Annotated in this window: 52 protein-coding genes, 1 tRNA gene, 1 other RNA gene and 1 pseudogene (1 of these 55 only partly in view); 38 read left to right on the forward strand and 17 right to left on the reverse strand. The window is 58.4% G+C overall.

The features are described from left to right. The 13 genes from NW860_RS08205 to NW860_RS08265 all read left to right on the forward strand — a co-directional run. Positions 1-198: hypothetical protein (locus NW860_RS08205; protein WP_414513552.1), on the forward strand; the 198-nt coding region annotated here is incomplete at its 5' end. A 414-nt stretch (positions 199-612) separates the two neighbouring features. Next, the gene (locus NW860_RS08210) at positions 613-1,011 is read left to right on the forward strand and encodes a hypothetical protein (protein ID WP_414513554.1); all 399 of its coding nucleotides are present in this window, start codon (positions 613-615) and stop codon (positions 1,009-1,011) included. 62 nt (positions 1,012-1,073) lie between these two features. Continuing rightward, a complete protein-coding gene (ndhO, locus tag NW860_RS08215) occupies positions 1,074-1,292 on the forward strand; it encodes an NAD(P)H-quinone oxidoreductase subunit O (protein ID WP_414394954.1) in 219 nt (72 codons plus the stop codon). 31 nt (positions 1,293-1,323) lie between these two features. Continuing rightward, a complete protein-coding gene (locus NW860_RS08220; RefSeq protein WP_414513557.1) occupies positions 1,324-2,145 on the forward strand; it encodes a cell division protein FtsQ/DivIB in 822 nt (273 codons plus the stop codon). A gap of 166 nt (positions 2,146-2,311) precedes the next feature. Beyond that, positions 2,312-3,070, forward strand: a complete 759-nt coding sequence (locus tag NW860_RS08225) for an energy-coupling factor ABC transporter ATP-binding protein (RefSeq protein WP_414394950.1) — start codon at positions 2,312-2,314, stop codon at positions 3,068-3,070. 524 nt (positions 3,071-3,594) lie between these two features. After that, positions 3,595-3,903, forward strand: a complete 309-nt coding sequence (locus tag NW860_RS08230) for a carbon dioxide-concentrating mechanism protein CcmK (protein ID WP_414361187.1) — start codon at positions 3,595-3,597, stop codon at positions 3,901-3,903. A 40-nt stretch (positions 3,904-3,943) separates the two neighbouring features. Further along, the gene (locus tag NW860_RS08235) at positions 3,944-4,285 is read left to right on the forward strand and encodes a carbon dioxide-concentrating mechanism protein CcmK (protein ID WP_414361188.1); all 342 of its coding nucleotides are present in this window, start codon (positions 3,944-3,946) and stop codon (positions 4,283-4,285) included. Further along, a complete protein-coding gene (locus tag NW860_RS08240) occupies positions 4,286-4,585 on the forward strand; it encodes a EutN/CcmL family microcompartment protein (protein WP_414394949.1) in 300 nt (99 codons plus the stop codon). It begins immediately after the preceding gene. Positions 4,586-4,633: 48 nt separating this feature from the next. Beyond that, positions 4,634-6,574 carry a ribulose bisphosphate carboxylase small subunit gene (locus NW860_RS08245; RefSeq protein WP_414513559.1) on the forward strand — a complete coding sequence of 647 codons (1,941 nt, stop codon included), beginning with the start codon at positions 4,634-4,636 and terminating at the stop codon, positions 6,572-6,574. A 48-nt stretch (positions 6,575-6,622) separates the two neighbouring features. Beyond that, the gene (locus NW860_RS08250) at positions 6,623-7,282 is read left to right on the forward strand and encodes a hypothetical protein (RefSeq protein WP_414513561.1); all 660 of its coding nucleotides are present in this window, start codon (positions 6,623-6,625) and stop codon (positions 7,280-7,282) included. A 32-nt stretch (positions 7,283-7,314) separates the two neighbouring features. Then, the gene (locus NW860_RS08255) at positions 7,315-8,031 is read left to right on the forward strand and encodes a carbon dioxide-concentrating mechanism protein CcmK (RefSeq protein ID WP_414394944.1); all 717 of its coding nucleotides are present in this window, start codon (positions 7,315-7,317) and stop codon (positions 8,029-8,031) included. Positions 8,032-8,084: 53 nt separating this feature from the next. Next, positions 8,085-8,182, forward strand: an RNA gene (gene ffs, locus NW860_RS08260) — signal recognition particle sRNA small type. A 45-nt stretch (positions 8,183-8,227) separates the two neighbouring features. Continuing rightward, a complete protein-coding gene (locus NW860_RS08265; RefSeq protein WP_414513563.1) occupies positions 8,228-8,641 on the forward strand; it encodes a hypothetical protein in 414 nt (137 codons plus the stop codon). Positions 8,642-8,693: 52 nt separating this feature from the next. Here the strand turns inward: NW860_RS08265 and NW860_RS08270 are convergent. Further along, positions 8,694-8,766, reverse strand: a tRNA-Trp gene (locus NW860_RS08270). A 46-nt stretch (positions 8,767-8,812) separates the two neighbouring features. Then, positions 8,813-9,196, reverse strand: a complete 384-nt coding sequence (rplS, locus tag NW860_RS08275) for a 50S ribosomal protein L19 (RefSeq protein WP_414394941.1) — start codon at positions 9,194-9,196, stop codon at positions 8,813-8,815. Positions 9,197-9,356: 160 nt separating this feature from the next. Between rplS and NW860_RS08280 the strand changes: the two genes are divergently transcribed. From NW860_RS08280 to NW860_RS08300, 5 genes are all read left to right on the forward strand, one after another. Next, entirely contained in the window at positions 9,357-10,742 is a 1,386-nt protein-coding gene (locus NW860_RS08280) for an efflux RND transporter periplasmic adaptor subunit (RefSeq protein ID WP_414513565.1), read from the forward strand. Then, the gene (locus NW860_RS08285) at positions 10,739-11,950 is read left to right on the forward strand and encodes an ABC transporter permease (protein WP_414513568.1); all 1,212 of its coding nucleotides are present in this window, start codon (positions 10,739-10,741) and stop codon (positions 11,948-11,950) included. Before NW860_RS08280 ends, NW860_RS08285 begins: the two co-directional genes overlap by 4 nt. Before the next feature lie 60 nt (positions 11,951-12,010). Further along, positions 12,011-12,949: a homoserine kinase gene (gene thrB, locus NW860_RS08290; protein WP_414513570.1), complete on the forward strand. Its 939-nt coding sequence runs from the start codon at positions 12,011-12,013 to the stop codon at positions 12,947-12,949. Positions 12,950-13,665: 716 nt separating this feature from the next. Continuing rightward, positions 13,666-13,860 (forward strand): hypothetical protein, encoded by a 195-nt coding sequence (locus NW860_RS08295; RefSeq protein ID WP_414394934.1) that lies wholly within the window; start codon positions 13,666-13,668, stop codon positions 13,858-13,860. Between the two features lie 27 nt (positions 13,861-13,887). Then, a complete protein-coding gene (locus tag NW860_RS08300) occupies positions 13,888-14,223 on the forward strand; it encodes a TMEM14 family protein (protein WP_414394932.1) in 336 nt (111 codons plus the stop codon). A 152-nt stretch (positions 14,224-14,375) separates the two neighbouring features. Here the strand turns inward: NW860_RS08300 and NW860_RS08305 are convergent, their stop codons facing one another. Beyond that, entirely contained in the window at positions 14,376-15,005 is a 630-nt protein-coding gene (locus NW860_RS08305; protein ID WP_414513573.1) for a DUF4384 domain-containing protein, read from the reverse strand. Between the two features lie 222 nt (positions 15,006-15,227). Between NW860_RS08305 and NW860_RS08310 the strand changes: the two genes are divergently transcribed. Next, positions 15,228-15,662 (forward strand): tetratricopeptide repeat protein, encoded by a 435-nt coding sequence (locus NW860_RS08310; protein ID WP_414409757.1) that lies wholly within the window; start codon positions 15,228-15,230, stop codon positions 15,660-15,662. Between the two features lie 132 nt (positions 15,663-15,794). On the opposite strand, the gene NW860_RS08315 is transcribed toward NW860_RS08310, so the two are convergent. Continuing rightward, positions 15,795-16,769: an SPFH domain-containing protein gene (locus tag NW860_RS08315; protein WP_414409758.1), complete on the reverse strand. Its 975-nt coding sequence runs from the start codon at positions 16,767-16,769 to the stop codon at positions 15,795-15,797. Positions 16,770-16,888: 119 nt separating this feature from the next. Between NW860_RS08315 and NW860_RS08320 the strand changes: the two genes are divergently transcribed. The 3 genes from NW860_RS08320 (at position 16,889) to NW860_RS08330 (ending at position 19,753) form a co-directional block, all read left to right on the forward strand. Continuing rightward, positions 16,889-17,884 (forward strand): NAD(P)/FAD-dependent oxidoreductase, encoded by a 996-nt coding sequence (locus tag NW860_RS08320; protein ID WP_414394926.1) that lies wholly within the window; start codon positions 16,889-16,891, stop codon positions 17,882-17,884. Positions 17,885-17,986: 102 nt separating this feature from the next. Next, a complete protein-coding gene (locus tag NW860_RS08325) occupies positions 17,987-19,045 on the forward strand; it encodes a polysaccharide deacetylase family protein (RefSeq protein WP_414513576.1) in 1,059 nt (352 codons plus the stop codon). A 60-nt stretch (positions 19,046-19,105) separates the two neighbouring features. Beyond that, positions 19,106-19,753, forward strand: a complete 648-nt coding sequence (locus tag NW860_RS08330) for a hypothetical protein (RefSeq protein WP_414394924.1) — start codon at positions 19,106-19,108, stop codon at positions 19,751-19,753. 8 nt (positions 19,754-19,761) lie between these two features. Here NW860_RS08330 and NW860_RS08335 read toward each other — a convergent pair whose 3' ends face one another. After that, the gene (locus tag NW860_RS08335; protein WP_414513578.1) at positions 19,762-20,586 is read right to left on the reverse strand and encodes a M23 family metallopeptidase; all 825 of its coding nucleotides are present in this window, start codon (positions 20,584-20,586) and stop codon (positions 19,762-19,764) included. Between the two features lie 364 nt (positions 20,587-20,950). Between NW860_RS08335 and NW860_RS08340 the strand changes: the two genes are divergently transcribed. Next, on the forward strand, positions 20,951-21,796 hold the full coding sequence (locus NW860_RS08340) for a carotenoid biosynthesis protein (RefSeq protein ID WP_414411756.1): 846 nt from the start codon (positions 20,951-20,953) through the stop codon (positions 21,794-21,796). Between the two features lie 10 nt (positions 21,797-21,806). Here NW860_RS08340 and lspA read toward each other — a convergent pair whose 3' ends face one another. The 3 genes from lspA to cysC form a co-directional block, all read right to left on the reverse strand. Next, on the reverse strand, positions 21,807-22,292 hold the full coding sequence (lspA, locus tag NW860_RS08345; RefSeq protein ID WP_414411757.1) for a signal peptidase II: 486 nt from the start codon (positions 22,290-22,292) through the stop codon (positions 21,807-21,809). Positions 22,293-22,431: 139 nt separating this feature from the next. Further along, entirely contained in the window at positions 22,432-22,656 is a 225-nt protein-coding gene (locus NW860_RS08350; protein ID WP_414513581.1) for a hypothetical protein, read from the reverse strand. 90 nt (positions 22,657-22,746) lie between these two features. Further along, the gene (gene cysC, locus NW860_RS08355) at positions 22,747-23,274 is read right to left on the reverse strand and encodes an adenylyl-sulfate kinase (protein ID WP_414394914.1); all 528 of its coding nucleotides are present in this window, start codon (positions 23,272-23,274) and stop codon (positions 22,747-22,749) included. 96 nt (positions 23,275-23,370) lie between these two features. Between cysC and NW860_RS08360 the strand changes: the two genes are divergently transcribed. Then, positions 23,371-24,633: an aspartate aminotransferase family protein gene (locus tag NW860_RS08360; protein ID WP_414405273.1), complete on the forward strand. Its 1,263-nt coding sequence runs from the start codon at positions 23,371-23,373 to the stop codon at positions 24,631-24,633. Positions 24,634-24,638: 5 nt separating this feature from the next. Here the strand turns inward: NW860_RS08360 and NW860_RS08365 are convergent, their stop codons facing one another. After that, positions 24,639-25,058 (reverse strand): hypothetical protein, encoded by a 420-nt coding sequence (locus tag NW860_RS08365; protein WP_414409765.1) that lies wholly within the window; start codon positions 25,056-25,058, stop codon positions 24,639-24,641. Positions 25,059-25,177: 119 nt separating this feature from the next. Between NW860_RS08365 and NW860_RS08370 the strand changes: the two genes are divergently transcribed. Then, positions 25,178-26,002, forward strand: a complete 825-nt coding sequence (locus tag NW860_RS08370) for a creatininase family protein (RefSeq protein ID WP_414395149.1) — start codon at positions 25,178-25,180, stop codon at positions 26,000-26,002. Between the two features lie 94 nt (positions 26,003-26,096). After that, positions 26,097-26,759 carry a Uma2 family endonuclease gene (locus NW860_RS08375; RefSeq protein WP_414513584.1) on the forward strand — a complete coding sequence of 221 codons (663 nt, stop codon included), beginning with the start codon at positions 26,097-26,099 and terminating at the stop codon, positions 26,757-26,759. 368 nt (positions 26,760-27,127) lie between these two features. Here the strand turns inward: NW860_RS08375 and NW860_RS08380 are convergent, their stop codons facing one another. Genes NW860_RS08380 through NW860_RS08405 form a run of 6 tightly spaced genes read right to left on the reverse strand, consistent with a single transcriptional unit; the run spans position 27,128 to position 36,062 of the window. Continuing rightward, positions 27,128-27,700 carry a hypothetical protein gene (locus tag NW860_RS08380; protein WP_414396636.1) on the reverse strand — a complete coding sequence of 191 codons (573 nt, stop codon included), beginning with the start codon at positions 27,698-27,700 and terminating at the stop codon, positions 27,128-27,130. 16 nt (positions 27,701-27,716) lie between these two features. Further along, positions 27,717-29,429 carry a helicase HerA domain-containing protein gene (locus NW860_RS08385; protein ID WP_414396639.1) on the reverse strand — a complete coding sequence of 571 codons (1,713 nt, stop codon included), beginning with the start codon at positions 29,427-29,429 and terminating at the stop codon, positions 27,717-27,719. Next, on the reverse strand, positions 29,426-30,022 hold the full coding sequence (locus NW860_RS08390; protein ID WP_414513587.1) for a hypothetical protein: 597 nt from the start codon (positions 30,020-30,022) through the stop codon (positions 29,426-29,428). The genes NW860_RS08385 and NW860_RS08390 overlap by 4 nt, the downstream gene beginning before the upstream one ends. Further along, positions 30,022-31,215, reverse strand: a complete 1,194-nt coding sequence (locus NW860_RS08395) for a DNA double-strand break repair nuclease NurA (protein ID WP_414405787.1) — start codon at positions 31,213-31,215, stop codon at positions 30,022-30,024. Before NW860_RS08395 ends, NW860_RS08390 begins: the two co-directional genes overlap by 1 nt. 18 nt (positions 31,216-31,233) lie before the next feature. Next, positions 31,234-34,794, reverse strand: a complete 3,561-nt coding sequence (locus tag NW860_RS08400; protein WP_414513589.1) for an AAA family ATPase — start codon at positions 34,792-34,794, stop codon at positions 31,234-31,236. A 2-nt stretch (positions 34,795-34,796) separates the two neighbouring features. Then, positions 34,797-36,062: a metallophosphoesterase family protein gene (locus NW860_RS08405; RefSeq protein ID WP_414513590.1), complete on the reverse strand. Its 1,266-nt coding sequence runs from the start codon at positions 36,060-36,062 to the stop codon at positions 34,797-34,799. Between the two features lie 394 nt (positions 36,063-36,456). Between NW860_RS08405 and psaA the strand changes: the two genes are divergently transcribed. Together psaA and psaB are read left to right on the forward strand one after the other, a co-directional pair. Next, on the forward strand, positions 36,457-38,724 hold the full coding sequence (gene psaA, locus NW860_RS08410) for a photosystem I core protein PsaA (protein ID WP_414513591.1): 2,268 nt from the start codon (positions 36,457-36,459) through the stop codon (positions 38,722-38,724). 21 nt (positions 38,725-38,745) lie between these two features. Further along, on the forward strand, positions 38,746-40,980 hold the full coding sequence (gene psaB / locus NW860_RS08415) for a photosystem I core protein PsaB (protein ID WP_414396655.1): 2,235 nt from the start codon (positions 38,746-38,748) through the stop codon (positions 40,978-40,980). An 85-nt stretch (positions 40,981-41,065) separates the two neighbouring features. On the opposite strand, the gene argS is transcribed toward psaB, so the two are convergent. After that, on the reverse strand, positions 41,066-42,862 hold the full coding sequence (gene argS, locus NW860_RS08420) for an arginine--tRNA ligase (RefSeq protein WP_414396657.1): 1,797 nt from the start codon (positions 42,860-42,862) through the stop codon (positions 41,066-41,068). Positions 42,863-43,410: 548 nt separating this feature from the next. On the opposite strand from argS, the gene NW860_RS08425 reads away from it, so the two are divergent. After that, positions 43,411-44,235 (forward strand): electron transfer flavoprotein subunit beta/FixA family protein, encoded by an 825-nt coding sequence (locus NW860_RS08425; RefSeq protein WP_414405793.1) that lies wholly within the window; start codon positions 43,411-43,413, stop codon positions 44,233-44,235. 29 nt (positions 44,236-44,264) lie between these two features. Next, positions 44,265-45,377, forward strand: a complete 1,113-nt coding sequence (locus NW860_RS08430) for an electron transfer flavoprotein subunit alpha/FixB family protein (protein ID WP_414513595.1) — start codon at positions 44,265-44,267, stop codon at positions 45,375-45,377. Here NW860_RS08430 and NW860_RS08435 read toward each other — a convergent pair. After that, on the reverse strand, positions 45,374-45,667 hold the full coding sequence (locus NW860_RS08435; RefSeq protein ID WP_414396663.1) for a YggT family protein: 294 nt from the start codon (positions 45,665-45,667) through the stop codon (positions 45,374-45,376). The two genes, NW860_RS08430 and NW860_RS08435, sit on opposite strands and share 4 nt — an antisense overlap. Positions 45,668-45,839: 172 nt before the next feature. Between NW860_RS08435 and NW860_RS08440 the strand changes: the two genes are divergently transcribed. From NW860_RS08440 to NW860_RS08475, 8 genes and pseudogenes are all read left to right on the forward strand, one after another. Beyond that, a complete protein-coding gene (locus NW860_RS08440; RefSeq protein ID WP_414396664.1) occupies positions 45,840-46,979 on the forward strand; it encodes a response regulator in 1,140 nt (379 codons plus the stop codon). Between the two features lie 272 nt (positions 46,980-47,251). After that, positions 47,252-47,617: a response regulator transcription factor gene (locus NW860_RS08445; RefSeq protein ID WP_414405796.1), complete on the forward strand. Its 366-nt coding sequence runs from the start codon at positions 47,252-47,254 to the stop codon at positions 47,615-47,617. Between the two features lie 101 nt (positions 47,618-47,718). Beyond that, on the forward strand, positions 47,719-48,237 hold the full coding sequence (locus tag NW860_RS08450; RefSeq protein WP_414396669.1) for a CheW domain-containing protein: 519 nt from the start codon (positions 47,719-47,721) through the stop codon (positions 48,235-48,237). A gap of 299 nt (positions 48,238-48,536) precedes the next feature. Next, the gene (locus NW860_RS08455) at positions 48,537-50,891 is read left to right on the forward strand and encodes a methyl-accepting chemotaxis protein (protein ID WP_414513598.1); all 2,355 of its coding nucleotides are present in this window, start codon (positions 48,537-48,539) and stop codon (positions 50,889-50,891) included. A 145-nt stretch (positions 50,892-51,036) separates the two neighbouring features. Beyond that, positions 51,037-55,824 carry a response regulator gene (locus NW860_RS08460; RefSeq protein WP_414513600.1) on the forward strand — a complete coding sequence of 1,596 codons (4,788 nt, stop codon included), beginning with the start codon at positions 51,037-51,039 and terminating at the stop codon, positions 55,822-55,824. A gap of 306 nt (positions 55,825-56,130) precedes the next feature. Continuing rightward, positions 56,131-56,382, forward strand: a pseudogene (locus tag NW860_RS08465) (DUF305 domain-containing protein); the annotation flags it as partial. An 86-nt stretch (positions 56,383-56,468) separates the two neighbouring features. Continuing rightward, complete coding sequence (locus NW860_RS08470; protein WP_414513623.1) at positions 56,469-56,537, forward strand: hypothetical protein; 69 nt, start codon at positions 56,469-56,471, stop codon at positions 56,535-56,537. Between the two features lie 88 nt (positions 56,538-56,625). Then, positions 56,626-57,126, forward strand: partial view of an apolipoprotein N-acyltransferase gene (locus tag NW860_RS08475; RefSeq protein ID WP_414513625.1) — the 5' portion only. It continues 1,110 nt past the right edge of the window; only the first 501 of its 1,611 coding nucleotides appear in the window; its start codon is at positions 56,626-56,628; its stop codon lies beyond the right edge, outside the window.

Below are 57,126 nucleotides of genomic sequence, written 5' to 3' on the forward strand. Positions count from 1 at the left end.
GCAGAGGTGAAGGTTCTTCCCAGCGGCTTTGTAGCAGCTCTTTGGCTTGAGAGGGATCCGCCGCCTCCCCTAGATACCCACCACCTATACCTAGACTGGTATTGCAGGTTTTTAGGGCCAGAGGTGGGCAATTTCCCGAAGCCTAACCTCGTTCAGGAAAGCAATGCTAAAGTGCCGCTTGCACAGCAGGCTATTTGAGGTAAATTGGCGGATTCATAGGACTTCCTCAACAACGGACTGAATAGTGATAGCTTTTGTCAGATTGAGTTGGATCGAATGCTGTTTAACTGATTTCGAGAGTTAAGGCCTATCTCTAGAAGAAAGCCAAAACGGTTTTTTTGGCAGCATACGGACCAGCCGCTGAGATCCCTAGGGCTCTAGAGTGGGCTGGCTGTCCTCAAGGGGCCGTTGGGTTAAAGGCCCTTTCCTGGGAAGGTCCTCCCAGCTTGAGCGCTTGAGTAAGCAATCCTTGCTGTAGGTAGGAGGCGCACTGGCCTAAGTTAGCTTAACATGGTTTCAGAGGTGGGCCGGGCGTTACCTTCGTAACCGTGGCTAACTGACCCAGCCTCTAGAGATTGGCTCCTCTTTCCTTGCACTGCAGGCAAAAAGACAATGGTAGGCATCTTCAGGCGCTTTTTCGGCTCTCGTGGTCGAGCAGCTTCCCAAAGCTTATCAGAAACGGTTTCCCAGCCGGCCAAAAAGAAAGACAACACCTTCTTTCTCAACCCGGATGAGGCCAAGACCCTTGGCAACATCGAATACATGCGCACTCCTAGGATTGTGAAGCACACCTTTAAAGACTTTGGTTCTGGCAGCAAGATAGAGGTGGTGGAGGAGGTGTCTTCCTTGAGCAAGGTTAAGTTGACTGAAGAAAAAAGCAAAGCTCCTGAACCTGTTGCCGAACAGGGCTCCCCCACCTCTAACAGCGGCAGCGGAGTGGCCTCACGCCGCGGAGGAGGATCTGACCTAGATAGGTTCCGCGAGATGGCTCGCAGCTTACGGAAAAAGTAGGCTAGCCGCAAGTGGACTAGCGCCCAGATTCAACCCATCAATCAGCACCGAAGGGAAAGGCAATGGCAATCAAGCGAGGCACCCTGGTAAGAGCCATCCGTGAGAAGCTGCAGGGCAGCTTGGAAGCCCAAGCTAGTGATCCCATGATCCCCAACTACGTCTTTGACACGGCTGGAGAAGTGGTGGAGATTAAGGGAGACTACATCCAGATTAAGTTTGGAGCTGTTCCCACCCCTCCGATCTGGCTGCGGGTTGATCAGGTCGAGGAAATTGCCGGTTAGGTTGCTCCCTGCCGGAAGAAAGAGGGAGGCAGTGGTATCTCTTGCTCCGCCCAGCCGCGAGCAACTTTTGCGACGGCGGCAACTTCTGCGCCAAGAGCGGCGTCGCCGTTTTTGGCAGGGATCCTGGCGCTTGGCCAGTTCCACAGCTTTCCTGCTACTGCTGGTGCAAAGCCTGCAGCGGCCCTACTGGCAAATTCGTCGACCAGAGCAAATTCAGGTCAGCGGTAACCACTGGGTGGATCCCGACTGGATCCGGAGGCAATTGCCTCTGACCTATCCGATAAACATCTGGCAGGTGCAGCCAGCAGCGTTGGAAAAAGCCTTGCTGGGATCCCCGGCTTCCCCTTTCCAGAGCGTCCAGGTGCGGCGGCGGTTGCTGCCAGTGGGAGTTGTTGTCCAGGTGCAGGAACGGCAGCTAATTGCCCGTGCTCGCCGAGGCGACCAAACGGGTTGGGTGGATCGAGAGGGCAACTGGCTGCCCCCGGATCCCTACCGTTTCCTTGAGTCCTTGCCCGAGTTGGAGGTGCTGAGCTGGGAGAGCCACCCACCCGAGCAATGGGCGCCACTGCTCGAAGCCCTGCAACTGTCTGAAGTTCCAATCAGGGCAGTGGATTGGCACGCCGGCGGAGGGATTACCCTACACACTGAGCTGGGCAATGTTTATCTGGGGCCGCTTTCTGACCGCCTGTCCTTGCAAATTCAAATCCTCAACCAAATGCGGGATCTGGGCCGATACTGCGAGTGTACGCCCGAGGAAATTCTCCAGATTGATCTAAGCAGCCCCACCGTGCCCACCTTGCAGCTTACCCCTGCCGCCCTGCAGAGGCGCCAGAAGGATCTGGAGCAACGCTAGACTATTCCCTTGGCTAAAGCCAACTCCATCCCGCAGGTGTGAAGGTAGCTCTGTCCCTGGCCTTGGCTGCCTGCGCTGGGGGGCTAGCTTGCAGACCAGGGTCAGAGTTTGCTGCATAGTAGTGTAGTCGTCTTACGTTGGAGGGCGGCTAGATCCTGGGGCTGCCGTGCCGCGTTTTTTTCTGATGAAGACAGGGCCAGCGGTGGAGGTTAGCCAGTTGTGGGTCGCCTACCCTGGTTGCCCACTGGTTCTGCAAGGGGTGGATCTCAGAGTTGAAGTTGGCCAGCGGGTGGGAGTTATTGGCCCCAATGGTGCCGGCAAAACTACCCTGTTCCTTGCTCTTGCGGGTCTCTTGCCCCTCCGCGCTGGGCAGATTACGTTGTTTGGGGAGCCGCTGCAACCTGGCCAATTTCGGCCTGAGGTGGGGCTAGTGTTTCAGGATCCCGATGACCAACTGTTTGCCGCCTCTGTGGCGGAGGATGTGGCCTTTGGACCGCGCAATCTCGGTTGGCCTGAAGCGGAGATTATCGCCGCCGTACAGTCAGCCCTGCAGAGGACTGGCACCCTGCATCTAGCCAATCGCCCACCCCACCGCCTCTCCAGTGGCGAAAAGCGTCTGATTGCCATCGCTGGGATCCTGGCGATGCAGCCCCAGTTGGTGCTCTACGACGAGCCGACCGCTAACCTGGATCTGCGGGCGCGACGGCAGCTAATCGCCTTTTTCCAGCAAGTAGGCCACACCTTTCTGCTGGCCTCCCACGATCTGGAGCTGATCCTTGAGGTGTGCGATTGGGTGATCCTTTTGGATCAAGGCCGCGTCTGGGCTCAGGGATCCCCCAGGCAGCTGCTAAGCCAAGCCGACCTCTTGGAAGCGCATAGTCTGGAGGTGCCCCCTTCGCTGCGCTGTCAGGGAAAGAGTGGCTAAGCTGGTGACTCTGAGGAGAAGGAGTGTCAAGAACTGTTTGTTAACAGTTAACAACAGTCGTGCTTTCTTAATAAAAGCTATCACTCCAATTAAGAATATTGATTTTTATTCGGGGTGATTGGGGATATCATTCTGCTTAGGTTGGGGATCCTCGCTCTGAGCTATCTCAGCCGAATTCTCTGTATGATCAGCAAGGGATAGGTTGAGCTCAGAGTTGACAGTTTTGCCTTCCTGCGCGATGGCTCCCTTGAAATCCCGATGGCTCCTAGTGGCTCGTCCCAACCTAGTCCGAGGTCTGTTGCTAAGCAGGTCTTTCTTGGGCAAAAAGGGGGGAGGAACCGTCTAGGTCAGTCAGGGTTGGTTTTCCTGAAGGGATCACCAGGTGAGGCAGAGACAGAAGGATCTTCACTTGAGTTCAACGAAGTAGCCAGATCCTAGCAGCAAGCCAATCGGCAAGACAGTGGCTGCGAGGTTGAACTTCACGGTGTTTAGGAACTAGGCGTTCAAAGGGGTGGAGAGTTGATATGCCTATTGCGGTTGGAATGATTGAAACGCGGGGGTTTCCAGCAGTAGTAGAAGCAGCCGACGCCATGGTGAAGGCGGCGCGTGTCACGCTGGTGGGCTACGAAAAAATTGGCAGCGGGCGCGTCACTGTGATCGTGCGGGGTGACGTCTCCGAGGTGCAGGCCTCGGTAGCTGCCGGTTTGGAATCTGCCAAGCGGGTAAGCGGTGGCGAGGTGCTCTCCCACCACATCATTGCTCGGCCGCATGAAAACCTGGAGTACGTGCTGCCCATTCGCTACACCGAAGCGGTGGAGCAGTTTCGCACCTAGCGCAGAAGCTGGTAAACCCATCTCAGCGTAAGGAGTCCCTATGGCCATCGCAGTTGGAATGATTGAAACGCTGGGTTTCCCAGCAGTAGTGGAAGCGGCCGATGCCATGGTGAAGGCAGCGCGCGTCACCTTGGTGGGCTACGAGAAAATTAGCAGTGGGCGCGTCACCGTGATCGTGCGGGGCGATGTCTCTGAGGTGCAGGCCTCGGTAGCTGCCGGCATCGAAGCCGTGAAGCGGGTCAACGGCGGCCAGCTGCTCTCCTGGCACATCATTGCTCGTCCCCACGAAAACCTGGAGTACGTGTTGCCCATTCGCTACACCGAGGATGTGGCCCAGTTCCGCGAAGGGGTCAATGCCATTCGTCCCTTCACGCGTCCCTAGATGCGTATTGCGATTGTACGGGGTACCGTCACCAGCACCCAGAAGGATCCCAGCCTGACGGGCGTGAAGTTCCTGGTGGTGCAGTATGTCGATCTCGAAGGCCGGCCGCAGCCAGACTATGCTGTGGCTGCTGATCCAGTGGGAGCCGGCGCCGAGGAATGGGTGCTGGTCAGCCAAGGTAGCGCGGCTCGCCAACCGCGGGGAAACGAAACCCGCCCTCTGGATGCTGTGGTGATGGCCATTATTGACACCGTTAGCATTGACGGTCGCTCCGTCTACAACAAGCGCGAGCAACGCTAGCTGGGATCCTTCCCTTTCCTCTTTGATTGGGTCTAGAGGCTCACGGTTATGCCTGCTCAAACCTACGCTGCGCCGCCAACGCCCTGGTCACGTCGCTTGGCGGAGCCTACCATTCATCCCTCTGCTTACGTCCACTCCTTTTCCAATCTCATCGGGGATGTGCGCGTCGGCGCTCAGGTGCTCATTGCCCCTGGAACTTCCATCCGCGCCGATGAAGGATCCCCCTTCTACATTGGCGACGGCTCCAATATCCAGGATGGGGTAGTGATCCACGGCCTGGAGCAAGGGCGGGTCATTGGGGAAGATGGCCAGCCCTACTCGGTGTGGATTGGCAAGAACACCTCCATTGCCCACATGGCCTTGATCCACGGGCCAGCCTATATAGGCAACAACTGCTTCATCGGCTTCCGCTCCACCGTGTTCAATGCGCGGGTGGGAGATGGCTGCATCATCATGTTGCACTGCCTCATCCAGGATGTGGAGATCCCGCCGGGCAAATATGTGCGCTCCGGCTCCATCATCACCAACCAAGCTGAGGCCGACCGGCTGCCGGATGTCCAAGATAGCGATGCCAAGTTTGCTCAGCACGTTATCGGCATTAACCAAGCCCTGCTGGAGGGCTACCACTGCAGCGAGAACCTCGTCTGTATTGCTCCTATTCGCAACGAGCTGATGCAAGCCCGCGCTTCTGGTTCTTCCTCCTCTCTTCCCAATGGGCACAACGGCAGCGGATCCCTTCTAAGTCCAGAGGTGGTGGAGCAGGTGCGCGCCCTCTTGGCCCAAGGCTACCGGGTGGGCCTGGAATACGCTGATCCCCGCCGCTTCCGCGTCTCCTCTTGGCAGAGCGAAGGCCCAATCCTCGGCACCCACGAGGCCGAGGTGGTGCAATCGCTGGAAGCTCTTCTAGCAGCCCACCGCGGGGAGTATGTGCGCCTGTTGGGGATCGATCCCAAAGCCAAGCGGCGGGTGCTGGAGCAGATTATCCAAACCCCAGAAGGTCCCGCAACCCCCTCGGGATCCTCTGGCCGCCTTTCGGTGGCTATGCCAGGCTCCAGCAGGGGGGAATGGCGTCTGGAGGAGGAGATCCAAAGCCTGGTGGCCCAAGGGTACCGCGTTGGCCTGGAAGTGGCCGATGCTCGCCGCTACCGCACTTCCTCGTGGCAGACCTTGGGTACTTTCAGCGGCTCGGTCCAGGAGATCCTAACGGCTGTGCGGGCAGCCCTAGCCGAGCACGCGGGAGAGTACGTGCGCCTGTTGGGGATCGATCCCAAAGCCAAGCGGCGGGTGCTGGAGAAGGTGATTCAGACCCCCAAAGGTCAGGTGGGCAGCAGTCCGGCGGAGGCGGGCGCGGCGACAAGCACGACTTCTGCTTCTGGGGCAGGGGACAGCAGCAGCCCGGATTTGGAGCTGCAGGAAGAGGTGCACCGGTTACTGGCCCAGGGCTACCGCATCGGCTACGAATATGCCGACGAGCGCCGCTTCAAAACTTCCTCTTGGCAGAGCGGGCCGGTCCTTCGCGCTAGCCGTGGGCCAGAGGTGTTGGCCGAGCTGAGGGCGGCGCTGGCAGAGCACCAGGGCCACTACGTGCGCCTGCTGGGGATCGATCCCAAAGGGAAAAAGCGGGTCTATGAGCGCCTCATCCAGACCCCCAGTGGCAAGCCGCCCACTTCTGCGCCAGCAGCTCAAGGAGCGCCGGTGGCTGCAGTTTCCCCTCCCTCCACCCCTAGGCGACTTAGTAGCGAGGTGGTGTCGCAAGTCCAGCAACTACTTAGCCAGGGCTACCGCATCGGCACTGAACACGCTGACAAGCGCCGCTTTCGCACCTCCTCTTGGCAAAGCTGTAGCCCCATTGAAGCCACGCAATTGGACCAAGTGGTAGCAGCCTTGGAGGCCTGCCTAGAGGAACATCGCGGCGAGTACGTGCGCCTGCTGGGCATTGACCCCAAATCTAAGCGGCGGGTGCTGGAGCAGATTATCCAAACCCCTTGAGGAGTTCCGGGTTGGTTTCCAGCCAGCCCTCTAGCGATGAGAAGCACCTTGGCTTCCACTCTGCCCACCTCCCTCAGGTCCCAAGCCTGGCTCGCGCAGAGCGGTAAAGCCCACTACGTTGTCAGTGGTGAGGTAGACATAGAGGAGGAGGCAAGCATCGGCCCAGGGGTGCTGCTGCGCGCCAATCCCGGCTGCCGTATCCACATCGGGCGGGGCGTCTGTATTGGCGCGGGATCTATCCTGCACGCCTGTGGGGGATCCCTGGTTGTGGAGGCGGGGGCTACTTTGGGAAGGGGGGTGCTGGTGATTGGGCAAGGCACCATCAGCGAAAATGCCTGCATTGGCTCGGAAGCCACGCTGCTCAACTGTTCAATACTCCGCCAGGCAGTCATTCCTCCCGGCTCGCTACTTGGGGATCCCACCTGGGGAAGCGAGGAAGAGGCGACTGGAGTAACCCAGACAGAGCCAGAAGAGACAGAGAGGGTGCAAGAGTTGCCCGCAGCCCCTGTCCAAGGGGTGTCCGAGGCCCCTCCTCCTTCTTCTGAGGCAGAGGTAACCCCTCAGGAGCAAGCAGCGGCGGAGCCAGCGCAAGAACAGAGGGGGGCAGGCAGGCTCAACGGGATCCCAGGCCGTGCCGAGCTGGAGCGGCTGTTGGGCAAGATCTACCCTCACCGTCTGGTTCTCTCCTCGCGGGATGGGCGGTTCTGAGAGCTACCCTGGCATCGAGAAAGTAGAGTGCCATGTCCACCTCTCTGGGCCTTATTCAGACGCGCAGCTTCCCCGTCATTGTCCGCGTTGCCGACGCCATGACCAAGTCGGCCGGCGTGACTCTCATTGGCTTTGAGAAGATCTCCGGCGGCTACTGCACGGCAATTGTGCGGGGGAACATCGCCGATGTGCGCATTGCCATCGAAGAGGGGATTGAAGTGGCTCGCCAGTTTAACCAGGAGGAGATCTCCAGTCTGGTGATCCCAAGGCCCCTGCCCAACCTAGAGGTGGTGCTGCCCATCAGTAGCAAGCTGTCTCAACTGGCCCAAAGTCGGGGCTACAGCCGCCTCAGCAACCTAGCCGTGGGCCTGCTGGAGACCCGCGGCTTCCCCGCTATGGTGGGGGCTGCTGACACAATGCTGAAAACAGCCGATGTGCAGCTAGCCGCCTACGAGACCATTGGCGACGGCTTGTGTACGGTCATCATTCGCGGCACGGTCTCCAACGTGGCCATTGCCATCGATGCGGGCATGTACGAGGCAGAGCGCATCGGCGAGCTAAACGCCGTGGCCGTGATCCCACGCCCCCTCGACGAACTGGAGCAGGCCCTGCCGGTGGCCAGTTGTTTTGTTGCTCAGCCGGTTACCTTGCCCGTGGCGATCCCTCAAGCTCAGAAAGAAGAGGTACAGCGCAGCGAGAGGGCGGGAGAGCGGATCCCAGTCTATTTGGAGCCGCCAGGCACTCCCTAGGCTCACCGCTAGACAGCAAGCCAAGCAGGAAAAAAAATGCTAGGCTACTGGAAGACCTGGGTCCGTGCGGCTCGGACGCCCAAACCGTGTCAGGATCGGAAGATAGCAGCACTACGGGATGCTCTGAGCAGGCGCGTCAACCCAGGTCGCCCTTTTCCCGCAGCTGGGTTCCACGGGCACTAGCAGGGCACACCCTATGGCTGAAAAAGACAATCCCCTTGCCAACTTGGCTCAAAAAGCCTTTTACTTCGGCATGGGTCTGGCGGCGCTAGTTGCCGACAACGTCCCCAAGGTGGCTGGGAATGCCAGAGACCGCCTGCTGGAGCTGCGCAAGCAGCTGCAAGCCCTAGTAGATGAATTGGTAGAGCTGGGGGCAATGAGAGCCGAGGAGGCGCGAGCCTACATGGACGCTATTGCCGCCACTGTCAACCGCAAGGAAGAGGGAAAGGCTGCCGGTGGCCCCCGCAGAATCACCATTGAAGATATGGGCGAGGCAGAGGCAGAAGGGAGCACTGCCATTGAGCTGTCAGAGGCAGCTCGACTGCGCCAGCGGATTGCTGAGCTGCAGGCAGAATTGGAGCGGATCAAGAAAGAGGCCGGTAAAGCCTAGCTTGGCAGAGTATACAGGTTGCACTGCAAAGGCCAGCTTGAGCTCTAAGTAACGCGTCCTGGAGGACTCGAACCCCCGACATCCGGTTTTGGAGACCGACGTTCTACCAGCTGAACTAAGGACGCACTAGAGACTAGCTTTCTATCTAGCCTAGCAAGTTTCCCTGTAGCTTTAAAGGGCCTCCTCCTGGAGATCTTCCTTGGCTTTGATGCGCGTGGCTTTGCCTACTCGCTTCCTCAGGTAGAAGAGCTTGGCGCGGCGCACTTTGCCCCGCCGTAGCACCTGAATGGACTCGATGCGCGGCGAGTGAACTGGGAAGACGCGCTCCACGCCAATGCCCTGGAAAACCTTGCGCACGGTGATGGTGCGGTTGAGACCCGCATGGCGCATGGCAATGACCGTGCCTTCAAAAGTTTGCACTCGCTCTTTGCCACCTTCTTGAATGCGTACCCCCACCCGCACCTGATCCCCAACGTGGATCTCAGGTAGGTCCGGCTTCAGGTATTCCGCCTCCACAAGGCGGAGGATGGCCTCGGGGTTGATGCGAGCGTTCATGGCTTTCCCGCGCTCTCAGCGGCTAACTATCGTAGCAATCCCCCTGCTTTTTGTACAGGTCTCGAAGGGCCGGACGACCCCGGAGCTCAAGACTGCGTTGGCGCCCCTCTCTTTGCTAGATAGGCTAGATTGTAGGCTCTTGTGAGAGGCGGGAGACGCCGTGAAGCCCCAGACGGGATCCCTGCCCCCTGCCAAATCTGCAGACCAACCCCTGCTCCAGCCCGAACCCCCTAGGAAAGGGTGGCCTACTGGCTGGATTCTCTTGGGTCTGCTGCTGGCCAGCTTGGGAGGGGGTGGTATTTTGGTTCAGCGGTACCTCCAGCAGCAGAGGGTACAGCGCCTACAAAGGTTGACGGTGCCCGTCGAGGTAGTGGATCTAGTCCAACGGCTGCGGGTAAGCGGCCAGGTGCAGCCCATTCGCCAGGTGAATGTTGGTCCTCGGGAGGCGGGCCGTTTGGCGGAGCTATTGGTGGATCAGGGGGATGAGGTGGTGGCAGGGCAGGTGCTAGCCCGGATGGACTACGGCGATCTAACTAGCGGCATTCGCCAAGCCCAAGCCCGCATCCAAGAGCTACAGGCCCGCCTGGCGGAATTGCAAGCCGGCGAGCGACCCCAGGTCATCGCAGCAGCCCAGGCCAGGGTGGATGCGGCGCGGTCGCAGGTGAGTTTGGCCCAAAAGGAGCTGGAACGGATTCAGGCGCTGGCGCAGGAGGGGGCTGTAGCCCGCAGCGAGCTGGATCAACGCCTAGCTCGCTTGGAACAAGCGCAAGCGGACTTGCAAGCTGCCCAACAAGAGTTGGAGCGATTGCAGTCAGGTAGCCGCCCAGAAACGCTGCAGCAGATCCAAGCCCAGATTGCCCAGGCCCAAGCCGAGCTAGCCCAGCGGCAATCTCGCCTAGCTGAGGCCGAGATCCGGGCGCCCTTTTCCGGTGTGGTGGTGCAGCGCTTTGCCGAGGTGGGATCCTTTGTAACTCCCACAACCGCAGCTTCCGACGCCACTGCTGCTTCCTCCAGCTCCATCCTGGCGCTGGCCCAGGGGATTGAGGTGCGAGCGGAGGTGCCGGAGGCGCAGATTGCCCAGGTGCGGGTGGGACAGCCGGTGGAGATCCGATCCCTGGCCTATCCGGATCGAGTGGTACGGGGACGAGTGAAGCGGATTGCCCCTGCCACGGTGGTGGTGCGGGAGGTCACCGTCTTTCGGGTCGCGATCGAGCCGGAGCAGGAGGCAGACTTTCTGCGCATTGGCATGAACGTCTCGGTGGATTTTCTCGGGGAGCAGCAACCCCAAGCCCTCACGGTGCCCTCGGTGGCCATCCTGCGGGAGGGGGGCCAAGAGGGGGTAATCCTGTTGGATCCGCAAACCCAGCGGCCTGTCTATCGGCCAGTAGAAACGGGCCTCACGCAGGGAGGGATCACCCAGATCCTCTCCGGCCTGCAGGCGGGGGATCGGGTCTTTACGGCGCTGCCGCCAGGAGTAACCCTGCAGAGTTTGCTTCCACAAGAGCGCCGTCCTAGCCGAAGTGGGAGAGTTAGGCCGCACCCATGAGCTTTCTGGTTGCAGCCAAAATGGCCTGGCAAATGGTGCGACGGCACCGCTTGCGCACAGGCTTGAGCATGCTGGGGATCCTCATCGGCAACGCGGCAGTGGTAGCCATTGCTGGCTTTGGCCATGCTGCCCAGGAGCTGGCTGTGGATCAGTTTCGGGCTTTGGGCACCAATTTGCTGATTGTCTTCTCTTCCAGCTTTGGCCTAGCGGATGCCAGCAACGTCCGTCCTCTTACCCTCGACGACCTGCGGGCGATTGCTGCGGAAGTGCCTGCGGTATCGGCAGCTGTCCCCAGCCTGGCGGTCAATGTGCGGGCTGTGCGGGGCGGGGTGGATCGCCGCTATGAGGTCATAGGCACCTGGCCGGAGTATTTGTCGGTGCTGAATTTAGAGGTCGAGGAGGGCCGCTTCCTCTTGCCAGCGGACATTGAGGAGCAGCGCCCGGTGGTAGTGCTGGGCAGTGAGTCCGCCCGCGAGCTGTTTGGCTTGGATCCCGCCGCCGCTATTGGAGAGACGCTGCTGCTCAACAACTTGCCCTTTGAGGTAGTCGGCATTTTGCGCCCCAAGCCAACAGTGTTTGGCAACAACGATGCCCGCCTGTTTCTGCCGGTAGACGTGGTGGCCAACCGCTTTGTTGGACGGCGCTCTCCCTATGGCCTGGAGTTGACGGCCATCTTTGTCTCAGCCCGCTCCGAAGCAGATCTGCCGGCTGCCGAGTTCCAGATCCGCAACCTGTTGCGCCAGCGGCACCAACTGATAGGAGAAGATGACTTCGTCATCCGCAACCAGAAAGTGTTGCTGGATGGGGCAGCCAGGATTTTAACTCTACTGCGGGTACTGCTGAGCGGCACAGCAGCGCTCTCGCTGCTGGTGGGTGGGGTGGGGATCATGAACGTGATGTTGATCTCGGTGGCAGAACGCACCCCTGAGATTGGCTTGCGCAAGGCAATTGGGGCCGACAGCCGGCAAATTTTGCAGCAGTTTGCAGCCGAGGCTATCCTGATTGCCGTCAGCGGGGGAGTGGCCGGGATCCTCCTCAGCAGCAGCCTCCTGGTGGCAGTGCGAATGTTTACCCCTTTGGCCACGACTGTCGATCCCGTGGCAGTGGTCATATCTTTTTCCCTCTCGACGGGGGTTGGACTGGTCTTTGGCATTTTCCCCGCCCGCAAAGCGGCGCAACTGGATCCCATTGAGGCCCTGAGAGCCTGAGATCCACCGTCTGTAGGATAGTAGGTGTGAGGTGCCCGCTGTTCGCTCAGGAGCTTTCCCTTGGTCAAAGAGCGAGTAGAGGTAATTGTCCCAGCCACTACCGCCAACCTGGGGCCAGGGTTTGACTGCATGGGTGCAGCCCTGCAGCTCTACAACCACTTCCAGTTTCGCGAGATCCCTGCTGGACTCAGCATTCACTACCGCGGCAGCGATCCTATCAGCCAGGGCAAGGACAACTTGGTGTATCGCGCCTTCTGCCGGGCCTTTGAGCTGCTGGACAAGCCTGTGCCGGGAGTGGAAATTGAGATTACCCTCAACGTGCCCCTGGCGCGAGGGCTGGGCAGTTCTGCCACTGCTATTGTCGGCGGCCTGCTGGGAGCCAATGCCCTTGGATCCCTTAACCTAGCCTCCGAGACCCTCCTCCAGTTAGCCATTGTCCTCGAAGGTCACCCCGACAACGTGGTGCCCGCCCTTCAAGGCGGCTGTCAGCTCTGTGTGCAGGGACAGCAAGGGCAGTGGGTGTTCTGCCCGGTGGAGTGGCACGAGCGCATTGGGATTGTGGCGGCGGTGCCTAACTTCAAGCTCTCCACTCAGGCAGCCCGCGAGATCCTGCCCAAGTCCGTCAGCTTGGCCGATGCCGTTTTTTCCAGCAGCCATCTGGGGCTGCTCATCCGCAGCTTGCAGTCGGGGCGGGTGGACTGGCTGAGGGTGGCTTTGCAGGATCGGCTGCACCAACCGGCCCGCATGGAGTTGATCCCTGGTTTCAAGGCAGTCCAGGAGGCAGCCCTGGCTGCAGGAGCCTACGGAGTGGTGATCAGCGGGGCTGGGCCTACCCTCCTGGCGTTCTGTGCGCCTGAGGAGCGAGAAGGGGTAGGAGCGGCCATGGTCAGCGCCTGGGCCCAGCTAGGCATCGAGGCAGAAGCGAAACCCCTGAGTTTGGATTGGCAGGGGGGAAGAGTAATCACCCACTCTAGAGATGAGGAGCTATCTGAGAGATAAACGTCGTCCCTGGTGCCCCACACCGCTAGCCCAAGCAGAGCGGGCAAGGGTAGGACGGACAGCAGAGCTGTCTTCTTGCAAGAGCAAGCTGGAGGCCTTCTTGGGTCAGCAGGACGGAGTCCGTAAGTCGCGCTTCATGCTGGGCTAGGGAGGAGTTAAAGAGGCAAGCGCTCTGTTTGCCCCGATTTTCCAGATTTGCTCTTTGTTGGCTAGGGAGGCAAGCAGCTTGCTCGGCAGGAGGAGATTTTAGCGGCGCCAGCTAGTAGTCATCAGGCAGTTGCTCTAGCAACAAGCCGGGGGAGCTAGGCTTAGAGTCAAATTCAGTTGAGGATGAGACGGGGCTACAGGTAAGATCCATGGGGGTAAACCCCAAGGGGAAGCTCTAGACTGACAGAACAAGGAAGGTGGCTGCGCTGAGGATTGGGTAAGTAAGGTAAAACAGAGAAAAAAAGTTGCCAGGGGAGTCATTGTACCAGCTATGGTTTCGTAGCTATTGGAGCTAACGATCTGGAGGTTTTAGCTTGAAGCCTTCTGAAGCAGGTAGTCGCTGTTTGCTGAGCTTTGTGGGGAAGCGTAACATCTTATCCTAAGTTGTGACGGAGCTGAAATGTCGGTTCTGGGGAGCGCTTGTTTTCCCTAGAATGGGATCGCTAGCCTGGATCACTCTTGCAGTTTAGCCCTTACCCTAGGCGATGGATGATGCCATGACTCCTGAGATGATACGTCAATTCTGGTCTTTGGTCAGCGAGATCGGCAGACCGGATTGGCTGAATCAGCGTGACGATGACTTGGTCAATCTCATCCTGAATGCCTGTCAGAAAAGATATGCCCTCAGCACGGTCGATACCTCAGTTCTCAACCGTTACATTACTCTCCGCCTGCCTCTAATCCGCGAAATTGTTGTGGACTAAAGCAAGGTAGGAAACTTTTTTCTTGTCATGGCGATTGCACGGATTACTTTGCTCGTCTACGGGGTGCTGCTTTTGGTAGGCGGAGTAGTCGGTTATAGAAGAGGCAAAAGTCTCAAGTCTTTAGTTGGAGGTTTGGTGGGAGCTGTTCTCAGCGGAGCTAGCTATGGCCTCCTGGGAGCGGATCCCCGTTGGGGCCTAGGCTTGGGCTTAGGGACGGCGGCGCTGGGATCCCTTCTTTTTGCCTTGCGCTACCGCAAAACTGGCAAATTTCTGCCCGCTGGCCTGATGTTGGCCGTGAGCTTGACGGCTGTTCTTCTCTTGGGCTTAAGTTTCGTTGAGGTTCTCCCCAGTCCTAGGGGGTGAGGGATCTTCCACAGCTTGTAGCTAGAGGAGCTTCCTACCACAAGGCGGTCTATCCCTGTCGCGGCAGCGGCGCGGAGTGTTTGCCAGGGAGCCTGCGCTGCCTTTTTGGGGCAGGTTTGGGCTGCTGGGCGTCCTTGCTCTAAGCTGAGAGCTCAGCGAGGAGCGACGCGATAGAAGCGAGTGGCGGTCGCCCATTCGCGGGCAGGGATCTTCTCGACGAGGATGGCGCGGGCGATGGCGTCGCCTAATCTGGATCCCTCCACCTGCACACGGGCAAAGGAGCCACTCTCTTCAAAAGCAACGATCTCCTGGAAGTTGAGCGGCCGGGGGGAGGCCACCGCCAACACTTGGGCTTGGCCAAAGGGCGGGGCAATGGTCAGGCGGTAGCTGGCGCCAGGGGGTGGGAAGGTGCGCACTTCGCCGGCCCGCAGAAACTCCTCTCCACCCGAGAAGGGATTGGGCAAAATAAGGTGAGTGCGTCCATCGGCTTGGATGCTAAACAGGTAGACGTAGGCGTCACGGTTGGTACTGAGAGTCAGGCGAATCGGCTCGCCAGGCCGGTAGATGGGGTTAGAGCCGCGCCGATCCAGCTCCAAGGTCACCTGCAAGTCGGAAGGCACAGGGTTGACGAGGATGGAGCGGGCCCCGGTTTCTAGGCGAGTGTCAGCTAGTTGTAGCCTTGGCAGCGAGGGGTAGATGCCCAGCGTTTTGGGAAAAACAGCGGCGGTGGGCGCCACCGACAGCCCCAAAGCCAGGGGCAGGAAGAGCAGTTTGGCGTTCATGGTTCGACCTGACATTCAGGGGCTATGTTCAGCCTAGGAAGGGGCAGAGTTTTACTGGAGCGAGCTTCGCGCAATCTCAGATCTCCTGCTGAGGCAGTTTCCCTTGCTGCAGATGGCAGGCCCAGGGGGAAAAGCGCTGAACCGCTTCTCACATTTGGGTGGGAAAACTGGGAGATCCCAGCTAGAAAGGGCTAAGCTGCAGATCAGGGATCAACCTTGCCTATGGCCAGCGACAGTTACCAAGAAGGCATCGCAGCGGTTCAGGCGGGCGATTTTCCGGCTGCCATTCAAGCATTTCGCCGGGCAGTTGCCGAGGATCCTACCCACACCGAGGCTCGCTATAAGTTGGCCTGGGTGCTGGGTATGAGCGGCTATCTGGATCCAGCCCTGGCCGAACTGGAGGTGGTGGTGGCGGCGGATCCCGGCCATGTTGCAGCCCACTACAACCGGGGGGCCCTGCTGTTGCAAAAGGCCCAACTGGAAGCAGAGGTCGAGGGCCAGATCGATCTTGAGGTCCTGCAGCAGGCAGAAGAAGCTTTTCAAACGGTGATGCGCTTGGATCCTACAGATCAACGGGCCTACGCCTTTCTCACCTTGGTCAGGCGGGCGATCCGCAACTACCATAGCCGCAGGGATGAGGAGGCCAGGATCCCCTAGCTTGGCTGTCGCCCGCACCCCGGTTGCAGCTTCTCTACCAACTAGCGACGGACGCCAATGTGGAAAACCAGGTCACCGCAGGCCCAAGCCTACGGCTCGAAGGGCGTAAGCGGCTTCGGCCCAGGGGAGATCCTAAGAATTGAGTGGAGGAATCTCAAGGTCAGACGAGAATGCCGCCGAGGTACGCAATTGCGGGGCCTCGGAAGCTTGGGAGCTTGATCCCTGGCTAACCTTGGAGATATCCACCATCGAGACCAACCCTTGCAGGGTGGCAGGGATGGAGCGGGGATCCATAAAAATGACCTTCGAGCTGGGACTGCTGCCCACTTTGAGGCCCATATCGATGTAGCTTTGGGCCATCAGGTATTGCAAGGCGTTGGCTGCCTCGGGGTGTTCTTGCAAGGCAGCGGCAATGGTTTTGATGGCCTCAGCTGTACCCTCGGCCAACAGCAGCCGCTGTCGCTTTTCGGCTTCTGCCCGCAGGAGTTGAGCCTTGGCAGCCCCTGCCGCCTGGTTGATGCTGGCCTGCTGTTCCCCCTCTGACCTGAGGATGGCGGCCCGCTTCTCCCGCTCGGCAGCCATTTGCTTTTCCATCGAGTCCTGCACGGTTTTGGAGGGTTGAATATCCCTGACTTCCACGCGGGTGATCTTGATCCCCCAGGGATCCGTGGCCTCGTCCAGTTCGGCCAGAAGGCGGGCGTTGATCTCGGCGCGCGAGGAAAAGGTCTGATCCAAGTCCATGCGGCCAATCTCAGCCCGCAGCGCCGTCAGCACCAAGTTCACCAAAGCTCGCTGCACATCTTCTACCGCATAGCGAGCCTTGATCATATCCGTGATGCGCCAGTAAACCACTGCGTCGGCCATTAGTGAAACATTATCGCTGGTGATGCACTGCTGCGGTGGCACGTCCAGTACCTTCTCGCGGATGGTTTCCTGGAACACAATCCTGTCGATGGGGGGAAAGATGACGTGCAAGCCGGGTGTCAGCTTGCGGTGAAACCTACCCAGACGTTCTACCAGTGCCTCATAGCCCTGGCTAATGATCTTGACAGAGCTGAACAGGTAGCCGATAAAGATGAGGGCAATGGCGGCTGGGATGACCGGCATACGACTCTTCTCCTGACAGAGAGTTCAGCCCCTATTCTAGACGGTTGCTGGAACTGATCCCTTCACCTCGATACGCCTGAAGGCTATCTAGTAGAAAGCCTGCGGGAGGATCCCTTCTTATGAAACTAAACAGCAAGAACCTAGAAGTTGGCTTAAACAAAATTTACGATGTCATTATTGCTGGCGGTGGCGCGGGGGGGTTGTCGGCAGCCATTTACTTGGCCCGCTACGGCTTGAGCTGCTTGGTGGTGGAAAAGGGCAGAGGCCGCTCTTTTTGGATGCAGGACTTGCGCAACTATTTGGGCCTGCCGCCAAACACGCCAGGACGAGAGCTGTTGCGACAAGGAAGGGAGCACGCCCTTAGCTTGGGGGTGGACTATCTAGGGGGCTATGTGGAAGATGTTACAGATGAGGGGGAGCTTTTTGCTGTCAAGGTCAAGGTGGGGAAAGTCAACAGTGTCTACCCTATTTTTCGCAGCAAGTATTTGATTGCGGCAACAGGTATTATTGATTATCTGCCTCAATTGGCTGATATGCAGAATGTTTACGAATATGCAGGCTACTCGCTACATGTCTGCATGATCTGCGATGGCTATGAAATGCGGGATCAGAAAGCAGTATTGATTGTCAATTCAGAAGATCGGATTAATACAGCTTTTGTCCTCAACTGGTTTACGCCTTATATCTCGGTGTTAACCCATGGCTTGTGCTCGGTTGGCCCCGAGATACGCAAAAAGCTGGCAGATCATGGTTACCCTCTCTACGAAGCTCCCATTCGTCGCTTTCTTGGAGAAAACCACCAGCTGCAAGGAGTAGAGCTGGAGGACGGCACCTACATCGAGGCTACTACTGGCCTGGTAGCCATGGGCGCCAAATACCACAACGACTATTTGAAAGGGATCCCCGGCTTGACATGGCAAGGGGAGAACCTGCTCACCGATGAGTGGTGCCGCACTTCCCACCCGCGCCTGTTTGCAGTAGGAGATTTGAAGCAGGGCCTCAACCAGGTGGCGATTGCCGTCGCTGACGGAGCGCTGGCCGCCACGGCCATCTGGCGGGACATCCGCCGATCCTCACCTCCCCGTAAGTGGGAAGAGCGCCTGCACTCAATTTAGGCTTACCCTACTTGCTGCAGGGAGTGGTGATAGTCTTTTGCTCTGTAGTTGTTGTGAAAACCTTGGCAACTCCATGCATTTTCTGAAGGCGGTGATCTTTTTTTGGCTTTCCTCTTGGTGGGTCTATATTACTGTGCTGCGGGGGCCCGCCCTCTTTTCAACCTCAACCTCACCTCGACCCTAGGATACAGTCCCGTTCTCCCAATTGAGAGTGTTCGCGTTCTGCAAGGCAGCCATCCGCAAGAACTACTCATTTATCTATCGGCTCCCTCTGCTGCTTGGGTCTATCAAGAGCGGCTGAACGGGCATTATCTAATCGACATTCCCTATGCTGTAATCACTCATTCCACAAGGGTTGAGGTTGCCAAGGAACTGCCCTATCAACTCAACTGGGGCAACCAAGACCAGCACACTGGGCGTCTGTTGATTACACCCGCGCCTGCTTATGTACAGGTGTTTCTACAGCATGGCTGGGTTCCAGATCCTAGCTTTCTCGACCCAGCGGAAAATAGCCAGCCCTTGCAACTGCCTTTGGAAGAAGTGCTGGGGCCTTTGTTGGAGGTGCCGGCCCGTTCTGCCTTCCTCACGATTGACGATGGGCCTTGGCCTCAGTCCACCCCTCGCCTTTTAGAGGTTTTGGATCAGCTACAGATTCCGGCCACCTTCTTTCTTATCGGCACCCATGTTTCCCAATTTCCAGAGTTGGCCCAGTCCATTCAAGCTCACCACCACACGATAGCCAACCATACCTTTACCCATGATTATCGACGTCTCTACAGCAGCAACGAGATATTTTATGCCGAGGTGGAGCAGACAACCCAGCTGATGAAGAGGCTGGGCTTGGATCCTCAGCTGATTGTTCGGCCACCGGGGGGCTTTCGCCTAGATCCAGCTTTACGCCATTCTTTGGAACAGGCGAGGTATCAGGTTGTCTACTGGAACATTAGCCCTGAAGATGCCTATGCCGGCCAAACACCAGCCCAGCTAGTGGAGCGGGTTCGCGCTCAGTTGCAGGCGCTCAGGAACTCGGAACAACCGCTAGTTTTGCTGCTTCATGACCGCTGGCCCCATACCGCTGAGGCCCTGCCAGGTATCGTGGCTGCCGTTGAGGAGGCAGGCTATCGCTTTTTGCCCTGGCCGACTTCTAAGAATGCTGCCTGATATTCTGGATGACGGTTGAATCCAAAGGAGCAGTCAGTTTTTGGTGGAGGAGGGGGAAGCATGCGCAAGCTTATAGTAGGGGGAGCGGCCTTGGCTTTGGCCCTGCCAGTCGCCTCAGCTTCCGCCTATTCCCAGCCCCTGCTGCCGCTATTGCCTGCTGCCTCTGCAGGCAGTACTGCTCGCGAGGGAGTTGTAGCCCTGTTTCGTCAGTCCATCTGGTGGGATTTTATCCGCGGCAATCGTGGGGAAAACCTGCGCTTGTTCCCTGCTCAGTTGCTCTCCTCCTCGCAGCAGGGAGTGGTGGCCGTGTTTGAGATCCAGCGGCAGCCGACGGTGGAGCCCGTGGTGCGCGTGCTCAGCTTTGACCATCAAGGAGGGTACGATTTTCGTCTGCTCCACATGGCTGAGCCCATCCCAGGTCGGCTAATCGAGGCTCAGCTGCGCACTGACATCACACCCACTCCCCAGCCCAAGTTGGTGCTCCTCACTGAGCGAGGGGGAATCAGCCTGCTGCGGTCGGTTCTGATCTTAGAACACCGAGCAGAGGGGCTTGTGCCGCTGCTGAGCGTAACAGATTTGAACAACGCCAGCCTGCGGGTCAGTCCCCAGGGGATCCTAATCCTCTCCAGTGCCCCGGGAGCTAGCCGCGACTTGCGGGCTACGCTCTACCAGTGGGAGGGAGATGGCTTTGTCCGCCGCGATCTCTAGCCACCGCTCTAGGGTCGTAGGTGTCTATGACCAGGAAGCTGTTGAGCCCGCCAACAGGCCCCTAGGCTGGGGGCTTGGCCCACCTGCCAAAGAAACAGGCTCTCTGCTCCCAGGGGATGGATGCTCCAGGGATCCAGGTCAGCCCCAAACCAGCCGTAGGGATCGACAGGGGCGGGCTGGCCGGAATTGGTTTGGTCAAAGCGGCGCACCTCAAAGTGGAGATGGGGCCCGCTGGCACAGCCGCTTTCCCCTGACAGGCCAATCACCTCCCCAGCTGCCACCCTCTGCCCCTCGTGTACCCGGATTTGGCTGAGGTGGGCGTAGAGGGTTTCTAGGCGGATCCCGCCCGGGGATTCTCCTTCGTGCAGGATGCGCACCCGCAGCCCTCTGACTGGACGGCCTAGGCTGGGGCAGAAAAACTCTGGTTCCGGGCGCGCTACATTAACTCGTCCAGGGGCGGCGGCCAGGATGGGGGTGCCTACCGGCATGGCCCAGTCGTAGCCGGCGTGGCCATCGCTTTTGCCACAGGGGTGCTGGGGACTGGGAGTCCAAACCTGGCCCTGGCCGCTGACAAACCGGCCATTGCCGTCTCCTTCGCCCAAAGGCAGGTCGTGGTCGAAGAGGTTGGTGACCGGGAAGTCACCGATAAAGGGTTTGTGCAAAAGCGGCCACTGGGGCGGCGGCGGATCCCCTTGGACTTGACGATAGCTCTCTAGTTGCCGCCGGTAGCTCTCCAGCTTCTGAAGCTGAGCGGGGTCCTGCAACTGCTGCCGCAAAAGATCCACCAAGCGCAGGGCCTGAGCCCAGTCCCGGCGCTCCACAGCCCGGCTCAACTGGGCGTAGACTCCCCTCAGGACTTCCTGGGATACGGAGGAAGGGGGCCTCTGGGGAAAGCCAGGCAGAATGTTTACGAATTGATACAATAGGCAGCAAAGTATCAGTAGGCATACCTTGAGCAGACCAGGCGGTTTGGCTCGGGTGCCACTTTCCTTTTTGCCACCCGCTTTTCTCCTCAGCCCCTGCCCAAGCTGTGGGAAAGCGCAGTGGCTCTGACCAACCACCCCGCGGGAGCTTCTCATGCGTTGGCTGTTATCCTCTGGTGTTCTGGTTAGCTTGCCTTTCCAGTTTTCTAACAGGCGAGGTGTTCTCCTTTGGCCTGGGTCAATCTGGCAGTGGTTGGAAGCTTCGGCGCTAGGCTTGCACATTCTCTCCTTGCTCTTCGGCCTAGTGGGCCTACTTTGGGTAGTACCGCATCCCGAGTGGGTGGCCAGTTTGCCTCCCATTGGCCTCCAGGCCTTCTCTTGGAGCATGGGCAACGGCGGCGTTGCCTACATGGTGTCTGGGGCGCTGGCGGCAGTTCTAATGGGATCCCGCCTCCTGGGGGTGCGACGCCTGCTGATGTTCTTGATCCCAGCGGTGGGCATCTCCCTAGCCAGCGAGCTGCTGGGCACCAGCACTGGGATCCCCTTTGGTGACTACGGCTACCTCAGCGGCTTGGGCTACAAGATTGCCGGCTTGGTTCCCTTTACAATCCCTCTGTCCTGGTTCTATGTGGGGTTATCGGCCTACCTGCTGGCGCGGGTGGCTCTGCAAGCGGGGCGCCACTGGCTGATCCACTTTGAAGCCATTCTGTTGGGAGCGCTCTTGCTCACTGCCTGGGACTTTGTGCTGGATCCGGCCATGACCCGCGGCCTGATCCCCTTCTGGACCTGGTTTCAGCCAGGGCCGTTCTTTGGCATGCCGCTGCAAAACTTCGGCGGCTGGATGCTGACAGGGACTGCCTTTATGACCGTGGCCAACCTCCTCTGGGGGAAAGATCAGCCTGTCCTTAACCGCCGCCAGTTGCTGGGGCCGCTGCTGCTCTATGGGGCCAATTTTGCCTTTGCCCTACTGGTAAGCCTGGGATCTGGCATTGTTGCGCCGGCAGGGTTGGGCCTGCTCCTGGGACTGGGGCCAGCCCTGGGGTTGTGGTGGAGCGCGCCGCCAGCTCTTCCCTCTCCTTCCGAGGGAGCAAGCGGGAGGATTGCCGGTGGGCGGGGGTGAAGTAGGCAGCTTAGTCGAATTTTCGCAGGGATCCCGGCACCGTCTTCTTCGGGCTGCCCTGCCACAGGCCAATCACCAGGCAGACCACCCCCAGGTTGATGGCCACATCGGCCACGTTAAACACGGGGAAGCCAATCCAGACGAAATTGAAAAAATCCACCACGTAGCCGTTGAGAAAGCGGTCGACGCCGTTCCCCACCGCTCCCGCCCAGATGAGGCCATAGCCCACCTGCTCCCAAAGGTTGAGGCTGCTGCTGCGCAGGGCCAGGAGCGCCAGGGCTATTGCCACCCCTAGCGAGACCCACTTGAGAAACTCCGCCGAATCGGCAAACAGACTCCAGGCAGCACCGGTGTTTTCCACGTAGGTGAGGTGGAACACCCCTGGCCATAGCTGGATCTCCGGGCCCGGCAGCAGCCGCTCCACCGCCCAGCGCTTGCTCAGCTGATCCAAGGTCGTCCCCAGGATCCCGACCAGCCAAAAGCCTTTGTTCTTCATGCTGCTTGCGCTCCCCGGCGGTTTGCTGGCCCAGATAGGTACCTTTCCCCTCGGCTGAAGAGTTGCAGAGCCTGCTGGGAGATCCAAGCGGCGAAAACAAAAGCGCCTGGCTGGGCCAGCCGGACAGAGATGCCAACGGCTACCGCCCCCGTTGCTCTAGAGATCGGCGCAGTTCGCTAGCCATCTGCAGAAACTCCCGGGGGCTACCCGCCTTGCCGTAGGAGGCGCGATCTTGAACCTTCTTGCCACTGCCCTGGCGGGTGCGGAGGTTGAGCAGAGAGCTGGCCATCTCCAGGAACTTGGCGGGGTTTCCCTCGCTGCTGCCCCGCATCACAAAGGTTCGTCCAGCACGAGTTACTGCCATGGCTACCTTGACTCTCAGAAAAGAAATACTCGTTCACATCTTCCCACAAGGGATCCCCAGTCGGCCAGGCCCGGTGCTCTCTGAGCCTCGTTAGAGATAGCCACGGCTTCTAAGACTTTGCATAACCAGCTCAATGCATTCGGGGATGCTCTGTTCGGCAGTTTTGCAGACCACCTCTGGGCATTCCGGCGGCTCGTAGGGATCGTCAATGCCGGTAAAGTTCCGAATGAGGCCTGCTCGCGCCTGGCGATAGAGACCCTTGACATCGCGCTGTTCGCACACCTCTAGGGGGGCATCCACAAAGACTTCGATAAAGTTGCCGATCTGCTGCCGCACCTCCTGCCGCGTTGCCCGATAGGGAGAAATGGCCGAGACCAGCACGATCACGCCGTGGCGAGTCAGCATCTTAGCCACAAAGCCAATGCGGCGGACGTTCTCGTCCCGGTCTTCTTTGCTGAAGCCCAGCCCTTTGGTGAGGTGTTGCCGCATTAGGTCGCCGTCAAGCACTTCCACCGGCAAACCCAGAGCTTGCAACTGTTGGGCCACGCCGCAGCTAAGGGTGGTTTTGCCCGCCCCACTTAGCCCTGTAAACCAGACTGTTACCCCCCGCCGCCCCATGGGTAGGCATTCCTCGTCCTCGGGCTTCGCTAGAGTAGCATCCCCAGGGCAGAGTGATACACTCGAGACGCTGTCTCCATTTTTCCCCTGCCGAGCATGTCCCCGCCAGGCTTCTCTCCCCCTGACACTCTCCCAAGCCCTGCAACCGCTGCCGAGCTGTTTGAGCGGCATGTGATGTCCACCTATGCTCGCTATCCCCTGACCCTAGTGCGCGGGGAAGGCTGCCGGGTCTGGGACGAAGAGGGGCGGGAGTACCTGGATTTTGTGGCAGGCATTGCCACCTGCACGCTGGGCCATGCCCATCCTGCCTGGATCCAGGCGCTGACGCAGCAGGCGCAGCAGTTGCACCATGTCTCCAACCTCTACTACAACCGCCCCCAGGCGCAACTGGCCCAGTGGCTGACCCAGCACTCCTGTGCTGACAAGGTGTTTTTCTGTAACTCGGGGGCAGAAGCCGTTGAAGGTGCCATCAAGTTGGCCCGCAAGTATGCCCACACGGTGCGCGGGATCGAGGATCCCATCCTCCTCACCGCCCACGGCAGTTTCCACGGCCGCACCCTGGCTGCCCTCACGGCCACCGGCCAGCCGAAATACCAAAAAGACTTTGCGCCGCTAGTGCCTGGCTTCGACTACGTCCCCTACAACGATATCGAGGGCACGGCAGCGGTGTTGGAGCGCTGGGGCGAGCGGGTGTGTGCCGTGCTGCTGGAGCCGCTGCAGGGGGAGGGGGGGGTTGTCCCTGGGGATCCCGCCTACTTTCAGTGGCTGCGCCGGGTTTGCAGCGAGCGGGGCATCCTGCTGATGTTGGACGAGGTGCAGGTAGGGATGGGCCGCACCGGCAGGCTCTGGGGCTACTGCAACCTGGGGGTGGAGCCGGACGTGTTTACTCTGGCCAAAGGCCTGGCCGGCGGGATCCCTATTGGTGCCCTGTTGGCGAAGGACTTTTGCGCGGTGTTCCAGCCAGGGGATCACGCCAGCACCTTTGGCGGCAACCCCTTGGCCTGTGCGGTGGGTCTAGCGGTCTGCCGCACCCTGATGGCGGAGAGTCTGGTTTGGAATGCTCAGCAGACGGGCAGCTATCTGCGCCAGGGTTTGTCTTGCTTGGCAGAGCAGTTCCCACAGCTTGTTCAAGAGGTACGCGGCTGGGGCCTGATCCAGGGGCTGGTGATGCGGATCCCGGCGGCTGAGGTGGTCAGGGCTGCCATGGAGCAAGGGCTGTTGCTGGTGCCAGCAGGATCCCAGGTGGTGCGCTTTGTGCCCCCTTTGATCGTCACTCCTGCGGAAATTGACGAGGCGCTGGCGCGGTTGGAATCGGCTCTGCAGGAGCTGGCTGGTGGCCAGTCCGTTGGCGATTCCTAAAAAGCCTAGCCTTGCCAGAGCTGCCGCAGAAACCCCTGGAGCCGCTGGCGCGCAGAGGGCTCATGGGGGCCAGGATCTCTAGCCTGCTCCAGCAGGGGCAGGATCTCCTCGGCGTAGGCTGGAACAAAACCGGCAGCAGGCCAGAGCAAGTCCGGCGTGGCCCGCAGCTTCCAAACTTGGGATCCCTCCCTAAGCAGCAGGGGTCGCACCCAGAGCAGGGCTCGAGATCCCGCCTCAAGACGGTGGAGAGAAGCCTGAATCAGCTCCCCATAGAGAGTGGCCTGCGGCCCTGGCAGGGCTAGGATGGGGCGGGGCAAGGTGGGGACACTCCCTTCTTCCCCCCTTCCAGCAGGCAGAGGACGTCCCCCAAGGGAGGGATCCCCACCAAAGCTGCAGCGGGCAGGCAGACAGGGCCACAGGGTCATGGGATGGCTGGCTTCCGCCTGGTGAGCTTGAGACCAACTACCACCTGATCTTAAGAGACTGCCCACGGTGCTAGCCTTGCAGGCAAGGCATAAACTCCTTGCAACCGGATCCCGCCATGATGCACACCTTTATCCCGCCCCACCGCTTTTTCCCCTACCTGACCTGGACAGAGATCCAGGCCATGCCCAACAAAGAGAATGTGGTGATCATCCAGCCAGTAGCCTCGATCGAGCAGCATGGGCCCCATTTGCCCCTGGTGGTGGATGCCTGCATCGGCACGGCAATCATCGGGCGAGCCATGGAAAAACTGGAGCCGGAGATCCCGGCTTACGTTCTGCCCACCCAGTGCTATGGCAAGGCCAACGAGCACTGGCATTTCCCGGGCACCATCACCCTCTCGGCCCAGACCCTGATGGCTTTGCTCACCGAAGTAGCCGAAAGCATCTACCGGGCTGGATTTCGCAAGCTGGTCTTCCTCAACTCCCACGGCGGCCAACCTGAGGTGCTGCAGATTGTGGCCCGCGACCTACACCAGAAGTACGAAGATTTCCTTCTTTTCCCCATCTCCGTCTGGCGCGTTCCCCACCAAGGGCAGGAGCTGATGACAGAAAAAGAACGGGAATTGGGCATCCACGCTGGCGACGGCGAGACCAGCATGCTGATGTACCTGTTGCCCGAGACGGTGCGCACCGACCGCCTAGTCTGCGAGTACCCCCAAGATTTGCCGGAAGACAGTCTGCTCAGCCTGGAAGGGCGAATCTCTTTTGCTTGGACAACTCGCGATCTCAGCCAGAGCGGCGTTCTGGGGGATGCCACCGCTGCCACGCCCGAGAAAGGCAAACTTTTGGTGGAGTCCATGGCCGATGGCTGGGTGCAGCTAATCCGGGATCTGTACAAGTTCCGACAGCCCCAGGCTTGGCGCAAAGCCCCGCTGCCGGCCTAGACTTCTGAGGCTTCTGGCCGTCCCTAGCCTGCCTCTTCGCGAGGACGGGTGATAGGCTTGAGGGAAAGTTCCCCCACCCCCTGAGGGAAGAGCAATGGTTCTTGCTTCAAAGCCGGCCACCCCTTCCATCCTCGAGCGGCACGACGCCACCTGGCAGGACTACTTGACCATTTGCAACCATCCCACCCTGGACTGGCAGAAGATTTCTTTTTACCAGGGCTGGTTGTGGGTCAGCATGGGCAAGGAAGGGCCAGAGCACGCCTCCGTCAGCGATTTGATGACGGCAATCTTTTTCGCCTGGGCCTTTCTGCACCCGGACGTGCCGCTGCAGTCCTACGGTCGCTGCCTGATTGAGTACCCAGAAACCCACGCCTGCGCCCCTGACCTAGTGCTCTACAAGGGAGAAAACATCCCCAGATACCAAGCCGGCGAGCCGCGGCGGATTGACTTGCGTTTCCAAAGGCCTCCCGACCTGGTGGGCGAAATTGCCGACACCACCCTCAGCCTTGACCTAGACGAGCAAAAGCAGCTCTACGCCAGCCTGGGCATTCCTGAGTACTGGGTCATCGATGTCAAAGGGCGGCGTGTTTTTGCCTTTGCCTTGGCCGAGGATGGACGCTACCGGGCCATTGCCCAGTCGCAGGTGCTAGCGGGCCTGCCGATAGCCCTGCTTGAGCAGACTCTGGAACGCCTGGCCAGCGAGACCAACACGGCGGCTGCCAACTGGCTCCTCCAACAGCTCCAATGCCAGGCATAAAGCCATCAGGGCTCTCCTCTAGTCCTTGATTCACCGTTCGCGTAAGCGGGACGGAGTCCGTACAATTGGCCACTTTGTGGCATAACCAACCTTCTGCCTTGACGTAGATGGGCTGAGCTAGTAGGCTAGCCGGTACATCTTCTTGGGTAGGCGTTTTGCCTAGGCTAAAGTTGGCTCCGTCTTTAGCCTGTGTGCTCGATCAAGAGCAAGGAGCAACTACCTGCAGCTTGCGGGGAAGTCACGCCTGTGGAGATCCCTCTGGCGGGGTGGTAGGTGTTGAGCCTGCTACTAGCTATGGGTCGCTGAAGCAGGAAGAAAGCCTCAACCCCGAGCGAAAGTCTGCTTTTGCCCGGGGTTGTATAAGTCTTTCAGAGCGGCCTCAGCAAGTCGGCCCCTCCCCTCCCCGGCAGCAGCAAGGGTTTCATGGGCTCTGGAGTGGGAAGGGCAGGGGCAGCCTTCAAGTCGGGAGGAATGTACAGAGGTTTGGGATCGGGATCCCCGCCAAAGGCCAGCACAAGGGCCCGCAGCAGAGCTTGACGTTGCTGGCGGCTCAAAGATTGCACAACGGCTTTGTCCCGAGTGTAGGGGTTGACTGTAAGACGGTTAGCCCCAGGGTACTGTTGGGCAACCATTGGCTCGTTGGCATCGCAATAGTCAGCCAGTGTCAGTTGCCAATCAAAGCGATCAGTGGGGGAACGCCCAGCCACCTGCAGGTGATAGAGCATCATCCGGCGCACCAAGGTATCTTCTTCAGGCCGGGGGCCGCTGTCATTGGGGTTAATGGGAGTGTAGGTGTTTTCCAGCGGCAGATCCGGCAGGGCCTCATACACCCGCCGCGCCGCGTCAGGGATTAGCCGCAACTGGGCATAGGCAGGCCCCGCTTCTAGCAAAAAGGCAGCGGTGATGCCCAGCCACCCTTGCAAAAAAATTTGTTTCCTCATCCTGCTTGCCCCAAAACTAGTCGATGCTCAATCCATCCACCACTTGGGGTTGAGGACGCGGCTTGAGGGGGGCAGAGTGAGCGAGGCGCTCCTGTTGGCGGTGCTTTCGGAAGTAACCCTGCCAGTGGCTAAGGACATCGAGGGTGTCGCCTCCATGCCGAGTGTAGCGCTGCCGCACCTTGCACAAGACAGGGGTATTGACGCACACCCCAGAGACAATCACCTGCCCTCTACTTAAAGCGGGTAGTTCTTGGAGGAGATCCCGGCCAGCAGCCTCGACGCTATGGCGCAAGTTTTCCTGATCGGCAGGGTTGACAATTCGCATCAAAAACTGGCTCATGCACTGCGACAGGATATCTGAATCTAGCTTACCGGGTCGTTGCGTGATCAGCCCTACCCCTAGCCCAAACTTGCGTCCTTCGCTAAGAATAGTGCGCAACACTTGTTTACAACGAGAAGGCTCGTGCGCAGGAGCAAAGCGATGGGCTTCCTCTAGCAAAATGAAAACAGGATAAGGCAGGTAGTTCTCATCTCCTGGCTGAATTTTGCCCTTTTCGGTGTTGATGCGGGCATGGTTAGCCTGGCGCAAAATAGCAGCGGCGATAACTTGCTGTTCTTCTTGGCTGATTTCGTGCATCTGGAGAATGGTTACTTGACCCGGCTCAAATAAATCCCTAGGAGCCAGGTGCTCTACGTTACTAAAGTAAGGGGAGCGAGCAATTTGTTCCAGCTTCCACTCCAAAGCAGGGGCCGAGGATCCTTGGGAGCCGTCTTCTCTGGAGTCTGCTTCGTTAACGGCCTCGATCAGATCCTGAATTGTCCAGTGCAGTGGGTCAAACTGAGTAACCTTGCGGAAGGCTTTCTCCAGAAAAGATTTCTGTCGCTCGGTGGTCTCTGGAAGCAGAGCGAGGATGTCAAAAAATTTGAGAGAAGACACCCGAATCTTAATTTCCTGAGGAGAAAGAACCTTGACCCTAGGTCTGTAGCCATCTTCCCCTACAAACTTGGGATGAGACTGCATTTCCGCTAAAGTGTGGTATTCTCCATGCGGGTCAAAAATCAGGACAGCAGCGCGATTTTTGGGCAACATCAGCTCTTCTACCAAAACCGCTGCTGTGTAGGATTTGCCGGAGCCGGTTCCTGCTAAAATGGCTAGATGAGTGCTGACCATTTCCTTGACATCCAGAACCACAGGAACTGCTCCTTCCTCGCGCAGCAGCAGGCTGCCCAAATGGGCCCCCCCAACTGCTGTTTCCTCCCGCTTGTTCAAGACGGATTTCAAAAGCTGATTGGAAGCCAAAAAGACCTTAGCGCCCGGCTCCGGGGAGCGGCGGGGGTTAATAAAGCCCATAGCCCGATCGAAATAGCCGATGACTTCGACGGTTACAGCGTAGATCTCCGGGTTGGGATGGGTAAAGCCAACTAGGGCCACAATGGTGCTGGGATCGATCTCCGTGTCGGCAAAGATGCGGTCGGGGATGTGATCCAAAAGCTGAACCTGTCTAATTTTACCCAAGATCTTTAGAGGTTGGGACTGAGAATCTCGCACCTCGTAATAGACAAAATCGCCCACTTTTACCGCTTGGGTATTGGAGGTAATAAACACATATTGGTTGGAGGTCTCGCCAGGGCCTTTGACGGTGCCGATCACCTCCGGAGTATCCTCCGCCGGGAAAGAGGGGCTTTCTCTAGGGCGGCCATTGGAAGTGTCCAGAGTTTTTTGGTTCATCGGCGTATCGCTCCTACGGTTATTTTCCAAGCCAGTTCCTTGCTTAAAATTTGCAGAGCTCGTCGCTGGGCGGGGTCAGAAAACATAGGTATAATATCGTTTAAGACTTGATAGACGAGGTGATTGGCGAAATTACCACCGCTGCTTAAGAGCAGTCCATAGTACGAAAATTGGGTTTGGCCTTGAGGGTTGAGATGAAAGCGTAGAATTTCCTCGTGGCTCATGCGAAAGACAGGCGTGTTGACAGGCACCACTACGCGCGGGATCCCTTGCCAGCCACAACCCCTTTCTTCGTCCAAAGCTCCTATGAGGATTACCGAAAGTAATGTACGCACCTCATTTTGCAAATCAGGAGAGAAATAAGGATCCGGCTGGCTGGAAAGACGGGGCCCAGCGTTAGGAAACATGGGGTTTAAAATCTGACTGTTGTAAACTAAGCCCACAGCCCAGTGCCGTTGGTTGCTTTCCAGCTTGACAAAGCTGCCAAAGCCATAGTCTTCAGGGGAGGGAGGGTTTTTGACCTCTAGAGCATCATCCACCTGTACCACGTAGTCGCAGTGACTGTTGGAGCGAACCACCTTGCCCAGTCTCATCAGATCCGTCTCCGCTGCAGCTTGCTAAGGGTTTTCCGCGATAGCCGGAGGTTAAGCTTCTCGCGGCTGGCCCACTCCTGCATTAGGCGCAAGAAAAGGTTGCGATCTTCATTGCGGATAACGGCCACCTGATCTGCCGTCTCCAGTACATACGGGTAGCCTCGGCCAATAATTACCTCACAGCGTACCAAATCTACCAGCCAATCCAACAGGCCTGCCTCGTAAACCCAAACGGGGATCTCTAGTCGAGCTGGAAAGTTTTCGTTAGTGGTGCGTAGGTAAACAAACCCCACTCGCCTTTGCATTTCCTGATAGCGGCTGAGGATCCCCTCTTGAGGGTTGAGAACGCCACTGCAGGCGCAGACAAAAAAAGGGGTTCGGTCTCCCCACTCTAACCAGGAGCTAAGGAGCTGCGCATCGTGTAGGTAGGGAGCTTCGGGAAGATCAAAGCAGTGCCTTAGCAGCGTTACCAAATCCGAGCTGTATGTAGTGTCAATGTAAGCTACAACAGGGATCCGGTTTTGCTCACTAGCTCGCAGTACCTGTAACAAACACTCCACATAGAAGTCTTGACTCTTAGCATCAAGAGTTTCAGCAAAAGTAGCCACCAATACCCCATCCAAGAAGGCTAGTTTTTGGGATCCAGGTCGAGATTGCCAAATATATTCGGCAACTTTTTCTGTTTCCATCTGAAAGCGGCGCCTGTTGACGATACTCTCTTTGGGCTCGCCACTACTTCCCGCTTCCAAATCTCTTGGCGTTAGTACATCGACCTGAATATCCTTTTGGTATAGGCCCTGGTCGCAGTGATAGTTCTCATACCAGCCAATCTGCACTAGGGCTACCGGTATTGACAAATCTTTGCTGGGGTAGATTTGGGATCCATCTACTGCAAAGGTAGGGATGTTTTTAATAACTGGTCTTGCCCATTCATAGCTTTCTTCATAGCTATTCCACTTTTGCTTAAAAGGGACTGTCCAGCTGGAGTAAAGATCCCATTCCTGAGTAGGCAAGGCACCTGGGAAAGCCAATCGAGCTACTCTTTCAGCAATCTTTGCGCTTGACCACTGGCATAATTTCTCCATCGCCTGGCGGTACCACTCTCGGCGCTCTGAAAGCCCTCGATCGAAAGTAGCAAAAGCCTCGCGCTTCTGCCGTAAAACAGCCAGCACCCGGTCAGCTCTAAAAACCATGACTGTCATTCCTCCTCATCATCCGGAGTGCCTTTCCACGCGAATGATGTTTTCCGTCACTTGCTCAAAGGTATTGTCATGGCTGATTACGAATAGCTGCTCAAAGGAACGCAAGTTGGTAATGGCTTCCGCTAGTCGTTGGCGGCGCTGGGCATCCATGTTGGCAGTAGGCTCGTCAAAAAAGGCAATGTCCAACTGTCCCAGTACCTTGAGCAAAGCTAAGCGAACAGCTAGAGCTGCCGACATTTGCTCTCCTCCAGAAAGGCTGGCAAAACGTCGTTTGGCCCCCCCTCTTTCTTGGATGCGAATCTCATAGTCGGGTTCCCAAGTAAGGCTGACATCAGAGCGGTTGAGAATTTCGCGAAAGAGGTGATCGGCAACAATGTTGATCTGTTGCAGGTAGTACTGGGCAATTTGAGGACCGGCTTTTTTGTAGGTATCTCGACTAAACTTAATGAAGCGGTGCAGCCGCTCTTTTTCAGCTCTTTCCACCTCAGCTTGCTTTAAGGCTTGCTTCACCTGTTCCAGTTGCTGCAGTCTCTCCTGGATTTTCTGCAACTGCGGGGAAAGGCTTTCCAGTCGAGCTTGGGCCTTGGCTTTTTGGATCTCGGTAGACTGCAAAAGGGATCGAAGATGTTGGTGCTCCTGCGGCTGGTAGAGGGAAGTTAGCGGATCCAGCTTTGCCTGCAGTTGAGCTAGTTGAGTTTGCAACTCTTGCTGTTGGGCCTTGAGCTCGGCTAGTTTTTGTTCCCGCTCGGTTAGCAATTTGGCAATAGGCTCCGCCCGTAGGTAGCGTTCGTGATCTAAGCGGTATCTTTCGCGTTCTTCTTGCAGGGATCCCAGCTCCTGCTCCAGGTGTTCAGTTTGGGACAGGGCTTCTTCAAGAGGTTGGAGCACTGCCTCTAAGTCCTGGATTTGCTGAAGGTAGCCGGCTTGCAGGCCTAGGTACTGCTCCTCCAGCTTAAGCTCTGCCTTTAGCCACTCAGCTTGGCTTCTGGGATCCCCTAATTCCCTTAAAGTTTCAGCAGTTTTCGCAACTTGGGCTTGCAGGTAATCTTTGGAGCCTTCTATCTGTTCCCAACGGTCAATCTGGGCTTGCTTTTCTTGCTTAGCTTTCTGTATTTGGTCTAAGACTAGCTGAGCTGCTTGAAGTTCATCTTGGCGCTGGGGCAAGCTTTGGGCTAGAAGCTGCATGCGAATAAAAGTTTCGTAGCCGTCGCGGTGGCGCCTCTGTTCCTCCTGCAAAGCAATGATCTTTTCATCCAGATCCAAAAGAGGATTGAGGTTCTGTTCTAGAGTTTGAATCTGCTGCTGAAGCTGATGAACCTGATTCTCAATCCGCTGATACTCTTGCTCTACTTGTGGCTTGTGGCTGAGCTCCCTTTCTAGGCGCTGGAGCTGGCTTTTGGGATCTCCCAATGCCTGGAGAGCCTGTCCAATTTCCTGGTGTTGCCGGAGTAAGTTGTGCTCAGCCTCAAGGCTCCACTGAAGATCCTCAATTTTGCGTTGCCGTTCGTTTTGCAGGTGTGTCAATTGCTCAATTTGAGCCTCCAGCTCAGGGATCTGGGCAGTCAAGCCAATTAGGGGCTGCAGGGCCTTGAGCTGCCTCTGGATGTCAGCCAGTTGCTGGCGCAGTTGAGTCTCATCTGTTTGTGGGGCAAGATCCTGAAGGATTTGGTGGATTGACTGCAGCAAACGTTGGTTCAGAACCAAAGACTGATACAGGACTTCCGGGAGCTGCTGCCATAGGGCCTGAAACTGAGGGTAGTTGCGTTGGTAGACAGCTAGCTCTTGGATAAGCTCCTGGATGCGGCGATGGCACTCGGTAAGTTGGCAAGAGCTTTCCTCAAAAAGGTCTTTCAGCTCTTGTTGAAACTGCCGTGCTGCTGCGATGCGGCTTAGCTGAGTTTGCAGCCGTTCTCGTTGAGCCTCTAGGCTGGGTAGGCTGGCTAGTCGCTCCAGGTCGGCCTGTCGTTGTTGAAGCTGCTGCTGCAGGTGTTCCAGTTGGGTGCGGGCCTGCTCCCACTCTCTCTCTTGTTGTTTAAGTTCAAGGCGCAAGGTCTGAAAGTAGGCTAGCCTTTGGCTAATTTGGTTATAACGTTGTTCCAATTCAGTCTGCCTTTGGCAGAGAGCTTGCAAGGAAAGCCTATCGGCTTCCATTTTCTGCAAAAGCTGAAGCTGTTGCTGATATTCGGATCCGCGCAACTGTAGCTGGTGAAGATGCTGCCTCAGCGCTTCCCGCTGGGCCATTAGAGTTTGTCGGATCCCTCGTAGCTTTTCTTGCTCGACAATGAGGTTTTCCAGCTCTAGATAGCGCCTATAGGCTGGTTGATGCTGTTGACAAATGATCTGGGCTTGCTCCGCTTCTTGAACTCGGCTCTGTAAGAGTTGACAACATTCAGATTGAGCTGACCACTTTCCTTGTAGTTGTTCCCATTCCTGGTATAGCTGTAGCAAGGTATTGAGCTGCTGAGTCCAGCGGTCTTGTTGGCGCTCCAGCTCTTCCTGGAGCTGAATTTTGGGCGCAAGATCTTCTAGCTCCTGTTTCCAGCGCTGTAGCTGGCTTAGTTTTTCCTGAAGTCTTGCCAGTTGATTTTCAACGTTCTGCTTTTGCAAGAGTAGGTTCTCTCGCTGCCTTAGCCACTCCAAGCGCTGCTGCTGTTGCTTTTCCAACTCCCGCAGCTGAGCCTCTATGGCTAGGAAGCGCTGGGCCCCTGCTCGAGATTGTTCTTGCTCTGCTTGAGCTTGCTTGGCTTCTGCCCATAGCTTTTCTGCTTGCTCAAGGGATAGATTTAGTAGCGATCTCTTTTGCTCCAGTTGAACGATTTGCTGCTCAAGTGTTTGGATTTGCTCAAGCAGCTTCTCCAGGTGTTCAAGCTTCTGCCTAGTTTCACTTAGGGTATAGATGCATTGATTGAGATGTGTTCGCCAGTAGTTTAACTCCCGCTCAATCTCTTGCTGTTCTGATTGGAGTAGATCCCAGTCTTGCAGTTGTTGATGAAGCAGCTCGATTCGGTGCTTAACAGCCTGAACCTGTGCCTCACTGTATTTTTCAACCGTCTGCAAGTCCTTAGCAACCTGCTGGTATTCTTCTACCTTCAAGATACGGTCGAAGACTTCTTTTCGTTCTTTGCTTGTTTTGAGAAAGTCTGCTGTAAATGTACCCTGGGGCACGCCGATAGTTGTAGCAAACAGCCGTGCTAAATCTGTACCCGCCGGCACTCCCAAGTGTTGCCTTAGCCAAGCCAGTACATCGGTTTTGCGTTCGCAGTCTAGGCGCTGCTTGAGCTGGGGGTCAAAGAGGCGATAGCCCTGGGCTACACTGCGGCGGACACTGTAGGTGCGCTGATCCCATTTCGAGACAAACTGTACAGTGGCCACCGCATCGTTGGCGCCTGTGCGAATCAGCTCCTCTTGGTTGTAGGGACAGTAGTCAAACAGAACCCAAGCAATGGCCTCCAGAATGCTGGTTTTTCCGGCTCCGTTTTCTCCACAGATAGCGTTGATACCGGGTTCAAATTCAAAGACAGCTTCCTCGTAGGCCTTAAAGTTCTGGAGAGCTACCGAGAGGATCCGCATGATCAGTCTTCTTCTCCTACAAAGGCTCTGCTCAGGTGGGTGTATATCTCTGCCTCGCTTTGTCCCTCCAAGACTCTTTCTTTGAGATCCAAAAGCAGCTGCGCCAGCTCCTTGCTGCGCTTCCGGTAGTGGGCATGACTGCTCAGCAGATCCCTATAGATTTTCTCTTCAACTTGGAGCCTTTGCTCTTCTTCAAGGGAAAGAGCGGCCGAGCCAATCTCAAGAGAATTGGCCTCGAAACGAAACAGGACAACCAGAGCACCGGTAAGCTGCTGAATTTGCCGTTGCAGAGCTCGGCTATCCAGCTCGTGCTTGGCAAAGCCCACCTGGCCTACCAGCCGCAACTCTACCAGCGGCTCTGGCCCGTCGCCTGGCGGCCCAACTTCCTTGGCCATGGCAAGGGCTGCTGCAGCAATTTCGGCAGGCGTTTCTCGACCCTTAGCCTCGAGGTAGAGTCGCTGACAGGGTCTTTGGTAGTAATCCTGCACCAGCTCTGCCTGGGGCGGTCCCTCTCCCCAGCGGACGCGATAAGCCCCTCGCGGAAGGTCCCATTCAGCAGTACTGGTGGCCTCCAGCGATCCTGGATTGAAGATCCAGCCTTCTTCTGCATAGCTTTTGTGGATATGTCCCAAGGCTAGATAGCCCACCCCCACCTCCCGTAGAGGCAGGAGATCCCGGTAGCGCAAGGCGCCCTGGTAGCGGGCAATTTGCCCTTCCAGTCCGTGGTGGAACATCAACACCACCCGCTCGGGGCCAGGAGGCAACTGCCGAATAGCTGCCGCCAACTGCTCAATGGACTTGGGAGCTGCTGACCCATACCACTGGGAGCCGATGACCCGCACTCCACAGGGGAGATCCAAGTAGCTACCCCGCCCGTCTGACCAGGGGTGCAGCTCCAGGCCCTGTTCCCCTTCCTCTGGCTCCAGCAAAATGAGCTCTCCATGATCGGCCAAGTAGCGCAGCCAACTGGTCTTGACACCATAGGGGCGACTGTCGTGGTTGCCCTCGATGGCCAAAACCGGGATCCCTGCCTGCTTCAGCTCCCGCAAGACAAGCTGGGCTTGGTTGAGAACCCCCGGCTGAATTTGTCGATGCTCAAACAGGTCGCCAGCAATGAGGACGAAGTCTACCCGCTTCTGAATGGCATGGCGGCGCACCACATCCCGAAAGGCCAAGAAAAAATCTTTGCTCCGTTCTGGACTGTCGTAGCGGTCGCAGCCCAGATGCACATCGGCCAAATGCAAAAAGGTGCAGGCAGAAGTGGCCATCGCCAGAGCTTGTCAGCAAATTGCTCACAGTTTAGCAAACGGATCTTGAGGGATCCCTGCCCCGCAATTTTCGACTTCGCGCCGCTGGGGTAGGCACTGCCCTTCTGCTGCCAGACCGATTATTTGGGCTAGCCACTGAAACGAGTGATCCATCCCGGCCAGCTCTTTCCGCGAGCTGAAAGTCCGTTACACAACTATGCAAAGGAGAGATCCCCAGCCTGCCGTAATCCCTCAGGTGGGAGGGGATGCCTGGCGCCTGAGTTTAATTATTGTGAAGCGACAGGGGGTTTACAGAGGCTGACCTATAATGCCAGGTAAGTCCCGCCCAGGGGAGAATCCCCAGTTTTGCTAGGGCGGGGGTGCTTCGTTCCTGGTCGCAAGAGAGGAGTTCTTGATGACAACTACACCTAGGGAGCGAGAGCCAAAAGTCAAGGTTTCGGTTGATATCGATCCAGTTCCCACCTCATTTGAGAAATGGGCCAAGCCAGGGCACTTCGATCGCAGCCTGGCGCGGGGGCCCAAGACCACGACCTGGATCTGGAACCTGCATGCTCTTGCCCATGACTTCGACAGTCACACCAGCGACTTAGAAGACATCTCTCGCAAGATCTTTTCGGCGCACTTCGGCCACCTGGCGGTGGTCTTCGTTTGGCTGAGCGGCATGTACTACCACGGCGCTCAGTTTTCCAACTACTCCGCTTGGCTGGCTGATCCCATCAATGTCAAGCCCAGCGCCCAGGTAGTCTGGCCCATTTTTGGCCAGGAGATCCTCAACGGTGATGTGGGCGGCGGCTTTGAAGGGATCCGCATCACGTCGGGCCTCTTTCACCTCTGGCGGGCTGCCGGCATCACCAATGAGTTTCAGCTCCTGGTAACGGCCATTGGCGGCTTGGTGATGGCCGCCCTCTGCCTGTTTGCTGGCTGGTTCCACTACCACAAGCGGGCTCCCAAGCTGGAGTGGTTCCAAAACGTAGAGTCGATGCTCAACCACCACCTGGCGGGCCTGCTGGGGCTAGGTGCGCTGGCCTGGGCTGGTCACCAAATCCACGTGGCCATTCCCATCAACAAGATGTTGGATGCCGGCGTGCCGGCGGCTCAGATCCCTCTGCCCCATGAATTCATCCTCAAGCCGGCCCTGATGAAGGAGATGTTCCCCAGCGTGGATTGGGGCTTCTTCAGCGGGGTGGTGCCTTTCTTTACCTTGGACTGGGGCAAGTACGCGGAGTTCCTCACCTTCAAGGGTGGTCTGGATCCGCAAACGGGCGCCCTCTGGCTGACGGATCAGGCCCACCACCACCTGGCCATTGCCGTGCTCTTTATCGTGGCTGGCCACATGTACCGCACCAACTGGGGCATTGGCCACTCCATTAAGGAGATCCTGGAAGCCCACAAGGGCCCCTACACGGGCGAGGGCCACAAGGGTCTGTACGAAGTGCTAACCACCTCTTGGCACGCCCAACTGGCCATCAACCTGGCCATGGTGGGATCCCTGAGCATCATCGTGGCCCAGCACATGTACGCCATGAACCCCTATCCCTACATGGGCATTGACTACGCCACCCAGATCTCCTTATTTACCCACCACATGTGGATAGGGGGCCTGTTTATCGTTGGCGGCGCTGCCCACGGGGCCATCTACATGGTTCGCGATTATGACCCGGCGGTGAACCGCAACAATGTCTTGGATCGGGTGATCCGCCACCGCGACGCCATCATCAGCCACCTGAACTGGGTGTGCCTATTCCTGGGCTTCCACGCCTTCGGCTTCTACGTTCACAACGACACGATGCAGGCCCTGGGCCGTCCGCAGGACATGTTCTCGGATACAGGCATCCAGCTGCAGCCCATTTTTGCCCAGTGGATTCAATCGCTGCACACCAAGGCCATCGCTAGCACTGCTCCCTATGTGGGCGCTTCGGTAAGCCCCATCTTTGGGGGTGATGTGGTGGCTGTGGGTGGCAAGGTGTCCATGATGCCGATGGTGCTGGGCACGGCGGACTTCATGGTTCACCACATTCACGCCATGACCATCCACATCACGGTGCTGATCCTGCTCAAGGGGGTGCTGTTTGCTCGCTCTTCTCGCCTGATCCCCGATAAGGCCAAGCTGGGCTTCCGCTTCCCCTGCGATGGCCCGGGCCGCGGCGGCACTTGCCAAGTCTCCGCTTGGGATCACGTGTTCCTGGGGCTGTTCTGGATGTACAACTGCATCTCGATCGTGATCTTCCACTTCAGTTGGAAGATGCAGAGCGACATCTGGGGCACCGTCAACCCGGACGGCACGATTGAGCACCTCACCGGAGGCAACTTTGCAGCCAGCGCTATCAACATCAACGGCTGGTTGCGGGACTTCCTGTGGGCCCAATCGGTGCAGGTGATCAACTCCTATGGCTCGGCGCTGTCGGCCTATGGACTGCTCTTCTTGGGCGCCCACTTCGTCTGGGCCTTCAGCTTAATGTTCCTGTTCAGCGGTCGCGGCTACTGGCAGGAGCTGATCGAGTCCATCGTCTGGGCCCATAACAAACTGAAAGTTGCTCCGGCCATTCAACCTCGCGCCCTCAGCATCATCCAGGGACGGGCGGTCGGTGTGGCCCACTACCTGCTGGGCGGAATCGTGACCACTTGGGCGTTCTTCCTGGCACGGTTTGCCGCACTCGGCTAAGGCAAGGAGGAAGAGACAATCATGACCACTGCAACTCGTTTTCCCCAATTCAGCCAAGACCTGGCTAGCGATCCCACTACTCGACGTCTGTGGTATGGCATTGCCACCGCCCACGACTTCGAGACCCACGATGGCATGACAGAGGAGCGGCTCTACCAAAAGCTGTTTGCCACCCACTTCGGCCATCTGGCGATCATCTTCCTGTGGGCCTCTGGCAACGTCTTCCACATCGCCTGGCAGGGCAACTATGAGCAATGGGTGGCCAACCCCACCGGCGTCACGCCTATTGCCCACGCCATTTGGGATCCCCACTTTGGCAAGGCGGCAGTGGAGGCCTTCACCCAACCTGGTGGCGGTGGCCCTGTGAATGCTGCCTACTCTGGCCTCTATTACTGGTTCAACACCATTGGCCTACGCACCAACGGCGATCTCTACGCCGGCGCCATTGGCCTACTGCTACTAGCAGCGGTGTTCCTGTTTGCTGGCTGGCTGCACCTACAGCCTCGCTTCCGCCCCAGCCTGAGCTGGTTTAAGAACGCCGAAGCCCGTCTCAACCACCACCTGGCCGGCCTGTTTGGCGTCAGCTCCTTGGCTTGGGCGGGCCACCTGATCCATGTGGCCATCCCCGAGTCCCGCGGTCAGCACGTAGGTTGGGACAACTTCCTCACCACCCTGCCCCACCCAGCGGGCCTGAAGCCGTTCTTCACCCTCAACTGGGGGGTGTACGCCCAGAACCCAGACACGGCCAACCACGTCTGGGGCACCGCAGAAGGGGCGGGCACGGCCATCCTTACCTTCTTGGGCGGCTTCAACCCCAACACCCAGTCTCTGTGGTTGACGGACATGGCCCACCACCACCTGGCCATTGCCGTGCTCTTCATTGTGGCTGGCCACATGTATCGAACCAACTGGGGCATCGGCCACAGCATCCGCGAGATCCTGGGCGCCCATAACCCACCCAAGAACACTCCCTTTGGGGGCCTACTGGGCGAAGGGCACAAGGGCCTCTACGACACGGTCAACAACTCCCTGCACTTCCAATTGGCACTGGCTCTGGCCTGCTTGGGGGTGGTGACCTCGCTGGTGGCCCAGCATATGTACGCCCTCAACCCCTACGTGTTCATGTCCATGGATCACACCACGGAGGCGGCTCTCTACACCCATCACCAGTACATTGCTGGCTTCTTGATGGTAGGAGCTTTTGCTCACGGAGCCATCTTCCTGGTGCGGGACTACGATCCCGAGGCCAACAAGAACAACGTGCTGGCGCGGGTGCTGGATCACAAGGAGGCGATCATCTCCCACCTGAGCTGGGTGTCGCTGTTCTTGGGCTTCCACACGCTGGGGCTGTACGTCCACAACGACGTCATGCAGGCCTTCGGCACGCCGGAGAAGCAGATCCTGATCGAGCCGGTGTTTGCCCAGTTCATCCAGGCCTCCCACGGCAAGATGCTCTATGGCATGAACGTGCTGTTGTCGGATCCCAACAGCATTGCCTCCACTGCTTGGCCCAACCACGGCAACGTGTGGCTGCCAGGCTGGCTGCAAGCCATTAACGACCCCAATGGGTTCCTCTTCCTGCCCATTGGCCCTGGGGACTTCCTGGTGCACCACGCCATTGCTCTGGGCCTGCACACCACCACATTGATCCTGGTCAAGGGGGCGCTGGATGCCCGCGGCTCTAAGCTGATGCCGGACAAGAAAGACTTCGGCTACAGCTTCCCCTGCGACGGGCCGGGCCGGGGCGGCACCTGCGACATCTCGGCCTGGGATGCTTTCTACCTGGCCATGTTCTGGATGCTGAACACCATTGGCTGGGTCACCTTCTACTGGCACTGGAAGCACCTGGGGATCTGGAGCGGCAACACCGCCCAGTTCAACGAGAACTCCACCTACCTCATGGGCTGGCTGCGGGACTACCTCTGGGCCAACTCCGCTCAGTTGATCAACGGCTACAACCCCTACGGGATGAACAACCTGTCGGTTTGGGCCTGGATGTTCCTGTTCGGCCACCTGGTGTGGGCCACGGGGTTCATGTTCCTCATCTCCTGGCGCGGCTACTGGCAAGAGCTGATCGAGACCTTGGTGTGGGCGCATGAGCGCACTCCCTTGGCTAACTTGATCCGCTGGAAGGATAAGCCAGTGGCCCTGTCGATTGTGCAAGGGCGCTTGGTGGGTCTAGCTCACTTCACAGTGGGGTACGTGCTGACCTACGCGGCCTTCCTCATCGCCTCGACGGCTTCCTTGTCGGGCTAACTGCCTAGCTAAAGCAACTCAGGGATCCCTATAAGTGGGATCCCTTTTTTACTGCTCGAACCTTGGATAGGAACTCGGTCAAGCTTTACATGGACTCGGGGGCACTTAGGCCGAGGATGCCAGTGAGCACGTTAAACAAGACCTGCCGCGTAGCTTGCACTAGTTGAATGCGGGCTTGCGCCAAGAGGGGATCCTCTTTCAAGAGAGGTAAAATGCGGCAGTTGTCGTAAAACTTGTTGAAATCGGCAGCAACGGCTTCTGCATAGCGGATGATTTTATGCGGGGCGCGCTCCTCGGCAGCGGCAATCAGCTCATCCGGCAGAGCCAACAGGCGCAACAGCAAGGCTCGCTCTTCGGGTTCTCTGTAGGGCAGTCTTCGTTGCTCCGTCAGGGCAACTTCGTCAGTTAGTTTCACTTTTTCTTCCTCCTGTAACCGCCGCAACAGGGTACAGCAGCGGGCGTGGCTGTAGTGGACATAGACCACTGGGTTATCGAAAGTTTGCTTGACAGCTAAATCCAAATCAAAGTTGATGGGACTGTCCATGCTGCTGCTGAGCAAAAACCAGCGCGCTGCGTCGACCCCCACGCCAATTTCTGGATCTTCGATGAGATCGTTTAGCGAAACAAAATTGCCAGTGCGCTTGGACATGCGCACTTCGACCTTCTCTCCAGTTTCCGGGTCAGCTTTAAACAACTTGACAAATTGGCCAATCAGGATTTCCAGCTTCACCTCTGGGTTGAAGGCCGCCACCGCTGCCCTCAGGCGACCAATATAGCCATGGTGATCCGAGCCAAGGATGTTGATCAGCCGCTGGTAGCCCCGCCGGACTTTGTCGCGGTGGTAAGCGATATCAGCCGCTAGGTAGGTAAACGAGCCATCAGCCTTCTGCACCACCCGATCCTTGTCGTCGCCAAATTCTTGGGTTTTGAAGTAAACGGCCTCCTCGGCCCCTAGCTTGGGATCCTCGCCTCGCGGCGCTCTAGCCCTATAGAGAAAACCGCGCTCTTGCAGCTCTTGCAAAGCCTGCTGGATAGCGCTCAGGCCCGTCTGGGGATCTGGCGTATGCAAGCGGCGCTCGCTAAACCAGTGATCGAACTCGGTGCGCAACTGCTGTAGGGTCTGCTTTTGCCAGGCCAGGATTTCCTCATAAGCAAACTCTATGTATTCCTCTAGGCTGGCTGGCAGAGGGCGGATCCCAGCCTGCACTTGCTCCAGCAGCCGCCGAGCAATATCGATCAAGTAACTGCCGTGATAGCCGTCCTCTGGCAGAGCCACTTCTTCGCCCTGGAGTTGCCGCACCCGCACCTCTAGAGACTGACCTAAGAGCCGCATCTGATTGCCGGCATCGTTAATGTAGAACTCCCGCTCCACTTGGTGGCCTGTCCAGCGCAGCAGGTTAGCCAGGGTGGAGCCAACCGCCGCCCAGCGGCCATGCCCTACGTGCAGCGGCCCTGTTGGGTTGGCAGAAACATATTCCAGCAAAATGCGCTCGGGATGAGGACTGGCGGTTTTGCCAAAGTCGTCCCCCAACCTCAACAACTCTTGCAGTCGCCTGGCCAAAAAGGGATCCCCAAGCCGAAAGTTGAGGTACCCTCCTCCTGCCACCTCAGTTTCAATATCCGGCAAATCCAGGTGTTTTCGCAGAGTTTGAGCGATCTGAGCCGGCGCTAGGCGGCAGAGCTTGGCCATTCCCAAGGGAGTGGGACAGGCGTAATCGCCATAGCGAGGATCGCTGGGGATCTGAACAACTGGCACCACGCCGGCTGCCCGCTCGGGAGTCAAGGATCCCAGTTGCCCTGCTGCGGCTGCCCGTTGAATGCTTTCGGCTACGGCAGCGGTGAGAAAGCGAATCAGGGAGGTGGATAGGGACTGGGTGACCATGGCTGAGGGTACCAAGACAACTCTGCGAAAGCTCAACTGGGCACCAGCGCGTCTCTTGATTTTGACACAACTGCCTCCTCTCTGCTCCAGCCGGCCTGGTTCTAGGGAGTGAAGACCAAAATCCTAGTGTCTCGAGGATGGCAATTTCCAACGGATGAGAGCAGTCTGCTTGCCGCGAAGCAGTTGCGGCTACACCTTTTGATTGCCCTGCGCTGCGCAAGAGGCGTTCAGGGGCCTTCACCTCAGCCACCGCCAAAGTTACGGCGTGAAGTCTGTTGCTACTTAATGCTGACTGTAACCACCGGCACTTTACCTGTAGACAAGAAACTTTGTCTTCCAGTGAAATTAAGCAGGCTAACTCCATCGGCTTGGCAAGGTCTAGTAAGCTTGCCGATTGGGCTCGCCAAAAGGCTGCTAGCAACAGATAAACGGTAACAACAAGTAACGGCTGACTAAAGCTGGTAGTGATCCCAAAAAAAAGCTGAATAAGTTTTGTGGGACAGGAAATCCCTTCTACCTTGGAGGAGATCAGTAGGGGACAAGCGCCCTTGGAGACCTTTGTTTTGATTAAGCAAGTGCCCGATCCTAATAGCAAAACGGGCGTCAACAGCGATGGCACCATCGACCGGGCCAAGGCCAAGCGGATGTTAAACCCCTTTGATCGCTATGCCCTGGAAGCGGCTCTCCAAACCAAACGCCAGCACGGGGCCAGGGTGACGGCAATCACCATGGGGCCACCGCCAGCCATCGAGGTACTTTACGAGGCCATTGCCCACGGCGTGGATCGGGGCATTCTGATAACCGATCGCCGCCTCGCTGCTTCCGATACCTTGGCCACTGCCTACACCTTGGCCCAGACAGTTCGCTATGCGGGCCAGCCGGATATCCTCTTCTGCGGGCTCCAGACCACCGACGGCGATACAGCCCAAGTGGGGCCCCAGTTGGCGGAGCGGCTGGGGATCCCTCAGGTTACCTATTGCGAGGCCTTTGAGATCCAAGAGGGGATCTTGGTGGCGCGGCGGGCTATCGAAGGAGGATCCCAGACAGTAAGGGTGCCCTTGCCGGTTCTGGTTACAGTGGCTAACACAGCGCGACGCTTGGCCTACCCTACCCTGCGCGGCATGCAGCGGGTGCAGCGGCTCATGCGGGACGAGGCAGCACGGGCTGAGGTCATCCAGATTCTTAGCCTAGACGACATAGGAGCCGATCCAGACCGCTGTGGCCTCAAGGGATCCCCGACCATTGTGGCCGCTACCGAAAAAGTTGGGGAGATGGGCGGCCGGTGTCAAGTTTTTCAGGGGCAGCCGCTGCCCCAACTGGTGCAACAACTCACCCAAGCCGTTGACTTGTTCCGCTACACCCTGACCTCTTAGCTTCCCCACCCCAAGAGGAGTCCCAACTTATGGATAGCAAGCGGGTAGTGGTCTTTGCCGAGCAAGTAGACGGGGAGCTACAGCCCATCGCTCTGGAGTTGTTAGGAGCAGGGCGACGGCTAGCGGACAAGCTAGGAGGGATCCTGAGTGCCCTTGTCCTTGGGCACAACATCGCCCACTTGCCCCCCCTCCTCATCGGCCACGGGGCGGATCAAGTCTTCATTGCCGATCACCCAGAGCTGGCTCAATACCGCACTCTGCCTTACCGCCGCGTCATCGTGGATCTCATCAAAAGCTGGCCTCAGCCGCCCCACATCTTGCTATTTGGCGCCACCACCACTGGCCGCGACTTGGCCCCCCGCTTGGCAGCCCACCTGGAAACGGGCTTGACCGCCGATTGCACCGAGCTGGACATCGGCCCCTTTGAGTACACCAACAGCAGAGATCCCAGCAAGGCTGGCTTCTTCCCCGCCTGCCTGTACGCTATTCGGCCCAGCTTTGGCGAATCGCTCAAAGCCCGCATTCTTGGACCTTGGAAGAATCCGCAAATGGCCACGGTGCGCCCTGGGGTGATGCTGCCCCTGCCGTGGGACGGATCTCGCCAGGGGGAGGTGATCCCGGTGCCGGTTAACCTGAAGCCGGAGGATCTAAAGTTGCACATTGTGGAAACGGTGCGCAACCTTTCCCAGGCAGTGGATCTCAGCCGCGCCAAAGTCATCGTTGCAGGCGGCTACGGCCTGGGATGCGCGGAAGGCTTTGAGCTGATGAGGGAGCTAGCCGCCTGTTTCCCCAACAGCGCCGTTGGCTCTTCTCGCAAGGCTGTCGATGCCGGCTGGATCCCCTATGCCCACCAGGTAGGCCAAACGGGGAAAACTGTCCGTCCTCAGCTCTACATTGCCTGTGGCATTTCGGGAGCCATCCAGCACCGAGTCGGCATGGACAAGTCCCAGCTTATCATCGCCATCAACAAGGACAGCTCCGCCCCCATCTTCAAATTCGCCCACTACGGCATTGTGGGGGATCTCTACCAGGTGGTGCCAGAGCTAATTCGGCACCTGAAACAGGCTCAGGAGGAGAGGCGAGAAGGAGCCAATGTCCAACAACCCTTCCAGCAGCGGCTCCCTCTCCTACAAAAGCCCTAGAAAGACGGGTGTAGGGCCATCGTTAGCAGACCCTGCTGCCCCAGCAACAGCTCCCGCAACAGGGTTACTAGGCCCACCCAAACCACAGGCGCCATGTCTACACCCCCCAGAGGCGGGATCAGGCGGCGTGTCGGGCGCAACAGAAACTCTGTTAGGCCGACCACCAGGGAATAGGGAAGGCGGGAAGTATCCAGTTGCGGATACCAGGACAGGAAAATGCGCAGCACAAACAGCACGGTGTAGGTTGCCAACAGCGGACCTAGCACCCAGGCAGCGAATATCGGCAGCATACGTCTTGCAGGAACTAGGGGATTCGGAGCCCAACGGGGATGTAGGCGCTCGGCTCTAACCTTAGACTCAGCTTCTTAAAACTTTAACTCCATTTCCAAGATAGTCCTACAGGCAGCCGTTGGAGACTAGCGCCATAATGGTCGTATCTTGCTGACTGCAGGGAGGGATCCCATGCAGGGAAGACTCCAAGAGATCGATATCCGCAGCATTCTCCAGCTGATCGAGTTGGGCCAGCGCACCGGCGAACTTGTCGTGGAGGCAAACCCTTCCCTCTACTGGTTTATCTTCTTCCTCAATGGGCGAATCATCTATGCCTCTGAAGGCGAAGGCAACGTTGCTCGTCTCAGGGACTACCTGCGCCGCTTCCAGCTCGAAGCTGCCTTAGACGAAATTCAGATGCCACCCAAAGCAGCGGTGAACATCCCCGAGTACAGCCGCCTCTGGTCTTTGCTGGAAAACCACAAGCTCAACCCCAACCAAGGTAAGCAAATCCTTCTGGGCATGGTGCGGGAAGTCCTCTTTGATCTGCTCAGCCTTCACCACGGCTCCTTTATTTTCGAGGCTGGCCCTCCTCTGGCCCCCCAACTGACCACCTTCCCGGTCACTTCCCTGCTCACTGAGATGGTGACCCAAGTGCAGGAGTGGAAGAAGCTGCATCCCTATATCCAGACTCCCAACCAAGCCCCCACCATCGTCAACCCCCTGCCCCTCCAGCAAACCCTGCCAGCCGCCGTCTTCAAAGCTCTGAGTGAGTGGTCGGACGGCAAAACCAGCATTCGCCAGATGGCCCGCTACCTGGGCCGAGACATCCTGCTAGTGGCCAAAGCCTTCTATCCCTATGTGCAGCAGGGGGCAATCCACCTGTCCGAGCCTGTCCCCCTTGCTGGTCCTAAGCCTAGTAGACCCCTCAAACCTAGCGACAAGCCTGCTCACATCCTCTGCATCGACGATTCCATGGCCATCCAAAAAACCGTGGAGTTCATCCTGCAAAACGAGGGCTACCAGGTTACCACCATTGGCAACCCCCTCAAAGCTCTGGGACAGGTGTTTCTCCTCAACCCGGACATGATTCTCTGCGATGTGGCCATGCCCAAGCTGGATGGGTATGAGCTGTGCGCCATGTTGCGCAAATCCAGCCAGTTCCATGAAACCCCCATCGTGATGCTCACCGGCAAGGATAGTTTTTCTGACCGAATTAAAGCCCGCATGGCGGGGGCCAACGAGTTTCTGGGCAAGCCCTTTTCTGAGAAGGAGTTGTTGACCGTCGTCGAATCCTACGTGGGCCCACCTCCCAAACAGGGCGGCGAATAGGATCAAACGGGAGAGGGAGTACCGGACGGAGGAATGCCGCATCGAATGGCCCACAGCCCCAGAGCTGAGCAATAGGCTTCAGTCGCAGCAGGCCAATGGCTGGGGGGTGCAGGCGATGGTCAAAGTGATAGTGGATAACCAGTTACCTACCTGGAGGCCACGCAGGAACGGCTACGAAGTGCTCCGGTGAAAGGAAATGAAAGCACCCGACATGTCTGCGGAGTCTTTGCTCCACCAATTAGGTTAATAGAGATCAAGGAGACCGGCCAAAAATGAGTCGCATTTTGGTGGTAGAAGATAGCCAATCCCAGCGGGAGATGATCAGTAAGCTGCTGCAGGAAAACGGCTTCGAGGTCATGACCGTGGAAGATGGAGTGGAAGCTGTAGAGGCGGTAAAGCAGAACAAACCCGACCTGATTGTGCTGGACATCGTCCTGCCCCGCATGAACGGCTACGAGGTGTGCCGTCTTCTCAAAGCTGACCCGCTTACTCAGAACACTCCAATTGTCATGTGCTCTTCCAAGGGTGAGGAAGCCGACCGCTACTGGGGGCTGCGCCAGGGAGCAGATGCCTATGTCGTCAAGCCTTTTCAGCCCCAGGAACTGGTGGGTACGATTAAGCGATTACTAAGGGGCTAGCCCGCTTCTATGCCTTCCGGCAGAGCCCAGGGGGGGGCTCTAGACCCGGGCAAGGGAGCGGTGGCCACCTCTCCACAGGACCATCCACAGGGGGGAGCATCATGGTGGGGGATCTGGACTTGTTGATGGGGGACGAAACCCAGGAATTGAGAGAAATTGAGGCTCCTGAAGGTGAGCTATTCCTGAAATTCAAGGTTGCTACCGGCGAAGAATTTGCATTGCCGGCAGTATCAATTGTGGAAGTGATGAGCATTGGCCCTGAGAAGATTACCCCCATGCCCAATGTGGTACCGGTTTTGCTGGGCACACTCAACTTGCGGGGTGAAGTGATCTGGGTTGCAGACCTGGGGCAATTCTTGGGGATCAGTCCCCCCCTCAATCTTGAGCGTGCCGAGCTGCCTGTGGTGGCTGTGATGGATCAACAGGATTTGCTGATGGGATTGGCTGTGGACTCCATTGGGGGCATGGAGTGGCTCAAGACGGAATCGCTGCAACCTGTTCAGAAGGCTCCTGAGTCGCTAGCTCCCTTCTTGCGCGGAGAATGGGTGATGCCAGAGACAGGGGCTCACTTGCCGTTCCTGGATCCGTCGGCCATCCTGAAATCTAATCGTTGGGGCTGATGAGGAGCCGCCTATAAGTTCGCCAGGAAAAGGAGGATGTATAGTTCTTATCGAGATTGCTCCCTAGACAGGGGAAACAGCTTGGAGCCTATTCCCAAGAGATTTGCCCCAAGCTTGCTGGGGATGTGTTGCACTAGCTCTTGCCCCCAAAGCTTCAGGGTTGGAGGGGAAAAGCAGTCCATGACCAGGTACTACAGCTTTATGGCGACCTAGCGACTTTGAGGGGTTGGTGTGGGGTGAGTTCTGTGCATTGAGGCTAAAGCAGTCCCAGAGGTAGCCAAGCAGGGAAGGGAGGAGCCATGGTTTCCAGCGCAAACAATCAGAGAGACTTCACTGAGGGAATGGTTGCCTTTTGGCGGGGGGACTACGCCGAGGCGGTGCGGCTGTTCAGCCAGGTGGCCGCTGCTCAACCTCAGGATACGGCGGTCAAGCTGTTGCTGGCTTCGGCCCAGAAGCAAGCGGGGCAACTGCGGGAAGCCCGCCATACCTACGATACCATCCTCAAAACAGCTAGCGATCCTGAGGATCTGGAAGCAGCCCGTAGGGGCCTGGAGGAGCTGTTGCAGGTGGCGCCGGAGCTAGCAGAGGCTCCCCCTTTACCGCAGGAGGACGAGCTTCAGCCTCGGGAGGGGTTTGCTGCTCAACTGGAGGAGTCGGATCCTTTTTCCCAGTTTGCGTTTGAGGAGAGGAGAGAAGCTGGGGCCGATCCCCTTGCTGCGGAGAGCAACAGCTTTGGAGAATTTGCCGAACCTTTCGAGACGAGACTCTCAATGGAGCCAGCAGCCCTGTTGGGCTCCTCTCAGCCCCTGCCCACGACTCCTCGAACAACGGGAGGGGGTGTGAAGCAACCTCAGGCAGAGCCGATGCTCGAGGACGACTTTGCCTTCCTCAACGAGTTTGAGCAACAGCCGCAAGATCTGGAAAGCGATGCTGTTACTCAATTGGCTAGCGGTGCCGATTTTCCCGAGGAGATGGGCTTTTCTCTACCCACTTTTGAGGAAGGGGGATCCCTAGAAGAAAGCTTGCCGACGGAATTGGCCGCCCCCATGAGCGAGCCGATCCCTGCCCCCGACGAAGATACAGCCAGCGCTGGCTCTACGGTGCTCTTTGAGCCTGACGAGTTGGACAGCTTGGATCGCGAACTGGCCGGCACAGGCAGGGGCGAGCCGGCGGCCCTCGGCGCCGATGAGGGCAAGACAGGAGAAACGGCTAGAACGCTACAAAGCTTGCCGACTCTCTCCGTTCCTCTCCCCAGCATACCTAGAGGGGAACTGCCTAGCCGACTGACAGCCAATCAGCTGACCCTGGCGCTGATGCAAGGGGTGGTCAGTTTGGCTGCCGGCTTGGCCATTGGCCTAGGGATCCCAGCCAACGGTGGAGCCCGCCTGCTGGCCGGCGTAGTTGGCGGGGGGGTCATTGGCACAGGAGTTGGGGCTGTCCTTGCCTCCCGCCATGCCCAGCGCATTCGCGCCACTACCCAAGAGCTGGCCGGACACTTTGCCGCCCTGGCCCAGGGGAATTATTCCGTGCGGGCAGAGGCGAGAGGAGATGACGAGCTGGGGCGCTTGGCCGACAGCTTCAACCGGATGGCTGCTGCCCTGGAGGCCCATTTTGCTGACCTCAGCCAGCGGGCTGCTGAACAGGGGCAGGCTAAGGAAGACTTGCAACGCCAAGTGATCCGCCTCCTGGACGATGTGGAGGGGGCAGCCCGCGGGGACTTGACGGTGCGGGCGGAGGTTACCGCTGACGTGCTCGGAGCTGTTGCTGACTCTTTCAACCTGACCATTAGCAGCCTGCGGGACATCGTGATTCAGGTGAAGCGGGCCGCAGCCGCTGTGAACGATGCAGCTTTACAGAGCGAGGACTTTGCCCGCAACCTTTCTGCCGACGCCCTGCGCCAGGCGGAGGAGATTTCCAACTCCCTCAACTCCATTCAGGAGATGACAGACTCCATTCAGGAGGTGGCTGGCAATGCTCGCGAGGCAGCCAATGTCGCTGCCCAGGCTACAGAAGCAGCTGCCCGAGGCGGAGAAGCCGTGGATCGCACGGTGGCCAGCATCCTGGAGATTCGGGAAGTGGCAGCAGAGGCGACCCGCAAGGTGAAACGCTTGGCAGAATCCTCCCAGGAGATCTCCAAGATTGTGGCTTTGATCTCACAAATTGCCTCGCGCACCAACCTGCTTGCCCTCAACGCCAGTATCGAGGCCGCGCGGGCCGGCGAGGCGGGGCGGGGCTTTGCCATTGTGGCCGATGAGGTGCGACAACTGGCTGACCGAGCCGCCAAAGCTTCGAAAGAGATCGAGCAGATTGTGCTGCAGATCCAGTCGGAGACCAGCAACGTCATGACAGCCATGGAAGAGGGAACCCAGGTGGTGATCGAGGGAACAAGGCGGGCTGAGCAGGCCAAAAACAGTCTGGACGAGATCATCGAGGTCAGCCACCAGATTGATAGGTTGGTGCGGGCCATTTCTCAGGCTACCGTACAACAAACAGAGACCTCTCGCGCTGTGGCCCACCTCATGCAATCAGTGGCGCTGACAGCCAACGAGACATCCGAAGAGGCGCAGAAAGTGGCTGCTTCGCTGCAGCAGTTGGTGGGCATTGCCCGTGAGCTTCAAGCTTCCGTGGGTCGCTTCCGAGTGGGAGATGAATGAGCAAATTTGCCTGGTTCGCGGGCACTCTAGGGAGTAAGGATCCCGAGTCTCCTTGGGAGCCCCCTGCCAATCAGCGCAGAGGCAAGTTTTCCTGTGTCCAATTTGTTACTACTAAAACTGTGGGCCGTAGGAGGAGCCTCCTGCCATGAATGAAGAAGCACAAAAGCGGATTCTCAACTATTTCATCGAAGAGGCCCGCGACCACTTGGCCACTATCGAGCAAGGGCTCCTCAGCTTGCGGGACACGGTCGGCGACCCTGAGCAAATCAATGAGCTATTCCGAGCTGCTCACTCCATCAAGGGGGGAGCAGCCATGCTGGGCCTTACCAGCATTCAGCGAACAGCCCACCGCCTAGAAGACTTCTTTAACATCTTTCGCTCTCGTCCGGGCGAGGTGCCAGTGGATCAGCACCTGGAAACACTGCTGCTGCAGGTCTTTGATGGTCTGACGGCGCTCTTGGACGAGCTGCAGAGCCCCCAAGGCCTCACCCAGGAGTTCAGCGCTTCCACTTTGGCAGGATTGGAGCCAGTTTTTCAGGAGGCCGAAAAGCACATTCGCAGTCTTCTGGGCGAAGGCCCCCCCTCCATTCCCGCTCCGGCTGTTGCCCCGCCGTCGGCAGCTCGCAGCCTTCAGCAGGAGATGGTGGAAGTGGTGCCGCAGCAGTTGCGGCAGATGTTGGAGCTGTTCAAGCAAGGGGATCAGCCGGGCGTGCGCGAGCAGTTGCGGGAGGCAAATGCCGTCCTCAAGCAAATCGGGCAAACTCATCACTTGAAAGGCTGGCAACAGCTCACAGAAACTTTCGAGCAAGCGCTGGGCAACCCCAATGCCGATCTGCGAACGCTGGCGTTGATTGCCCTGCGGGACTTCAAGCAAGGGCAGCAGTTGATCTTGGCAGGCAGGGCTGAGGAGGTGAGTGCCTCGGCAGAATTGCAGCAGCTGGCCCGCCCGGCAGCGCCGGCTGCACCCCCTGATCCCTTGGACGTGGTGATCCAGCAGCGGATCCCGGCCCTACTGCGCCAGATGCTGGAGCTTTTCAAACGGCCCGACGACCCCGCTACGCGGCCCGCCTTGCAGAGCATCGCCCAATCCCTGCAGGAGGTGGGGCAGGCCGAGGGTGTGGATCTGGGCGGCTGGACAGCCCTAGCGCGCCTGGTTGGGGAGATTTTGGCAGATCCTGCCCAAGATTTACGGCAGGTGGCTCTGCCAGTGTTGCGAGATCTCAAGCAGGGCCACCAGGCTCTGGCTAGCGGATCAGCCCAGAGCATCCAGCCCTCTGCAGAGTTGTTGGCCTTCCGCCGCGTGCCGACAGTTGCTGAGGAGGCTGAGTCAGAACTGTCCTCTGCCGAACCCGAGGCCGTCCTCTCTGCTCCGGCTCTAAGCCAAGAATCTGGGTTAGAGGAAGCCCTAGAAGCCGAAAGCCAAGAAACAGAACACCCAGAGCTAGGCCGGCCGGAGATGCCTGCCGAGAAGGGGATAGAGGAAGACGGGCAAGCGGCCGCCGACCTTGCCCAAGAAGGCCTTGCTGGCTCCGCAGAGATGAACTGGCTTCAGGAGAAGGGGGTGCCACAAGCCGACTGGGCCGTGGGTGGAGGTGACTTCGACGCCACTCCCTTGAGTCTAGAGGAAGAGGTCTCCTTGGCCTTCGAGGAGCTGTTTGCCAACGCAGAACAGCTATCCGATATCGAAGAACTTCCACCAGAGCTGATCCCTCCTGCCTCTGAACTCTCCTCAGCAGCGTTCGAGGAGCTCATCCCAGAAGAGAGGAGAGCGGAAGCGGATCTGGCAGCGCTGTTTGCGGAAGTGGTGGGCGAAGCAACAGCGGAGGCTGGCGCTGCTGAGCAGACAGAGGCTGAGGACACAGGTCAAGCTCTCTGGAACGTCACCGAAGAGGAGTTGACGGCCCAAGCACCTGCGGAAAGGCCTACAGCGAGCCTCGACTTTGCGGCTGCAAGTGGCGGAGTGGAGACCCCGTTTGAGCTGGGGGAGGTGGCTGTTGAGAGTTCTCCCTTGCCTGACTTGGAGTCAACTCCCAGGGTGGAGCTTTGGGCAGAGGGCGAGGAGGGATCCCCTGCCGAGGAGAGCCTAGAGGATCTTCTTGGGGCAGCAGAGCCAGTCTGGTCGGAAGCAGCTGAGCAGTCCGAAGGCCTCGAGGAGCCAGAGGTTGCGGCAGCCCAGGGCTTCAGGGCTGAGCTGAGCCTGGCTGAGCTCTTGGCTAGTGAGACGGTGGAGGCCCCAGAAAACCAGGAAGAGTGGGCGCTCCTGGAGCAGATGTTTCCAGCCCCAGAAGAGGAGCCCTCTGCAGCAGCTGCTGCCTCTTTCTCGGAGGATTCTCTCAACCGTCTCGAGGCGTTGTTTGCCGAGGAGGCCGAGGCCGAAGAGCTGGGCAGGGGGGCTGGCGAACCTTCATCGGCTGTGGATACCGATGGCGACAGCCAGATCGATCTGGAGGAGCTGAGCCGGTTCTTTGCCGCAGCGGCAGACACGCAGGAAGGAGCCTCCCTGGGTGACCTAGAAGCCTCGCCAGCAAGCAACTTAGCTGCAGAAGTTCCGCCAGAGGTAGCAGAGGAGGGTAGGGCTCTGCAGTCAGCAGAGGAAGACCTGGCCAGGCAACTGGAAAGCCTGTTTGCCGAGGATGAGCCCTTGGCTGCCCCGGGCGCAACTGTGGCTGAGGGCAAGATGCAGACCCCGGCAGAAGAAGCTTTAGAATTAGAAGGCTCCTCGAGCCCCAGCCTGGACGATCTGGCTACTCTCTTGAATGCTGCTGAACCAGCAGTGACTCCTAAGCTGGAAGAGGCTACTGCTCCCCCTGCAGAAGCCGCCAGCGACTTCGCAGCCCAACTGGAATTGCTTCTAGGCGACCTCGAGGTCGCTCCCCAGGCTCCTGCTGCGCCTCCTCCCCCTGCTGTTACTGCTCCAGCAGCCACCCCAGCAGTACCCGCTACGCCAGCAACACCGGCCAGCCGGCGGGCTGCCCTAGGTAGCTCTGTAATGCGGGTGGAGGTGCGTCACCTGGACTTCATCAACAACTTGGTGGGAGAGCTGGTTGTCATTCGCAACAGTATAGAGCAAAACCAAACTCGCCTGCGCCAATTTCTCGATGGCCTATTGAGCCGTGTCCAGCAGCTTGGGGAGCTGAGCCAGCGCATGCGGGATCAGTACGACCGCTCCCTGCTGGAAGCAGCGCTGTTTTCTGGCCGCAGGAGCACGGCAGCAGTGGGCTCCAGTCGCAACGGCGAGGGATCCAGCCGCGCCAGAGTCGGTCACTCCACAGGCCAGGAGTTTGACAAGCTGGAGATGGACCAGTTTACGGCCTTCCACGCCCTGGCCCAGGAGATTATCGAGCTCATTGTGCGGGTGCGTGAGTCTTCCTCCGACATTGAGTTTGCCGTGAATGAGGCGGAGCAGATTGCCCGCCAGTTCCGGCAGGTCACCGCCCAACTGCAAGAGGGCCTGAACCGAGCGCGCATGGTGCCTTTTGCGCAAATTGCCGACCGCTTGCCCCGAGCTGTTCGCGACCTCTCCCTCAAAACCGGTAAGCAGGCCAGCCTGGTGGTGGAAGGCCGGGACACCCTTATCGACAAGGCCATTCTGGAAGAGCTCTCCGACCCGCTAACCCACCTGGTGAACAACGCCCTGGTGCACGGGATCGAGCCGCCGGAAGAGCGGCGCCGCTTGGGCAAGCCCCCTGAGGGCAAGATCACCGTCAAGGCTTTCTACCAGGGCAACCAAGCCATCATTGTCGTCTCCGACGACGGGGCGGGGATCCCGGTGGAGAAGGTCAAGGCCAAGGCGCAAAGGTTGGGGCTGCTGTCAGAGGAAGCAACCGAAGACGAGGTATTTGGGGTTCTCTTCCACCCCGGCTTCAGCAGCCGCGAGGCTAGCGAGGTAGACGATCTGGCTGGGCGAGGGGTTGGCTTGGATGTGGTGCGGCGCAACATCACTGCACTGCGCGGCAGCATTCAGGTGGATTCTGTGCGCGGCAGGGGCACCACCTTCACCATCTGCCTGCCGCTCACTCTGAGCATTTCCAAGGCGATGGTGTGTGTCAGCGACAAGGCCCTGATTGCCTTCCCCCTCGACGGCGTGGAGGAGATGCTGGATGTTCCCGTCGACGCCGTGCAGCCTGATGAGCAGGGACGGCCCACCATTCCCTGGCGGGATCAGCGTCTTCCCTTCCAGCCCCTCTCCAGCTTGTTGTCCTACAGCCGCAGCCACAGCCGCAGCCGCTCTGAGGTTTATACCGTCACCCAGGATGAGGGTATCATTCCCATCGTTGTCCTCCAAAGTGCGGGCCAGTACCTTGCTCTGCAGGTAGACAGCTTTGTGGAAGAGCAGGAGATCGTGATCAAGCAACTGCGCGGCCCTGTGCCCAAACCGCCGGGAATCTCCGGGGTAACAGTGTTGGGGAACGGGCGGGTGCTGCCGATTGCGGACGTCCTCGAGCTGGTGGATATGGCTCAAGGCCGCCGTCGCGATCTCAGCCGCCTCTGGGCAGAGCGTCGCGCTGAGGAGCCAAGGGCCGAGGAAACCCATCAGACCACGGTGCTCATTGTGGACGACTCGATTACCGTGCGAGAGCTGCTCTCCATGTCCTTCCAAAAGGTGGGCTACCGGGTGGAGCAGGCCCGCGATGGCCAGGATGCCTGGGAAAAGCTCCGCGGCGGCTTGCGCTGCGATCTTGTCTTCTGCGACATCGAGATGCCGCGCATGGACGGCCTAGAGTTGCTCTCCCGCATACGGGCAGACAGCAACCTCAAGCATATTCCGGTAGCTATGCTCACCTCGCGAGGGGCAGAACGACACCGGCAAACAGCCCGGGAGCTGGGGGCCACTGCCTACTTCACCAAGCCTTACCTGGAGGAGGAGCTGCTCAGCGCTGCTGCCCGCATGCTGCAAGGGGAGCAGTTGTTGAAGCCTGCCCCCCCTTCCTGAAGGGGCGACGCCAGGATCGCCAAAGGGCTTGACTCCAGAGGAGATTGGAAGGTGTAGGATATCGGCCTGTTGTCCTCGGAGGGAAGTGGCGATCGCCTGACGGTCTGGGCTCTCATCCTGGCTGGTGGGTTTGTCCTGGGGGCTTCCTGGGCTGGCAGGGAGCTGGAGGCAACTGCTCATGAGAGCAAGGGGAAGGGGGAGCTCTCGATCCATAGAGCTCATCAGATAAGCCTAGGCCCTGCCGACGAATCCTTCGACCTGCGGTTTCTGGATGCGATGATCCTCCACCACGAGGGAGCGGTGAGCATGGCCGCGGAGGCCCTGCAAAAATCCCGGCGGCGGGAAATTCGTCAGCTAGCCAAGGATATCATGGCTGCCCAGAGCCAAGAAATCAAGCAGATGCAAGGCTGGCGGCTGAGCTGGTACCTGCAAGCTCCCCGGGATCCCGTCATGGGGCATGAAGAGATGGGCCACCAGATGGCCATGACTCCGGAGATGGCTGCTGCCATGCGCATGGATACCAACCTGGGATCCGCTGACCCTGAGTTTGACCTGCGCTTCCTGCAAGCCATGATCCAGCACCACGAAGGAGCCCTGGTCATGGCTAGAGAGGCTCTGCCGAGATTCGGCAGCTGGCAACAGCCATTGTCACTACCCAGCAGGCGGAGATTGAGCAAATGCGGGCCTGGCAAAAGCGGTGGTATCCGCAGTAGGGCCGCTGGGATAGAAAGATGAGGGGATGCGAGCAAGGCCGGCTCTTACGGCTGCCCGCAGCACCCAAAGGATTCCTCCGCATTGCCAATGGCCCTGGAGCTGCCCTCCCTCCCTCAACACCCCGATTTGCTTCCACCGGTTCGCCAAGACCGGAGATCCCGCTGGCTGGCAGGGCTAGCTGTTTTGCTGCTGTGTTTGGGATCCCCCAACCGCTGGTTGCACTGGTTCCCAGGGGCACTACTGGGCCTAGCACCCCTGTTTTACCTCTGCGAACAGCAACAGGGGTGGAGGCGGTGGCGTTTGGCCTATGGCCTGTGGTTTTGCGTGTGCCTGTACGCCTTCTGGGTGGATCCCTTCTCCCTTCAAGTGCTCAGCGCTTGGGAAGTCTTGGGGGGAATGGTGGTGGCCCCCCTGATTCCTCTGTTTTTCACAACGGCCACCGTTTTAAGTTTGCAGTTGAGCCAGCCGCTTCCCCCCTGGGCCCGTCCCCTAGGGGTGGCCACGGTCTGGACAGGGCTAGATGGGCTGCTGGGCCTGCTCCGCTGGCCGATTCCCTTCCACTGGGGCTCCCTGCTGTTCGATTGGCCG

Origin of the sequence: Synechococcus sp. F70.1, assembly GCF_047502745.1 — a bacterium.
Taxonomy (GTDB): domain Bacteria; phylum Cyanobacteriota; class Cyanobacteriia; order Thermostichales; family Thermostichaceae; genus Thermostichus.

Coding starts and splice junctions, on each gene's coding strand:
- NW860_RS08375 (WP_414513584.1), top strand. CDS start 26,097: ATGGTTCTTGCTTCAAAGCCGGCCACCCCTTCCATCCTCGAGCGGCAC.
- NW860_RS08455 (WP_414513598.1), top strand. CDS start 48,537: ATGGTTTCCAGCGCAAACAATCAGAGAGACTTCACTGAGGGAATGGTT.
- NW860_RS08440 (WP_414396664.1), top strand. CDS start 45,840: ATGCAGGGAAGACTCCAAGAGATCGATATCCGCAGCATTCTCCAGCTG.
- NW860_RS08390 (WP_414513587.1), bottom strand. CDS start 30,022: ATGAGACTGGGCAAGGTGGTTCGCTCCAACAGTCACTGCGACTACGTG.
- rplS (WP_414394941.1), bottom strand. CDS start 9,196: ATGAACGCTCGCATCAACCCCGAGGCCATCCTCCGCCTTGTGGAGGCG.
- NW860_RS08460 (WP_414513600.1), top strand. CDS start 51,037: ATGAATGAAGAAGCACAAAAGCGGATTCTCAACTATTTCATCGAAGAG.
- psaB (WP_414396655.1), top strand. CDS start 38,746: ATGACCACTGCAACTCGTTTTCCCCAATTCAGCCAAGACCTGGCTAGC.
- psaA (WP_414513591.1), top strand. CDS start 36,457: ATGACAACTACACCTAGGGAGCGAGAGCCAAAAGTCAAGGTTTCGGTT.
- NW860_RS08305 (WP_414513573.1), bottom strand. CDS start 15,005: ATGAACGCCAAACTGCTCTTCCTGCCCCTGGCTTTGGGGCTGTCGGTG.
- ndhO (WP_414394954.1), top strand. CDS start 1,074: ATGGCAATCAAGCGAGGCACCCTGGTAAGAGCCATCCGTGAGAAGCTG.
- NW860_RS08235 (WP_414361188.1), top strand. CDS start 3,944: ATGGCCATCGCAGTTGGAATGATTGAAACGCTGGGTTTCCCAGCAGTA.
- NW860_RS08445 (WP_414405796.1), top strand. CDS start 47,252: ATGAGTCGCATTTTGGTGGTAGAAGATAGCCAATCCCAGCGGGAGATG.
- NW860_RS08370 (WP_414395149.1), top strand. CDS start 25,178: ATGCACACCTTTATCCCGCCCCACCGCTTTTTCCCCTACCTGACCTGG.
- cysC (WP_414394914.1), bottom strand. CDS start 23,274: ATGGGGCGGCGGGGGGTAACAGTCTGGTTTACAGGGCTAAGTGGGGCG.
- NW860_RS08285 (WP_414513568.1), top strand. CDS start 10,739: ATGAGCTTTCTGGTTGCAGCCAAAATGGCCTGGCAAATGGTGCGACGG.
- NW860_RS08210 (WP_414513554.1), top strand. CDS start 613: ATGGTAGGCATCTTCAGGCGCTTTTTCGGCTCTCGTGGTCGAGCAGCT.
- NW860_RS08255 (WP_414394944.1), top strand. CDS start 7,315: ATGTCCACCTCTCTGGGCCTTATTCAGACGCGCAGCTTCCCCGTCATT.
- NW860_RS08295 (WP_414394934.1), top strand. CDS start 13,666: ATGATACGTCAATTCTGGTCTTTGGTCAGCGAGATCGGCAGACCGGAT.
- NW860_RS08380 (WP_414396636.1), bottom strand. CDS start 27,700: ATGAGGAAACAAATTTTTTTGCAAGGGTGGCTGGGCATCACCGCTGCC.
- NW860_RS08315 (WP_414409758.1), bottom strand. CDS start 16,769: ATGCCGGTCATCCCAGCCGCCATTGCCCTCATCTTTATCGGCTACCTG.
- NW860_RS08265 (WP_414513563.1), top strand. CDS start 8,228: ATGGCTGAAAAAGACAATCCCCTTGCCAACTTGGCTCAAAAAGCCTTT.
- NW860_RS08360 (WP_414405273.1), top strand. CDS start 23,371: ATGTCCCCGCCAGGCTTCTCTCCCCCTGACACTCTCCCAAGCCCTGCA.
- NW860_RS08385 (WP_414396639.1), bottom strand. CDS start 29,429: ATGAACCAAAAAACTCTGGACACTTCCAATGGCCGCCCTAGAGAAAGC.
- NW860_RS08320 (WP_414394926.1), top strand. CDS start 16,889: ATGAAACTAAACAGCAAGAACCTAGAAGTTGGCTTAAACAAAATTTAC.
- NW860_RS08240 (WP_414394949.1), top strand. CDS start 4,286: ATGCGTATTGCGATTGTACGGGGTACCGTCACCAGCACCCAGAAGGAT.
- NW860_RS08430 (WP_414513595.1), top strand. CDS start 44,265: ATGGATAGCAAGCGGGTAGTGGTCTTTGCCGAGCAAGTAGACGGGGAG.
- NW860_RS08245 (WP_414513559.1), top strand. CDS start 4,634: ATGCCTGCTCAAACCTACGCTGCGCCGCCAACGCCCTGGTCACGTCGC.
- NW860_RS08365 (WP_414409765.1), bottom strand. CDS start 25,058: ATGACCCTGTGGCCCTGTCTGCCTGCCCGCTGCAGCTTTGGTGGGGAT.
- NW860_RS08310 (WP_414409757.1), top strand. CDS start 15,228: ATGGCCAGCGACAGTTACCAAGAAGGCATCGCAGCGGTTCAGGCGGGC.
- NW860_RS08405 (WP_414513590.1), bottom strand. CDS start 36,062: ATGGCCACTTCTGCCTGCACCTTTTTGCATTTGGCCGATGTGCATCTG.
- NW860_RS08435 (WP_414396663.1), bottom strand. CDS start 45,667: ATGCTGCCGATATTCGCTGCCTGGGTGCTAGGTCCGCTGTTGGCAACC.
- NW860_RS08330 (WP_414394924.1), top strand. CDS start 19,106: ATGCGCAAGCTTATAGTAGGGGGAGCGGCCTTGGCTTTGGCCCTGCCA.
- NW860_RS08300 (WP_414394932.1), top strand. CDS start 13,888: ATGGCGATTGCACGGATTACTTTGCTCGTCTACGGGGTGCTGCTTTTG.
- argS (WP_414396657.1), bottom strand. CDS start 42,862: ATGGTCACCCAGTCCCTATCCACCTCCCTGATTCGCTTTCTCACCGCT.
- NW860_RS08395 (WP_414405787.1), bottom strand. CDS start 31,215: ATGGTTTTTAGAGCTGACCGGGTGCTGGCTGTTTTACGGCAGAAGCGC.
- lspA (WP_414411757.1), bottom strand. CDS start 22,292: ATGAAGAACAAAGGCTTTTGGCTGGTCGGGATCCTGGGGACGACCTTG.
- NW860_RS08450 (WP_414396669.1), top strand. CDS start 47,719: ATGGTGGGGGATCTGGACTTGTTGATGGGGGACGAAACCCAGGAATTG.
- NW860_RS08230 (WP_414361187.1), top strand. CDS start 3,595: ATGCCTATTGCGGTTGGAATGATTGAAACGCGGGGGTTTCCAGCAGTA.
- NW860_RS08400 (WP_414513589.1), bottom strand. CDS start 34,794: ATGCGGATCCTCTCGGTAGCTCTCCAGAACTTTAAGGCCTACGAGGAA.
- NW860_RS08350 (WP_414513581.1), bottom strand. CDS start 22,656: ATGGCAGTAACTCGTGCTGGACGAACCTTTGTGATGCGGGGCAGCAGC.